Genomic DNA, 56,954 nt, shown 5'->3' with positions numbered 1-56,954 from the left:
GCCCGTTCCGGCGGAGGGGCTGTGGGAGGGGACGGTGATACGCCTGCGCGACCCCGCGGGCGGCTCCATCACCATCGAGCGCCCCTACCTGCCGTTCACGCCCACCGAGTTCGCCCGCGCCCGTGCCCTGGTCGAACTCGACGCCCGCCTCGGCCCGCGCGTACCGCCGCGCGCCGACGTGCTGACCCTGCCCGAGGGCAACGCGATCACCGTCCGCCGCGCCGACGCCGGCGACCTCCCCGCGGCGCGCGCGATGCACGAGCGCTGCTCCCCCGCGACGCTCTCCCAGCGCTACCACGGGCCCGTCGGCGACGCCGACCGCTACCTGCGCCACCTGCTGAGCCCGCGCTTCGGCCGCACCCTCGCCGCGTACACCGCGACGGGCCGCCTCGTCGGCCTGGGCCACCTGCTGTGGGACGGCGACGAGACCGAGGTCGCCCTGCTCGTCGAGGACGAGTGGCAGCGCCGCGGCGTCGGCGGCGAACTCCTCGGCCGCCTGGTCGAGCTGGCCGTGGAGGCCGGCTGCGGCAGCGTCTACGCCGTCACGCGGTCCTCCAACACGGGCATGGTCGCGGCGATGCGGGCGCTGGGCCTGCCGCTGGACTACCAGGTGGAGGAGGGCACGCTCGTCATCACCGTCCGGCTCTCGCCGTCCCCCGTCCCGGCACTCCCGCCCACACCGTGACATTCCACCCGGAGCGCGGTCCGGCGTGACATATATGCCGGTGACGCCGCAGGCCCCGTCGTACGAGGATGGCCGCATGCCGAACGAGACCAGCACCCCGCTCCCCCGCCAGGTCGCCGACGCCTACGTCGACGCGTACACCGAACTCGACCCCATCACCGGCACGTACCTCGGAGTTGCCGAGTCCGCGACGCGGCTGCCGGACTTCTCCCCCGCCGGCCAGCAGGCCCTGGCCGACCTGGCGCGCACCACGCTCGACCGGCTCGCCGAGGCCGAGCGGCAGCCCGGAGCCGACTCCGGCATCGAGCGGCGCTGCGCCCGTCTGCTGCGCGAGCGCCTGACCGCCCAGCTCGCGGTCCACGAGGCCGACGAGCACCTGCGCGCCGTCAGCAACATCCACTCGCCGCTGCACTCGGTGCGCGAGGTCTTCGCCATGATGCCGACGGACACCGCCGAGGACTGGGCGGCGATCGCCGAGCGCCTGCGGGCCGTGCCCGCGGCCCTGGAGGGCTACCGGATGTCCCTCACCGAGGGCCTGGAGCGCAAGCTGCCCGCCGGCCCGCGCCAGGTCGCCACCAACCTGACGCAGCTGGACGAGTGGATCGGCACCGGCAACGGCTGGTTCGGCGAGTTCACCGCGCCCGGTCCGCAGGAGCTGCGCGCCGAGCTGGACGCGGCGGCGGCCGCGGCGACCGGCGCCCTCGTCGTCCTGCGCGACTGGCTGCGCGACGTCTACGCGCCGGGCGTCGAAGGGGCGCCGGAGGTCGTCGGCCGCGAGCGCTACGCCCTCTGGTCGCGCTACTGGAACGGCACGGACCTCGACCTCAACGAGGCCTACGCGTACGGCTGGTCGGAGTTCCACCACCTCCTCGGCGAGATGCGCGCCGAGGCGGAGAAGGTGCTGCCCGGCGCGAAGACGCCGTGGGAGGCGCTGGCCCACCTCGACGAGCACGGCACGCACATCGAGGGCGTCGAGGAGGTGCGCGTCTGGCTGCAGCAGCTGATGGACGAGGCCGTCGAGGCGCTGGACGGCACGCACTTCGAGCTGGCCGAGCGGGTCAAGAAGGTCGAGTCCCGCATCGCGCCGCCCGGTGGCGCGGCGGCCCCGTACTACACCGAGCCGTCCGAGGACTTCTCCCGGCCCGGCCGCACCTGGCTGCCGACCATGGGCCTGACCCGCTTCCCCGTCTACGACCTGGTGTCCACGTGGTACCACGAGGGCGTACCGGGCCACCACCTGCAGCTCGCGCAGTGGATGCACGTGGCGGAGCAGCTCTCGCGCTACCAGGTCACCCTCGGCGGCGTGAGCGCCAACTGCGAGGGCTGGGCGCTGTACGCGGAGCGGCTCATGGACGAGCTGGGCTTCCTCACGGACGCCGAGCGCCGCCTGGGCTACCTCGACGCGCAGATGTGGCGCGCCATCCGGGTGATCGTGGACATCGGCATGCACCTGGAGCTGGAGATCCCGTCGGACTCCCCCTTCCACCCCGGTGAGCGCTGGACGCCGGAGCTGGCGGAGGAGTTCTGCAACCTGCACAGCGGGCGGCCGGAGGAGTACGTGAAGAGCGAGGTCGTGCGCTACCTCGGCATGGCCGGCCAGGCGATCGGCTACAAGCTGGGCGAGCGGGCCTGGCTGGCCGGCCGTGACGCGGCTCGCGCCGCGCGCGGCGACGCGTTCGACGCCAAGGCCTGGCACATGGCGGCGCTGTCGCAGGGCTCGCTGGGCCTGGACGACCTGGTGGCCGAGCTGTCCGTGCTGTGACGGCGAGGGGGCGGGCCCGCGGGCCCGCCCCTTGCCTGTGGTTCCGTCAGATGCGCCAGGTGCGGATCCGGTCGGCGCACTCGTAGACGTCGACGCGGTATTCCTTGATGTCACGTGCGAGATCGACTATCGACCCGTACGGCGGGTCGATGCCCTCGCCGGCGGCGGCCATGTAGGCCACGACGACCATGCACGCGTAGAGGCTGCTGCGGACCGGCAGCGGCTGCAGGCGGACGAGGGTGTGCATCAGGGCGGCCGCGCGCCAGGCGGCGTCGGGCTCGTGGTCGAACTTCGCCACGTCGAAGGCGTGCCGCGAGACGGCGGCGGCGAGGGCGGTGTAGTCGTGGACGGCGGGCTCTTCGTACAGCTTCTGCTCCTGTACGCCGAGGAGCCAGGGCAGATCGATGAGCAGCGACATCAGGCAGCCGCACCACCCGTGGACGGCGGAGCCTCCTCGGGGAAGGCGGCGTCGAACTCCGCCATGTGCTCGTTCCAGAACTTGGCGGCGCGTTCCACGAAGCGGCGGCGCTGCTGCTCGCGCACGGACAGGTCGTGCACGTAGGCCTTGATGCTCTTGCCGTCCGCGGCAGCGGCCTCGCGGATGGCCGCGAGTTCCTCTTCCGTGAATTCGATGTTGAGTGCCGGCATGTCCCCACGGTACCGGCGAAGTACCGCGGGCGGCAGCGGCCCGGGCGGACTTCCCGCGGGTGTCCGCCCGGCGGGTCAGCAGCCGCAGTCGTCCGCGGCCACCGGGGCGGTGAGCGGGTCCGGGGAGAGCTGCCGGGTGCCCTCGTCGGTCTCCACGGCGTAGCCCTCGCGGATCCAGTACTCGATGCCGCCGAGCATCTCCTTGACACGGTAGCCGAGCCGGGCGAGGGCCAGGGCGGCGCGGGTGGCGCCGTCGCAGCCGGGGCCCCAGCAGTAGACGACGACGGGGACGGCGGGGTCGAGGAACTGCCGGGCCAGCTGCGGGATCTGCGCCGTGGGCAGGTGCACCGCTCCGGGGACGTGGCCCTGGTCCCAGGAGGCGGTGGAGCGGGAGTCCACGACGGCGAAGTCGGCGGTGCCGTCGGCGAGGGCGGCGTGCACGTCGGCGACGTCGGTGTGGAAGGCGAGCCGGGCGGCGAAGTATGCGGCGGCGTCGGCGGAGGGCGCGGGCGGCACGGCCATGACGCGGCTGGGGGTGGCTGCGGTGACGGAGGCGGCGGTGGGAGCGCTGGTGTTCATGACCATGAATCTATGGCGCAAGATCACAGAGGAGAACCGTCATTCCTCGGCAAAACTCTTGAGTTACCAGGGATTTCACTGCTAAACATCGCCCATGACCGGCTATTCCCCTGACGCCACCGACTGGCGCATCCTCGACGCCCTGCAGCACAACGGACGCGCCGGCTACGCCGAGCTGGCGCGGATCGTGAACATGTCCTCCAGCGCCGTCACCGAGCGGGTGCGGCGGCTGGAGGAGGCGGGTGTCATCAGCGGCTACACGGCCGTCGTCGACCCCGAGAAGCTGGGCATGCCCGTCCTCGCCTTCGTCCGCCTGCGCTACCCCAACGGGAACTACAAACCGTTCCACGACCTGCTGGAGAGCACGCCGGAGATCCTGGAGGCCCACCACGTCACCGGCGACGACTGCTTCGTGATCAAGGTAGCGGCGCGGTCGATGCGGCACCTGGAGGAGGTGGCGGGCCGGATCGGCGCGCTGGGATCGGTGACCACCAGCGTCGTCTACTCCTCCCCGCTGCCGCGGCGCGCGATCGGTCGCTGAAACCCGGGGGCCGGAGACCGCAGGCGTCGCGGGGCGTTCAGTCGTGTCCGCCGCCCGCGAGCTCGTGCCGGACGGCCGAGCCCGACCGGCCCTTGACCACCCGCAGTTGGGTGGGCACGCGGCGGCGCAGGTCGGCGACGTGGCTGACGATGCCGACCGCGCGGTCCCGCTCGCGCAGCGAGTCCAGGACGTCGAGGACCTCGTCGAGGGTCTGCTCGTCGAGGCTGCCGAAGCCCTCGTCGATGAAGAGGGTGTCCAGGCGGACGCCGCCCGCCTCCTCCGTGACGACGTCGGCGAGGCCGAGTGCGAGGGCGAGCGAGACGAAGAAGGTCTCGCCGCCGGAGAGGGTCGCGGTGTCGCGTTCCCTGCCGGTCCAGTGGTCGATCACGTGCAGGCCGAGGCCGGAGCGGGCGTTGCCGCCGGAGCGGGCGTCGGAGTGGACGAGGGTGTAGCGGCCGGCGGACATGCGCCGCAGCCGGGTGGTCGCGGCGGCCGCGACCTGTTCGAGGCGGGCGGCCAGGACGTACGACTCCAGGCGCATCCTGCGTTCGTTGCGGGTGGAGGTGCCCGCGGCGAGCGCGGCGAGGTCCGCCACCCGGTGGTAGTCCGCGCGCAGCGGGGCGAGCCTGCGGGCGTCGGCGACGGCCGCGGCGGAGAGCCGGTCGAGTTCGCGGCAGCGGGTGCGGGCGGCGGCCTCGGCGGACGAGGCGTCGCGGAGCCGGGCGGTGGCGGCGGCGAGCGAGGCCGCGGCGGCCTGCGGGTCGGCGGCGGGGCGGGCGGCCGCCTCGGCGGTCCGCGGGTCGGCGAGTCCGGCGGCGACGGCTGCCTCCTCGCGGGCCCGGGCGTCGAGGCGCTCCTGCAGCTCCTGCCGGGCCGCCGGGCCGAGCACGGCCTCCTCGGCGAGCGCGGGGTTGCCGAAGCCGGCACGGAACGCGGCGTCGGCGAGCCGGTCGTCGGCCTCCTTCAGCCTGTCGGCCGCGTCCGCCGCGGCGCGGACGGCCTCGACGGCGCGGGCCAGGACGTCGAGTCGGCGTTCCAGGTGGGCGGCGCGGCGGGCGACGGACTCCTCGCCGCCGCGGGCCCGGGCCAGTTCCTCCTCCAGTGCGGCCAGGTCCTGGTCGAGCTGTTCGCGGCGCGTCGTGCGCGCGGTGATCCGCGTCAGGGCGGACTGCCGGGCCTCGCGGCGCAGGTCGTGCTCGCGTTCGGCCTGCCGGAGCGCCTCCTGGGCCGCGTGCAGGCCGGCGCCGGCCGCGCGTGCCTCGGCCAGGGAGCGGCCGAGGTCGGCGGCGAGCGCTTCGAGTTCGGCCGCCGTGGCTCCGCCGGCGTCGGCCTCGGCGCGGGCGAGGGCGTCCTGGATTCCCTGGAGCTCGCGGGCGGCCTCCTCGCGGTGGCCGTCGGCGCGCTGGAATGCGGTCAGCGCGGCTTCCTCGTCGGCGCGGTCGACGCGTCCGGCCGCGGCCCGTGCCGGGTCGGGGTGTTCGGTGGCTCCGCACACCTTGCAGGCGACGCCGGGTGCGAGCGCGCCCGCGAGCTCGGCGGCGATGCCCTCCAGGCGGCGTTCCTTGAGGTCGAGCCAGAGGGTGCGGGCCGTCCCGGCCTTCTCCCGGGCGTCCGTCAGCCGCTGTCCGGCCGCGGCGGCGGCGCCGGTGAGGCGGTCGCGTTCGCGGGCGGCTGCCAGGCGCGTGCGGACGGGGCCGGTCTCGGCCTCCAGCCGGACGGCCCGGGTGGCTTCGGTGCGTGCGGTCTCGACACGTGCTTCGCAGGCGGCGCGCAGAGCGTCCCAGCCGTCGAGCCAGCCGGTGGCCTCGGCGAGCTCGTCGTCGTCGGCACGGGCCTCGCGCTCCAGTTCGCGCAGCTGGAGCGCGAGGGCGGCGGCGCGCTCTTCCGCGCGGCGGGCGGCGGACAGCGAGCCGAGTTCTTCGCGCAGGCTCCGCTCGTGGGCGGCGAGCTGCCCGGCCCCCGCCTCCTGCTGCCCCTCGGGGAGCGCCGCGCGGACGCGCTGCTCGCCGGCGACGGCGGCGCGGTGGGCCCGCTCGGCTTCCGCCCGCAGTTCCAGCAGGGGGACGACGGCGTCGGCGGCGCGGGCCTGCCGCATCCGCTCGCGGGCGGCCTCGTGCGCGGCGGACTGCGCGGCGAGGGCGGCGGCGCGCCGGCGGGCTTCGGCGTGCCGGTGCTGCAGACGGGCGAGTTCGCGTACGGCGTCGGCGTGTTCCTGGGCGGCTCGGTGGGCGTCCTCGGCGGTACGCGCGGCGACGACGGCGATGTCCCGGCGTTCCCGGGCGCTGCTGCGGGCGAGGGCGGCCCACTCCAGGACGGCTTCGGCGAGGCCGGGGTCGCCGGGGGTCAGCGGGGCCGCGGGCGTGGCGGTGCGCTGGGCGGGGACGGTCTGCCCGGCGGCGGCCGGGCGGCCCGATCGGGCCCCGCTGCGGGGGGCCGGGACGCCGTCGCGGGCGCGGCCGCCGGCTGCGGTGGCCGTGGCGGGCGACGGGGTGCCCACCTCGGGCAGCGACGGGTCGTCCGCGGCCTGGCGCATCCGGTGGGCGAGGGCGAGCAGCCCGTCGTCACCGGCCCGTACGCCGGCCTCGGCGGTGCGGCGCAGCTCCGCGAGGCGCTTCTCGACGGCGCCGAAGCGGCCGGTGTCGAAGAGCTTGCCGAGGAGTTCGCCGCGGGCGGTGTCCTTGGCGCCGAGGAAGCGGGCGAACTCGCCCTGCGGCAGCAGGACGACCTGGCAGAACTGCTCGCGGCTCATGCCGAGCAGCTGCTTGATCTCCTCGCCGATCTCCTGGTGGGAGCGGCTGAGCCCCTCCCACGCCCCGTTGCGGTGCTCTCGCAGCTCGCTGGCGGCGCGTTCCTTGGTGAAGCCCGTGCCCTTCTTCTTGCGGCGCAGCTGTTCGGGGCGGCGGGTGATCTCCAGGCGCCGCCCGCCGACGGTGAGGTCGAGGACCACCTGGGTGAGGGTGCCGTCGGCGGCGTGGTCGCTGCGCAGCACGGGGGCGCCGCTGCCCTGGCGGGTGCCGGGGACCTCGTTGTAGAGGGCGTAGCAGACGGCGTCCAGGACGGAGGTCTTGCCCGCGCCGGTGGGGCCGTGGAACAGGAAGAGCCCGTCGGCGGAGAGCGCGTCGAAGTCGATGTGCTGGGTGCCGCCGAAGGGGCCGAAGGCGGTGACGGTCAGCCGGTGCAGCCTCATCGGGCGCTCGCTTCCTCGCCGGCCGCGGCCAGCCGTACGTGGTCGAGGGCGTCGGTGAGGATCTTCCGTTCGGCGTCGTCGGGCCCGAGGCCGTCGCGCACGTGGGCCACGAAGTCCTCGGCGATCTGGTGGTCGCTGCGGTCGCGCAGCCGTCGCGCGTACGAGGCGAGGGGGTCCTCGGGCTGCCGCTCGGGGTCGAGGACGAGGCTGAGCACGTGGGGGAAGCGGGCGGCGAGGCGGGCCATGGGCTCGTCCGGGCGGTGGGGGTCGGTGAGGGTGGCCTCGACCCAGGCGTCCTCGTGGCGGGCGAGCTGCGGGTCCTGCAGCAGGTCGTCGAGGCGGCCGCGGATGCGGGCGAGGGGGCGCGGCACCGGGCAGTCCAGGCGCTTCGCGCTCACGGCGCCGCCGGCGTCCAGGTCGATCAGCCACATGGACTTGCGGTGGCCGGCCTCGGAGAAGGAATAGGCGAGCGGGGAGCCGGAGTAGCGGACGCGCTCGGTGATGGTCTGGCAGCCGTGCAGGTGGCCGAGGGCCGCGTAGTCGACGCCGTCGAAGACGGCGGCGGGGACCTGGGCGACGCCGCCGACGGTGATGTCGCGCTCGCTGTCGCTGGTGGTGCCGCCGGTGACGAAGGCGTGCGCGAGGACGACGGAGCGGGTGCCGGCGGGCCGCGCGGCGAGGTCGGCGCGGACGCGGGCCATGGCGGCCTCCAGCACGGCCGTGTGCCCGGCGCCCTCCGCGCCCAGCTGCTCGCGGACGAGGGCGGGCTCGAGGTAGGGCAGGCCGTAGAAGGCGACGTCGCCGTGGGCGTCGGTGAGGACGACGGGGGTGGCGCAGCCGGCCGGGTCGGTGCGCAGGTGGATGCCGGCCCGGTCGAGGAGGCCCGCGCCCACGCCCAGGCGGCGGGACGAGTCGTGGTTGCCGGAGATCATGACCGTGGGCACGCCGAGGTCAGCGAGGCGGTGCAGTGCCTCGTCGAACAGGGCGACGGCGCCGAGCGGCGGGACCGCCCGGTCGTAGACGTCGCCCGCGACGAGCACCACGTCGACCTCCTCGTCCCGGACGGTGCGGACGAGGTGGCCGACGAAGTCGCGCTGGGCGTCGAGCAGGTTCACCCGGTGAAACGAGCGGCCCAGGTGCCAGTCGGACGTATGCAGGATCCTCACGGGCCCCAAGTGTTCCATCCGCGGGCGGGTGGCGGGGCATGGCCCCGATGGGTGAACCGGGCGGGCGGGTACGGCAACCCGCTGAAAGGATCCGGAAATATGCGACTTATACGAAACGCCTTCGGGCGGCGCGGCGGTGCCCGCAGCTCCATAGGACGCCGCCGCACCCTGCGGCCCCTCCACCTGGTCCTGACCGCCGTCCTGCTGCTCGCGGTGGGCGCCGCGTGCGCGACCCGGAGCGGTTCCCTGCCCGGCACCGGCGACGGCCACGACGCGGCCGGCCTCGGGCACCGGCCGGGAGCGGCCCACCAGCAGGCACGGGAGCAGCCGCCACCGGTGCCGAAGGTGAAGCAGTCCCCCGAGGAGCGGCTCGCCGCGGCGCAGCGCTGGGGTCTGGACCAGGCGCCGCTCGTCGCACCGCCCCCGCCGAAGGACAAGCCGGAGCTGTCCACGCCGGAGTGGGCGGACAAGGGGTCGGGGCTGATCCCCGCGCCCGCGTCCGTGCCGACCACCGAGAAGATCGCGTTCCTGACGATCGACGACGGCGCGGCCAAGGACCGGGAGTTCCTGGACATGGTGCGGGAGCTGCAGGTGCCGCTGTCGGCCTTCCTCACCGACGAGTCCGCCGCCGAGGACTACGGCTACTTCCGCGACCTGCACGCGCTCGGCGTCTCCATCCAGAACCACACGCTGCGCCACCCGCAGCTGAACCACGTCTCCGAGGACGAGAAGTACAACGAGATCTGCGGCCAGCAGGAGATCCTGGAACGTGAGATAGGCGTCACACCGACGCTCATGCGCCCGCCGTTCGGCGACTTCGACGCCGACACCCTCGCCGTCGCCGAGGACTGCGGGCTGCGGGCCGCGCCCCTGTGGAACGAGGAGGCCTTCGCGGACCGGATCGACTTCCGCCACGACGACCAGCAGTTCCACCCCGGCGACATCATCCTCACCCACTTCAACGGGCCGAGGGCGTGGGGCGGCACCATGTGCGACATGCTGCGGACGGTGCTGCGCAAGCTCACGGAGCAGGGGTACGCGCTCGCGCGGCTGGAGGACTACGTGTGACGGGACGCGGGGACGGACGGGATCAGGCGTCCCCGTAGGCCTCGCCGCCCAGCTCCAGGCGGGCGGCGCCGGCCGTGGTGTCGGCGAGCCAGGCGCGGAAGCCCTCGACGTCCGCCTCGGGCAGTCCCACCTCGATGCGGACCTCCGCGCCGTAGCTCACCTCGCGCACGGCGCGGCCCGTCGCCCGCAGGTCGTTCTCCAGCTTGCCGGCGCGCTGGTGGTCGACGGTCACGGACGCCAGCCGGAAGCGCTGCCGTGTGACGGTCCCGAGCACGTCCAGGGCCTCGCCGACCACGCCCCCGTACGCGCGGATCAGCCCGCCCGCACCGAGCTTGACGCCGCCGAAGTAGCGGGTGACGACGGCGACGGCGTAGCGCACCTCGCGGCGGAGCAGCATCTGCAGCATGGGCACGCCGGCGGTGCCGCCCGGCTCGCCGTCGTCGCTGGCCTTCTGCACCGAGCCGTCGGCGCCGAGCACGTAGGCGAAGCAGTGGTGGCGGGCGGTGGGGTGCTCCTTGCGGATGCGCGCGACGAACGCCTGCGCCTCCTCTTCGGTGGCGGCGGGCGCGAGCGCGCAGATGAAGCGCGACTTACTGATCTCGGTCTCGTGCTCGCCCTCGCGGGCGACCGTCCGGTACTGCTCCGTCATCCCGTCACCCTAGTTCGTCGCGAAGGGTCCCTGCGCCGCGCCGGGAGGGCGGGAATGGTCGCGGGGGGATGATCGTTGGAGCGGGCATGTACGCAGAACCGGGGATCATCCGGAAGATCATCGAGGGGACCGGCGACACGTGGGCGCTGGTCGGTCTGTCGTCCAACCGGCAGCGGGCGGCCTACGGCGTGGCGGAGGTGCTGCGGCGCCACGGCAAGCGCGTCGTGCCGGTGCACCCCAAGGCCGAGACGGTGCACGGCGAGCAGGGGTACGCCTCCCTGGCGGAGATCCCCTTCGCGGTAGACGTGGTGGACGTGTTCGTCAACAGCGACCTCGCGGGCCCCATCGCGGACGAGGCCGTCGCGATCGGCGCGAAGGCGGTCTGGTTCCAGCTGGGGGTCGTCGACGAGGAGGCCTACGAGCGGACGCGCGCGGCCGGCCTGGACATGGTGATGGACCGGTGCCCGGCCATCGAGCTGGACTCGCTGCGGCGGCGGGACGCCCGCGTCACGTCATGACGGGGACGCGCTGGGCGGCCCCCGGGGACGCCGCCGAGATAGTCCGCCTCCGCCGGCTGATGTTCACCGCGATGAACGGCGAGGACGCCCGGGGCGAGTGGGAGCGCGTGGCGGAGGAGCAGGTGCGCCGGCAGCTCGCGGCGCGTCCGTGCCTGCTCGGGGCGTTCGTCGTGGACGGCGATCCGGAGCCGGGCGGGCCGCCGCACCTGGCCGCGTGCGCGGTGGGCCGGGTGGAGGAGCGGCTGGCGGCGCCCGGGCACCCGCAGGGCCGGTTCGGCTTCGTCTTCACTGTGTGCACCGACGAGCGCTACCGCGGCCGCGGCATGGCGCGGGCGACGACGGAGGCACTGCTGGACTGGTTCGCCGGGCAGGGTGTCACGCGCGTCGACCTGCACGCGACACCGGATGCCGAACGCCTCTACCGGAGCCTGGGCTTCGCCGAGCACTCGCTGGCGCTGTCGCTGAACGTGTCGTCGCGGGCGGCGCGGGTCTGACGGAGACGTGCGCGGGTCTGACGGAGGCGTGCGCGGGTCTGACGGAGGCGTGCGCGCGATCAGCCTGTAGCCGTGCGAGCGTGCGCCCGTCAGCGCGTAGACGTCAGTGCGCGGGCGGCACGACCACGGCCATGGTCATCTCGACCGCCTCCGCACCGTCGTTGCGATAGGTGTGGGCCACGCTCGCCTCGAACGTCGCGGAGGCACCGGCGGGGACGACGTGCTCTTCGTCGTCCACGACGAGGGTGAGCTCGCCCGCGGTGACCGTGAGCAGTTCGAGCGTGCCGGCCGGGTGCGGGTCGGAGGCGCTGACGTCGCCGGGGGCGATGCGCCAGTCCCACAGTTCGACGGGCCCGCGTCCCTGGGCGCCGACGAGCAGGGTGGTGTGGCTGCCCGCCTCGGTCGACCACATCCGCACCGTCTGCTCCTTGGGCACCAGGTGGACGCGGGTGCTCTGCTCCTGGTCCAGGAGCGTGGTGATGCTGACGCCGAGCGCGTCGGCGAGCTTGACGGTCGTGCCGACGCTGGGGTTCGTACGGGCCTGCTCGATCTGGATGATCATGCCTCGGCTGACCCCGGAGCGGGCTGCCAGCGCATCGAGGGTGAGGTGGCGCTCGCCGCGCCAGCGCTTGAGGTTGCGGGCGAGCGACTGGGTGAGCCGGTCGAGGTCCGTAGCCATCTCTGTCCGTCTCTCTCCGCCTGCGGTCACATATATTTAATACCGAAGTCCAAGATAGTGAACTACGGTGTGCTGCACTGCACTGTTCACCACACTGTACTGCGAGGTGTTCCATGACGGCGGTCTTCGCCCTGACCACGAGCTTCCTGTGGGGGCTGGCCGACTTCGGCGGCGGGCTGCTGACCCGGCGCATCCCCGCCCTGACCGTCGTCCTGGTGTCGCAACTGCTGGCCGTCGGCGCCCTGGGGGCGATCGTCGTCGCCACGGGCGGCTGGTCGGAGGCCGGTCCCCAGCTCTGGTACGCGGCCGCGGCCGGCGTCGTGGGCCCCGCGGCCATGCTCGCCTTCTACAAGGCGCTGGCCCTGGGCCCCATGGGCGTGGTCTCACCGCTGGGCGCGCTCGGCGGCGTCGCGGTGCCGCTGGGCGTGGGGCTCGTCCTGGGCGAGCGTCCGGGGATCCTGCAGTTCGCGGGCATCGCGGTGGCCGTGGCGGGCGTGGTCCTGGCCAGCGGACCGGGACTGGGCGGGGCACCCGTACAGCGCCAGACCCTCGTCCTGACCCTGATCGCGGCGTTCGGCTTCGGCTCGGTGATGGCCCTGATCGCCGAGGCCTCGCACAACCTGACCGGCCTGTTCCTCGCCCTGTTCGTCCAGCGCGTGTGCAACGTCGCGGTCGGGGCGGGCACGCTCTACGCCTCGGTGCGCCGCGGCAACCCTGCCCTGCCCGAGGGCGGCTGGAGCGCCGTCCGCTCGGCGCTGCCCGCCCTCGCCTTCGTCGGCCTCGCCGACGTGGCGGCCAACGGCACCTACTCCATCGCCGCCAACAACGGCCCCGTCACCGTGGCCGCCGTCCTCGCCTCGCTCTACCCCGTGGTCACCGCCCTGGCCGCCCGCGGCGTCCTCCGCGAACGCCTGCGGACGGTCCAGGCGGCAGGCGCGGGCCTGGCCCTCGTGGGCACCGTGCTCCTGGCCACGGGCTGAGGCCCCCGCCCCGGCCCGGGACCCGGTAAGCCGTGGGCTTACCGGGAAGACCGGCTCCGGTCAGCTGGTCTTCGCCGTGACCGCGGTCAGCTTCTCGGAGGCCTTGGCCAGTGCCTTGCCGAAGGCTTCCTTGCCGCGGTCGCCCTTGTCCGGGTAGTTGTTGATGACGGTGGTGACGGCTCCGCGGCTGCGAACGGTGCCCATGTCGAAGTCCATCTGCATGTCGCCCGTGACGACCTTCACGGTGTAGGTGAGCGAGTCGTCGCCGTACTTGTGCTGGTCGGCGGTCTTCTTCACGGTGACCGTGGTCTTCTTGCCGCCCTGCTTGCCCGTGAAGGTCGTGCACGCCGTCTCGACGGCGGTCCGCAGCCCGGCCATGGTCTTCTCGGCCTGGGGGCGCGGGTAGCCGCTGACGATCTGCGCGACCATGGTCTGATCGCCCTTCTTGGTGAAGACCCGCTCGCTGTTGGCCTTGTGGTCCCGGTCCACCTCTCCGCTGTTGAGGACGTTGGCGATCGGTGCGCACTCGGGCTTGGTGTCGGTGATGGCGTCCTCCTCGGCGCCCTGCGACTTGTCCAGCGTCGTATTGGCCTCGACCTTCCAGCCGGCAGGCAGGTCCTCCAGGGCGACGAGGGCCTGCTCGGCCTGAGCGGCCGTGATGTGGGCCGGAGCCGACGGGGCCGCGGAAGCCTTCGCCTTCTTCTCGGTCCCGGTCCCGGAGTCGCCGTTGCAAGCGGTCAGGAGCAGTAGCGACGAGGCAGCCAGAGCGGTGAGCACGACCTGGCGGGAGCGAACCTGCACAAAAATCCCTTTCAACAAATCCCTCAAGGAGATACGCGAGTACGCACATCCTGGACTAGTCCAGCACACCCCACTGACACCGGCCCTGGCGCCTGGTCAGGAATCGCATGCGGGCAGTGAGAACCCGTCACCTCTCGCGAACGGCGCCCGGACCGCAGGGCCCTCTCCCCGGACGGATCCGGCAGCAAGCCCACGCCGCGCTCGGACATATTTCCGTGCCGTGCCGTCGCCGGACGTGCAGACTCACTGCATGGCGGACATGCGGGCATTCCAGGATGCGGTGCGGAGCTGGGCGAACGGCGGCTCCGGCGGGGCGGCGGGTGAATTGGCCGCACGGCTGGGCGTGCGCACGGCGGTGCTGCTGGAAGGGCCGAGCGACCTCGCGGCCGTGGAGACACTGGCCGCACGGCGCGGGCGGGACCTGGACGCCGAAGGGGTGTGCGTCGTGCCGATGGGCGGGGCGATGAGCGTCGGGCGCTACGCCGGCCTCCTCGGGCCGCCCGGCCTCGGCCTCCGCCTGGCAGGGCTGTGCGACGAGGGCGAGCAGCGTTTCTACGACCGCGGGCTGCAGCGGGCGCGGGCGCCGCAGCGGGGCTTCTTCGTCTGCGTGAGGGACTTGGAGGAGGAGCTCATCCGCGCGCTGGGCACGGCAAGAGTCGAGGAGATCGTCGGAGCCGAAGGCGACCTCCGTGCCTGGCAGACCTTCCTGCGCCAGCCCGCGCAGCACGGCCGGCCGCGGCAGCAGCAGCTGCGGCGCTTCCTCGGCACGAAGAAGGGCCGCAAGATCCGCTACGGCCACCTCCTCGTCGAGGCACTGGCCCCCGAACGGGTACCGGCCCCGCTCGACGATCTCCTCGCGAGCCTCTGACCGACACCCCGGACGGATGCCCCGGACGGGTGCCCCGGACGGATGCCGGCCCGCGCGCTCAGACCAGTTCGGGTTGCGGTTCCGGCTGCTCTCGCGCCGGCGCGGCCTCCGGGACGTTCCGCTCCCAGCGTCGGGTGGTCCGTACGTAGCCGTAGATCACGGAGGCGAGCGCGAGAAGGAGAAGCGGTCCGGACAGCCACCGGTGCTCGGCCATCTCCACCGGCAGAAAGCGGTAGGAGGCCAGGAGCGCGGCGAAGACCGCCGAACCGTAAGCGACCAGCCGGATCCCCGACCGGTCCCAGCCGCGGTCGAACGCGCGCAGAGCGGTCTCGATCGTGAGGGCGAACACCGCGCCGGCGACGAGATCGACGCCGTAGTGGTAGCCGAAGCCCAGGGTTGCGGTGAGCGTGGCAACCAGCCAGAAGGCGCCCGCGAAGCGCAGGATCCTCGGGCCCTTGCGGGTGTGGATGAAGATCGCGGTGGCCCACGCCGTGTGCAGGCTGGGCATGCAGTTACGAGGGGTGAGCCCGTCGTACAGCACCGGGTGCGGGATGCCGATCGGCGGCGCCGTGCCCGGCCACAGGTTGGCCACCGCCCACTGCACGCCGCCGGTGCCGGAGGCGCCGGGGCCGTAGGCGAAGACCGGCCCGACCACGGGGAAGATCATGTAGATGGCCGGGCCGAGGAGGCCGATCACCAGGAAGGTCCGCACCAGGTGATGGCGCGGGAAGCGGCGCTCGGAGGCCACATGGCGCAGCTGGTACAGCGCCGCGGCGACCGCGGCGACCGCGAGCTGCGCGTAGACCACGTCGACCACGTGGGTGCTGATCGGGCCGGAAGCCTTGAGGATCCGGCCCACCAGGAAGGAGGGGTTGCCCAGGGCGTGGTCGGCGGTCGCCACGTACTGGTCGAGCACCATGGGGCGTGTCTTCGACGTGATGAGCAGCCACGTGTCGCCGGTCTTCCGGCCGGCCACCAGCAGCAGGCCCAGTCCGACGCCCTTCAGCAGCAGCGTGCGCTCCCCGCCGGTGCGGCGCGTGAGCGCGATGATCCCGTAGCCCAGCATCGCCCACAACGCGCCGTTGCCGAAGAAGTGACCTTCGGGCACCTCGGCGTCGATCGCCCACCGCACCAGCACGAAGACGACGTCGATGCCGATCGCGGCACCGGCTGCGACGAACCGCTGCCGCCAGGTGAGCACCACCATCATCAGCGCCAGACCGCCGTAGAGCGGCCCCGGCTTGGGGGCGAAGATCACCTCTTGCACCTGGGTGGTCACCGGCCCCGGCACGCCGGCGTAGCGGCGGGCGGCGATCTCCAGCGCGATGAGCAATCCGAGGGTCGCCACACCCGCCGCGGCCCACAGGATCGCTCGCGGTTGACGCCACGCGGCGAACTTGGTTCTGCAGCTTATTCGCGAAAACACCCGTCACACTATATGCGTCAATTTCTGACCGGTTTGCCCGGTATTGACCAAGGTGATCACTTTCTTCGCCGAAGGCTCACCGGGCGAATGCCGGAGGGCGCTGAAAAGCGCTCGACACGCCCTGAGGCGCGTGCCGCTATCGCCGGGACGTGTCGGGTACCGGCAGGGTGTCCCAGCGGGAGACCGGCCACGCTATCGCGACGGCTCGGCCGATCACGTTCTCCACGGGGACGAAGCCGTGGTCCGGCGCGTTCCTGTGGGCGCGGGAGTCCGCGGAGTCGTTGCGGTGGTCGCCCATCACCCACAGCCGGCCCTGGGGAACCTTGACCGTGCCGACGGGCGCGTCGTCGCACGGGGTGGCATCCGGGTGGAGGTACGACTCGTTCAGCGGCGTGCCGTTGACCTTGACCGGTTCGCCCGCCGTGCACGTGATCGTGTCGCCGCCGACTCCGATGACCCTCTTGATGAGGTGCTTCTCCTCCGCGGAGGGCATCAGGCCGATGAAGGAGAGCGCCTTCTGCACGCCTTGCGGGACGGTGCTGCTCTGCTCCGGGAGCTCCTGCGACCAGCCGTCGGGGGCGCTGAAGACGACGACCTCGCCGCGGTGCGGTTTCGCACCGAACCACGGGGTGAGCTTGTCCACCAGCACCCGGTCGCCCCTCTGCAGAGTGTTCTCCATCGAACCCGAGGGAATCGAGAACGCCTGTATCAAGAAGGTCTTGATCAGCAGGGCCAGGGCCAGGGCCACCCCGGCGAGCATCAGCGTCTCCTGCCACCAAGGGCGCTTCTTCCGCGGCCCCCGGCCCGGCGTGCGGCTTCTCCTCGGCCACGGGCGTCTTGCCTTCCGGCCCTCGCGGTCCGCGGCCGCGGGCTCCTCGTCAGTTCTCACGCTCGCCCTTCCTCTTCCGTCCCGGAAGCTCCGATGAGCACTCACAAAACAGTCAACGAACGCCAGTTCCCTCAACCGGTGACGTGCGTTGCCAACTCGGAGGGGCAACGGACAACTCCTTGATCACCTTTTCCCGGTCGAACAGGCTGTTCTTCGGAAGGCGGCACACCAGGACGGGGAAAGGAGGCGCGGCGATGTCCGTGACATGCAGCAGCAGGGCCGGATGGGCGGCACGGCTCCTGGGTTCCGGTTCCGGGCTGCCGCCCGCGCTCGCGCTGGGTTCGGTCACCACCGCCGTCGGGTCCGGGGTGTTCGCCGCCGGGAGCGCCGTGTTCTTCACGGGGTACGTGGGATGCAGCGGCACGCAGGTGGGCCTCGGGCTCTCGGTGGCGGCACTGGTGGCGTTCGCCGCGCAGGTCCCCCTGGGAATGCTGGTGGACCGGATGGGCTCCTGGGCCTGCTGGCTCTTCTCGGTGGGGCTCCTCATGGCGCTCTTCGCCAGTTATCCGATGGTCACGGGTTTCCCTTCCTTTCTCGCGGTCGTCGTGGCGTCCACCGTGTGTTCGACACTGGCCGGCCTGAGCCGGGGCCGTTACGTCGGCGACGTCCTGGGAAGCGAGTCCAGGGTCAGGGCCAGCGCGAGAATCCGGGTGAACGCCAACATAGGGACGTCCCTCGGAATGCTGCTGGCGGCGGCCTGTCTCGCCATCGGCACGCGAGAGGCGTACGTCGCGCTTCCGGTCGTCAACGCGATCAGTTATGTCGTCGATCTGGTGCTCATCGGTTTCTTCATGCCGAGAACGGCGCCCGTACCGCGTGACCGTACGCGGACGGGCAGGGCGGCGCTGCGGGACGGCCCGTTCCTCACCCTGACCGTGATCAACGGCATCATGATGGTGAACGACACCCTGCTCGGCATCGTGTTGCCGCTGTGGGTGCTGCGGAGGACGGACGCGCCTCATGCCGCCATCGCGGCCGTCTTCCTCCTCAACACCGTTCTCGCGGTGCTCTGTCAGACACGGGCGGGCCGGGGCGCGGAGAAGATCCGCGGCGCCGCCCGGGCCCAGCGGAGGGCGGCCTGCGCCATTGCCGCATCGTGTGTCGTGTTCGCCGCCACCGACGGCAGTTCGGGGTGGCGGACGCTCGGCCTGCTGATCGCCGGGACGGTCGTCCTGACGGCCGGGGAGCTCCTGGAGGCGGCCGCCGCCTGGGGGATCTCCTACGGGCTGGCGCCGGACGACCGCCGCGGCGAGTACCTGGCGGTGTTCGGCCTGGGGCCCCAGCTCATGCACATCGTCGGCCCGGTCGCCCTGGCCGGTCTGATCCTGGCCTACGGATGGGCCGCCTGGCTCGGCATCGGCGTGGTGGTGCTGGGCGCGGGAGCGGCCGTCGGGCCCGCTGCCGCCTGGGCGGAACGACGCAAGGCACCACTTCCCTCCCGTGTGAGACAGGACGTCCAGTGAAGGCATTCATCCTCGCGGCCGGACTCGGTGAACGGCTGCGGCCGTTGACCGGGGCACTGCCCAAACCTCTTGTCCCGGTGTTCAACCGGCCGGTCATCGGCCACGTCATCGATGCGCTCTTCGCCGCCGGCTGCACGGAGATCGGCGTCAACGTTCACGCCTTTCCCGACAAGATGACGGCCTACCTGACGGAGCACAGGGACGACGCGGACCGGCTGTCGGTCTTCCACGAGGAAGAGCTGCTGGGATCGGTCGGTACGCTCCGCCGCTGCCGGGAGTTCTTCGCGGACGGACCGGTGCTGGTCACCTGCGCGGACATCGTCAGCACCACCGACTTCGCGGGTCTGGCCGAGCAGCACCTGCGGAGGCGGCCCACGGTGACGGTCGCCGGAGTCCCGGTCCCCGCGCACTGGAGCGGGGACTACGTGGAGACGTCCGACGGGATATCGGTCCGCTCCTTCTCCTACAAACCGGGGAAACCCGTCGGCGACTCCGTCACCGGCTGCTTCGGAACGTGGATCGCCGGACCGGACTTGCTGGACGGGGCGCCGGCCGACGCCTTCGACGTGTCGCGGGACGTCCTCACCGCGCTGCCGTCCGGCGGAAGGACCATGGACGTCTTCGAGGACGACGAGGTCCGGCTCTGCGACGTCGGCCAGTACGAGCTCCTCCACCTCGCGAACACCAAGGGGATCGAGGGGGTGTTCCGGACCGAGCACAGGGCCCGCAAGGTCCGGCCGGGTGTGTACGACCAGGGTGAGACGGACCTCGGACCCGCGGCGCTGGTCACGGGTCCCGTGCTCCTGGGCAAGGACGTCGTGCTCGGGGACGGCTGCGAGCTGTCGGGCCCGCTCGTCGTGGGGCACCGGGCGGTCATCGGCGCCGGGGCCCGGGTCACCGACAGCGTGCTCCTGCCGGGCTGCGTCGTACCCGAAGGCGCGCACGTCGAGAAGACCGTCCTCGGCGATCCGGCGCGGGTGTGGCCGGCCATGGTGCCGGACCTCTTTTAACGAAGCCCTTGGAAGCCCTTGGAAGCCCTTCGAAACCTTCGAAGCGCTCTCCCGGCGAAACCCCTCTCATCCCACCCCTTCCATTTGCACCGACCGTGACCGAGCCATGGGGGAAGTTCCGTGATTCCGACAACTGACGAGGCCGTACGGACCGGCTACCGGGCCACCCTCGCGTCGACCGCCGCGCAGGAGGCGCTGCTGGTCGACCGGATCAGAGAACTGTCCGCCGGCGAGGAGCGGCCGGAGGAGTTCGGGCAACGCCTGGCGGCAACGCTCGCACGAGCGGTGCGGGACGTACCCGCCTATCGCGCGGTCGGGCTGTCCGGCGACGACCTCGCGGATCCGTTGGCAGCGTTGTCCCGCTTCCCGCTGGTGGACAAGACCGATGTAAGGGACCGGTTGGCGGACTTCTGCAGCGACGACATCGACCCCGACCGGTGCCGGTTCGGCACGACATCGGGAACCACCGGCGTGCCGCTGAAGGTCATCCACGACCTGGAGTACATAGCGTCCGAGTACGCGGCCGCGCTGCGCAGGAACCGGGAGTCCGGCCTGCCCGACCGGCGCCGCATCCTCGTGCCGATGAAGACCGTCCCCCTGCCGTGGACCGAGTACGAGTCCCCGGCGAAGGGGTACTCCCTCGTCGCCGAATTCGGGACGGGCGCCTTCGAGGACGACCCGGCAGAACTGCTCGAACGCGTCCGGAGGTTCGATCCGGACGTGATCTACGGGCACCCTTCCGACTGCGTGGTCCTGGCGCAGGCCGTCAGGGCGGCCGATGGCGGCGTCGACGCCGACGCCGGCGTGACGCCCAAGCTGGTGGCGACGTTCGGGGAATACATGTCCGCCGGCGTGCGGGAATACCTGGAATCGACTTTCACCACGGCACGGGTCGTCGATTACTACGCCATGTACGAATTCGGAAACATTGCCGTGCAATGCCTCCACGGTGTTTACCACGTCGAGGAAAAGGTATATGTTGAAGCAGTCGGTTCGGACGGCCTCCCGGTCGCCCCGGGAATCTCCGGGGAAATCGTCGTCACCGGTCTCACCAATGACGTCATGCCGCTGATAAGGTACCGCACAGGTGATCTTGGAGCCGTCAAGGACATCACGTGCCGGTGCGGAAAGCAGGGCCAGGCGATCACCGACCTGGTCGGCCGGGGTTCCGGGGTGGTGTCCTTCGCGGACGGCACCCGGGTGCGGCTCAGCGGAGTGACGCGGATTCTTCGCCGCTACCCGCTCCTGCGATTCCAGATCGCCCGGGAATCCGAATCCGCATTCACCGTCCGGATCCAGCCCGCGCCGGATTTCGAAGACGACATGCTCCCCGGAATGCGCACCCTTTTGTCCCGGGAACTGGCGGGATGCTCCGTCGCCGTCCGCGCCGTCGGACCCGCTGAATTCCTCCCGGACAGCAGGCGCAAGACCGTCGACTACCTCGACCTGCGCGAAGCGCACTGAAAGCTCGCGGAATCCGCGTGGTTCCGCGCCGTTCGCCGGCCCCACCCCCAGGGGATCCGGTCCACCCGAAGTCCATCCGTAGAAGGGAGGTGCGCCATGACCAAGCTCGACGCGATCAAGAAGATCCAGGAGATGCGTCTCTTCGAGAGCCGGATCTGATCCCGCTCGTCCCGGGCCGGGGCCGGACCCGCAAGGGTCGCCCCCGGCCCCTCGGCACCACGAACACCACGTCCCGATCGGAGCAGGAATGACTCGCGAAGGCAGCATCGAGCCCGTCGCCTGGGGCATACGGGAGCCGGCCGTGCGCTCCCGAGCGCACTGGAGCGCCGAACAGGAGACCATCGGCCCCGGGCTCCAGGCGGTCATGCTGTGGGCCCGGTTCTGCGTCGAGTCGGCCGACGGCGCGGTCATCACCGACCAGGACGGCAACCGGGTCCTGGACTTCCAGGGCGCGGGCGGCGTCAACTCCATCGGGCACGCCAACCCCCGCTTCGTCGAGGAGATGACCCGGCAGCTGTCCGACTGGACCGCGGGAGCCTTCGGTTCGGCGGCGCGCCTGGACATGGTCCGCGTCCTGCAGGAGTACCTCGAGGCCCCGCTCGACCGGATCCAGCTCTACAGCGGCGGCACCGAGGCCGTGGAGGCCGCGCTGCGCCTGGCCAAGTCGGTCACCGGAAAGCACGAGTTCCTGTCCTTCTGGGGCGGCTTCCACGGCAAAACCATGGGCAGCCTGGCCCTGACCACCGGCAGCGCCCGGGGGCGGCTCGGCCCCCTGCCCCCCGGCAACTTCAGTGCCCCCTACGCGAACTGCTACCGCTGCCCGCTCAAGCTCACCTATCCGAGCTGCGGGCTGGCCTGTGTGGACAGCGCCCGGGAAGTGATCAAGCAGCACTCGACCGGCGCGCTGGCGGCGATCGTCGTGGAGCCGGTGCAGGGGCGCTCGGGCAACGTCGTGCCGCCGCCCGGTTACCTTCCGGCGCTCGCCTCCGTGGCCCGCGAGTTCGACGCGGTGCTGATCGACGACGAGATGATGACCGGATTCGGCAGGACCGGCGCGTCGTTCGCCTACCAGCACGAGCCGGTCGTCCCGGACATCGTCACCGTGGGCAAGGGCATGGGGGCGGGCTATCCGGTCTCCGCCGTCATCGCCTCGGCGGAGACGATGTCGGCCGCCCCGTTCAGCGACCCCAGCGCCAGCTCGTCGAGCTTCGGCGCCTTCCCCGCGGCCTGCCGCGCCGTCGCCACGACCGTCGGGATCATCCACGAGGAGAAGCTGGCCGACCGGGCCGAGCGGCTCGGCAAGCAGTTCCTGGACGGACTCCGGCCCCTGGTGGACACCGCTCCCCTGGTCGGTGACGTCCGCGGCCTCGGCCTGGCCCTGGGCATCGAGCTGGTCGTGGACAAGCAAACGAAGGAGCCGGCGGACACGGCGACGGTCCGTCAGGCGTACCTCGCGCTCCTCGAAGCCGGCGTGCTGGTGATGACGGGCGGCAACACCCTGAGGCTGTACCCGCCCCTCACCGTGGACGAGGCCCAGGCCGCCGAGGCCGTCGACATCATCTGCCGCACCCTGCGGGCCATCCCCTCGCCGGCGGCACGGACGGGAGGCGCACGATGAAGGTCGCCCTGGTGGGCTTCGGCACCGCGGGCGAGGCACGCGTCGCGGCCTACCGGACGGTCCCGGACGCCTCGGTCGTCGCCGTCGTGGACCCCTCGCCCCTGCGGCGGGCGCGCGCCGCCGCACTCCTGCCCGGCGCGACGGTCCACGCCGACCTCGACGCCCTGCTGGCCGGCCGGGCCGCCGGTGCGGTCGATGTGCTCGATGGGGTCGATGCGGTCGATGTGGTCGACATCTGCGCACCGCCGGTCTTCCACGTGCCCTACGCGCGCGCCGCCCTCGCCTCCGGGCACCACGTGATCTGCGAGAAGCCCGTGGCCTTCACCGGCGACGAGGCGCGCGAGCTGGTCACGCTCTCCCGGCAGCGCGGCAGGCTGTTCTACCCCGTCCACAACTACGTCTTCTCCCCCATGATGGAAGCGCTGGCCGAAGCCGTGCCCCGGCCGGCGGACGGCGTCCCGATGGAGCTGACGATCGAGATCCTGCGCCCCCGGCACGCCGTCGGCGTGGAGGCGTGGCAGGCGGACTGGCGCACCGACGCCGCCGTGGCCGGCGGTGGCATCCTGCTCGACCACGGCACCCACTGCGTCTACATGGCCACCCGCCTGTTCGGCGCCACCCCCGAAAAGGTCGCTTGCGTCATGCGACGGGCCGGGGGAACCGCGGCGGCCGGTGACCGTGCGGTGGACGTGCGGGCAGATCTGCGGATGGAGTTCCCGAACGGCGTCTGCGAGATCGTCCTGAGCTGGATCAGCGAGGTGCGCAGCAACCGGTACCGCCTGTCCACGGGGGCCGGAACCGTGGACGTGCTCGACGACCTGGTCGTCGTGGACGGGCCCGGCGGGCGCGTCGAACGCGGCCTGATGTCGCCGACGGCGAGCTCCACGCACGAGGAGTGGTTCGCCGCGATGTTCGCCGACTTCACCGAGGCCGTCGGTGACCGTACGAAGCGGGAGCGGCCCCTGGACGAGGCGCTGTCCACCGTCCTGATCACCGAGGCGGCCTACCGGTCGGCGCGGCAGGGCGGGCTCCCCGTAGGCCTCGGATGACGGCCGGCCTCACGCTGGGCGTGGACATCGGGGGAACCAGCGTCCGGGCCGGCCTGGTCCGGGCGGACGGCGAGATGCCGGGGCCGTTCCTGGACGTGCCGCGCGCGCCGGACCTGCCGCGCCAACTGGCCGCGATGGCCGACGGCCTGATCGGCTCGGCGTCCGCGGCCGGCCTGCGGGTGACGGGCGCGGGCATCGCCGTTCCCGGCTCCCTCGACCCCCGCACGGGCCTGGTGTCCTCCGCGCCCGGTGCGGAGGACCTCCTGGGTCTGGACCCGGCGGGCATCGACCTCGGCCCGGTGGACGTCACCCATGTGGTCAACGACGCCGACGCGGCCCTCGTCGGCGAGTGGTGGTACGGCGCGGCGCGCGGCGCCCGCAGCGCGCTGGGCGTCTTCGTGGGCACCGGTGTGGGCGGCGGCGTCATCGCCGGGGGCGAGTTGCTCGTGGGCAGCACCGGGATGGCCGGCGAGATCGGCCACATACCGCTCCTGCCCGACGGGCCGCCCTGTCCGTGCGGCGGCCACGGCTGCCTCCAGCAGCTGGCCTCCGGAACCGCGGTCGCCCGCTGGTACGCCGAGCGCACCGGCGAGAGCGTGCGGGGCGCCTCCGAGGTGGCCGCGGCGGCCCGCGAGGGCGACCGGCTCGCCCAGGAGGCCTTCGCCCGGGCCGGTCAATGGCTGGGCACGGGCGTCGCCACCGCCCTCAACCTCCTCAATGCCGAAGTCGTCGTGGTGGGCGGCGGGATGGCCGCCGCGTGGGACCTCTTCGGTTCCCTGCTGACGCGCACGGCGCGCCGCCTCGCGATGCCGGGCACGGCCTCCGCGTGCCGGATCGTCCCGGCGGCCCTGGGGCGCCGCGCCGGAGTCGTCGGCGCGGCCCTGGGCCGGCATGCGCCGACCGCCGTGGCACGCGCGCAACCTAGGCAGTTCGTCACCCTGGAGCACTCATGAGTACGAGCACAAGTACGAGTACGAGTACGCGCATGAACACAAGCACGAGTACGAGCACGAAGCTGGAGACGATGGTGCATGACGCCGAGGGCCGCGCCGCGCGGTCGGCCCTGCTGGACGAGGTCATCCGCGACGTCGTGACGCCCCTGGCCCGCGAGATCGACGAGGCCGGGCGCTTCCCCGAGGAGGCCGTCCGCGCCCTGGGCGACGCGGGCCTGCTGGCCCTCACCATCCCCCGCGAGGACGGCGGTGCCGGAGCGAGCGCCGACGAGCTCGGCGACGTGGTGCTGCGCCTCGCGACGGCCTGCGCCTCCACGGCCATGGTCTACGTGATGCACGTGACGGCGCTGAACTCGTTCCTCGCGCTCCCGGCAGGGCCTCAGCGCAGCGCGTACCTCGCGGAGATCCGCAAGAACCGCCTGCTGGTGACCGAGGCCATCAGCGAACCCGGCTCCGGCTCCCAGTGGTGGTCGGTCGAGAGCACCGCCGAGCGGATCGACGGCGGCGGTTACCGGATCACGGCCGACAAGAGCTTCTCCACCTCGGCCGGACACGCCGACCTCTACGTCGTCTCCACCCGCACCCCGGGATCCGACAACGACCGCGACCACGCGGTCTTCGCCGTCCGGGCCGACGAGGGCCGGATCGAGAGCGGGCAGTGGAAGGGGCTGGGCCTGGCGGGCAACAGCAGCACGTGGATCACGTTCCGGGCCGAGGTGGGGGAAGAGGCACTGCTCTACTCCGGTTCGCAGGGAGCGGGGCTGCGCACGTACAACGAGGCCAACCAGCCGCTCTACCACCTGGGTGTGTCGGCCGCCTACCTGGGCATCGCCACCGCCGCCTACCGGGCCTGCCTGGACCGGATCCGCACCCGCCGGTACAGCGGCAATCCCAGTGGCTTCGGCGCGAACCTCAGCCAGTACCCCGTCGCGCGCCGGCACATCGGCACCATGGCGATCCGCCTGGCGACGACCCGCGGCCTCGTGGAGGGGCTGGCTCGCGCGATCGACGGCAAGCAGAGCCTGGACGAGATGGCCGTGCTCATGACCGCCTGCAAGGTGGCGGCGGCGGAAGCGGCGGCCGACATCGCGCAGGAGGCGATGATGGCGAGCGGCGGGATGGCGTACTCCCGCGGCGCGCTGCCCATCGAACGGCACCTGCGCGACGCGCTCGCCGCCTCGCTCATGGGCCCCAACGACGACTTCTGCAAGGAACTGATCGGGCGCCTCGAGGTCGAAGGGTCTTCGTACCATGACCTCTGAGCGGCTCCACGTCGCCCGTGAGGTGGCGCGGCGGGCCTCGTCGACGGCCCTCGAATTCTTCGAACGCCCCCAGGTGCGCCACTGGTCGAAGGGCGACGGCTCCCTGGTGACGGAGGCCGACCTGGCGACCGAGGAGCACGTCCGCCGCGCGCTCGCCGAGCTCGCGCCGGGCGAGGAGGTGCTGGGCGAGGAGTACGGCGGTTCCCCGACAGGCGCGGGCCACTGGATCGTCGACCCCATCGACGGGACGGAGAACTTCCGGCGTGGCGTCCCCATCTGGGGCGTCCTCGTGGCGTGGCGCTCCGGCGGGTCCGGGGCCGATGGGTCGGGCGGGTCGGCCGGGTCGGCCGGGTCGGGCGGGGAGGTGACGGACGCCGCGGTCGTCGCTCCGGCCCTGGGGCGCAGCTGGTCGGCGAGCCGGGGGCGGGGCGCCCACGACGGCGACGGCAGGCCGCTGCGGGTCTCCGCGGTGGCCCGGCGGTCGGAGGCGTCCTTCTGCTACGGCGGAGCCCACGAGTACGAGCCGGCCGAGATGGCCGCCTTGGGTGTCTTCGCCTCGGGTTTCCGCACGGCGTGGGGCATCGGGAACTTCTACGCGCACATGCTGGTCGCGGAGGGTGCCGCCGACGGAGCCCTGTCCGTGGGCACGTCGGTCTGGGACGTCGCGGCACCTTCGCTGATCGTCGCCGAGGCCGGCGGTACGTGGTGCGACCTCGGGGGCAGGCATGACCTCGGGTCGGGGGCGCTGCTGACGACGAACGGGCGTATCGGCACGACGCTCCTGGAAGGCGTCCGAACGGCGTGCCCGCAGGCGGGCGGCAGCCGATGACGGAAGGAAGCACCGTGTCCTCCGATCCCGCGGCCGCACAGTCCGGATCGGCTCCAGGACCCGGAGAACCGGAGCTCGTCGCGACGAGCTCGGCCGTCGTGTACGAGAACCGCTGGATGACCGTGCGGGAGGACCGGACGCTGCGCCACGACGGGCGCGAGGGGGTGTTCGGAGTGGTGGAGAAGCCGGACTTCGCGCTCGTCGTTCCCCACGCCGACGGCGGCTTCCACCTCGTGGAGCAGTACCGCTACCCGGTGGGCGGACGGTACTGGGAGTTCCCCCAGGGCTCCTGGGAGGAGGACCCGGCCGCCGACCCGGTGGCACTGGCCCGCGGCGAACTGGCCGAGGAGACCGGGCTGCACGCGGGAAGCATGACGCACCTCGGTCACCTCTTCGAGGCCTACGGCTACAGCAACCAGGGCTTCCACGTCTTCCTCGCCGAGGACCTCACGGCGGGCGAACAGCGGCCCGAGGACGCGGAGAAGGGCCTGGTGTCCAGGTGGTTCCCGGAGGCCGAGGTCTGGGACCTGATCGCCGAGGGCACCTTCAAGGACGCACCGTCCCTGGCCGCCCTCGCTCTTTTCCAGCGCCACCGCGAACGGCACTGACGCCGGGAAGGGCGCTGAGCGCCGGGAGCGGCACTGACGCCGGAACGGCGCTGAGGCCGGTGGGCCGGGACGCCTCGTCAGGGGCGCCCCGGCCCACGCGTTTACCGGTCCTGTCCGAACAGGGTCCGGGCGAAGTACCCGTGTCGGAGTACTCCCGCGTGCTCACGATCGTGAGCAGCTGAAGCGCCGTGCACCGCACCGGACTTGGCTCGCTTCCCTGCGGACCGGGCCGGGACACCGAGATCCTCGCCGCCACCGCGCGCCATCGGCGCTCACGGCCCCGCCAAGCTCACCCTCGCGCACGTCGGCGCTGAAGCAGGAGTCTCCCGGCAACACTGTCGCAGCGCTTCGGCTCCAAGCGGGGCCTGCTGCTGGCCTTCGCCGCGGACGCCGCCGCCGACGCCGCCGCGCCCTACCGGAGGGCGCGGACCGCTCACGACTCGCCCTTGGCGGCCCTGCACGCCGTCGCCGACGAGTTCGCCGGCTACATGTCCACCCCCGAGGAGATGGCCAATCACCTCGCCATGCTCCAGCTCGGCCTCTCCGATCCGGAGTTCCGCGTCCATGCCGCCGAACACACCCGTGCAGTCGACGCGGCTCTGCCAGAACTCCTCACCTGCTGAGGAGCACCCTGTGACCTTCACCACCACCGTCTTCATCGGCACCAGCCTCGACGGCTGCATCGCCCGCCCCGACGACGACATCGAATGGCTGACCTCGCGCGGCAAAGGGCCGGCGACCTGGGCTTCTTCGAGTTCCTCGACTCCGTCGACGCCGTGATCACGGGCCGCAACACCTACGACAAGGTCATCGGCTTCGGCGAAGAGAACTGGCACTACGGCGGCCGCCACGTCGGCGTCCTGAGCACCACCCTTCCCGAGGACGCCGACCCGCGCATCACCGTCTACCGCGACATGCACAGCCTCGTCGCCGACCTCGACCGGCGCGGGATCAAGCACGTCTATCCCGACGGCGGACGCCTCATCCAAAGCTTCCTAGGCACCGGACGCGTCGATGCGTTCACCATCAGTGTCGCCCCGGTCCTGATCGGCGCCGGCCACCGTCTCTTCGGCGAGCTGACCGAGGACGTCCCGTTGCGCCTGGACTCGACCGCCGACGTCGGCGGCTTCGCGCAGCTGCGCTACACCGTGGAGAAGTAGCGGCGCAGCCGGGCGGGCGGGGCCGGTGTTTCGACGCGCCGGGCCGACCGGCCGGGCCGGCCGTTCAGGAACCGCCGAGCCGGCTCGTGGCGTCGAGGCGGAACGCGGTCTCCGCAGGGACGACGCTCCGCAGGGCGGCCTCGATCCCGTACGCGCTTCGCGCCCGGCGCCGCGCCCCACTCCGCCCGCAGTTCGCCGAACACGACGGCCGAGCGGTCGAGGGCGTCGCGGCCGTGTGCGGTGAGCCGGACGAGCTTGCGGCGCGCGTCGCCGGGATCGTCGGTGCGCTCCGCGTAGCCCAGGGCGAGCAGCCGGTCGACCGTCTTGCCTGCAGCCTGTTCGGACACCCCGAGGCGCCGCCCGATGTCGCTCGCGGTCGCGCCCCGGACCCCGAACGCCTCGACGCCGTCCGCCGGTTCACCCTCCAGGTCCTTGCCGCCTCGGGCGCGGTGAGCGAGGAGGAGCTGGCGGCTTTCCAGGCCCACGGCTACACCCGCCGCAACGCCCTGGAGGTGGTCCTCGGCATCGGTACGTACACGGTCTCGACGCTCGCCAACCGCCTCACCGGCGCCGCGTAGGGGGGAACGGCCGAAGGAACGACCGAGGGGACGGCCAAGGAACGGCCGAAGGAACGGCCCAGGGAACGGCAGGCAGGGGCGCACGCCGACCGCCCACCGCTCCACCCACCGCTCCACTCACCGCTTCGGTTCCGGGCGAGCGGGCCTGCTACCCGGTCTAGGCCAGAGTGCCGCAGTTTGTCTTGTAGCGGGCCACGACGTAGCCGTCGATCTCGCCGCCCCAGTCGACGCACTTGCCCTTGGCGTCCAGGTAGACCGGCCCCGCGTACGAGGTGTAGAAGCCGTACTGCTCCTGCTTCGACTTCAGCTCGCTGTTGCGCTGGATCCAGGAGCCCACCCACAGCCGCGAGCCGGACGAGGTGTTCCGCTTCGTCACCACACAGTTCTTGCCGGTGGCAGCGTTGTAGGCCAGGTAGACCGTCCCGCGGCCGGGGATCGGTATCTGGTTGACCTGCGCGTATCCGGCGCCGCACTCCCGGTTGTACGCGGCGGCGGGGGCCGGAGCGGCGACGGCCGTTCCGGTGCCCACCGCCAGTGTGGTGACGGTGGTCGCGGCGGCGAGTAGGGCAGCTCCCGCAACACGGGTACGTACAGCACGCTTCATTGTGTCCTCCGTGGAGTCGCAAGTCGCATGGTGTCGGTCGGTGTCGGCTGACGGACGCACACGGATGTGCGGGTACAGCCGTCTCCGTGCCCACACAGACACGCCGCACCCCAAAGAGGTTGTGCGCCCCTTCGTCCCCACCACCAGAACCGGCCACCACGAAGAAGCGACGCGGGTCCCGCAGGCTGAGGGCCGCCGGGAGGACCGCCAAGAGGACCGCCGGGCCGCTCCACCTGCGCCACTTCCCGGGGGCGTTACGTCCGCGGGGACAGCGCCGGCGCATCCCAGGCGGGCCCGACGGAGAGGTAGGTGGTGCGGTGGAGGAGGTCTCCGGCCCGCAGTTTCTGCGTTCCCCACTTCAGGCCGTCGTTCCGTGCCGTGTCCACGCTCTCCAGCGTGTGGAACGTCCTGGTGTCGATGATCAGTCGCCGGAGCCACGTATCGGCGTCCAGGTCGACGGCCGTGCCGGTGCGCCCGGTGCTGTCCTTGACCCCTTCCGTCACCCGCACCCCGGGAATCCCGGTGAGGACCTTGAACAGCGCGGCCCGCAGCTGCGGTTCGGCGGGTGACCGGGCGAGCAGGTCCTCGATGCCGTCGAAGAGCGCCTCCGGTACCGACTCCACCTTGTTGACCTTCCCGACGAGCCGGTCCCGCAGCGCCGCCTGGTCAGTGGGCAGCTTCTTCAGCTCGTCCCACATGATCGGATTGCGACCGATCCAGAAGGACGTCCCCGCCACCTCCCCCTGGGAGTGCTCCCGGACCGGGCCGTTGCCGAACTGCCCGCGCTCGCCGTTCCGGCTCAGCCAGACGGTCTCGTACGACTCGTCCCGCTGGTCCTTCTCGACGCTCCGGCCCCACTGAAAGGTCCGCACCTTCCAGTACGGTGCCGCCCCCATCTCCGTCCCCGGCGTCGTCCCCGTCCCCGTCGCCGTGCCCGTCCGCTCCGCCGCCGGGGAAACCTGCGCGCCGCCGTCCCCGGAGTCCGACCAGGGCTGGAACGCGACCCCCAGCGCGATGGCCACGACCGCCGCCACCGAGACGAACACGGGAAGGCGTCGCCGCCACGTCCGTACGGGCACGACCGCCGCCGCCACCGGCTCCCATTCGAGCTCCACGGCCGACGCGTTCTCCTCCGCCCGGCCGTCTCCTTCTGCCTGGCCTGCTGCCGACCGGACCGCGGCCAGCGCCGCGGCGACGGCGGCCGCCGAGGGCGGCGCGACCTTGCCCGCGGACTTCAACCGCCCGGCGCCGGGGAAGTCGAGGAAATCCGCGTCGTCCGTGTTCCCGTCGTGGTTCCTGTCGTGGTTCCTGTCGTGCCCGGTCATGCGAGGTCTCCTGTCAGGGAAAGCGGGGCGAAGGTGCCGAGCGCCGCGCGCAGCCGGGTGCGCGCCCGGTGCAGCCGGGACCTGGCCGTACCCGCGGGGACGCCGACGACGGCCGCGGCCTCGGTGGGGCTGAGCTGCTCCCACGCGATCAGGAGCAGCAGCTCCCGCTCAACGGCCGGCAGCTCGGCCAGGGTCCGGCGCATCAGCGGCGCGACCGCCGCCGCGTCCAGCCTCCGGTCGACGGCGTGCCACGGGTCGCTGCTCGCCTCGCCGGCGAGCGCGGCGGCGGCCACGGGACGTTCGCGCCCGCTCCAGTGCGCGGCCAGCACGTTGCGGGCCACTCCGAACAGCCAGGCCCGGACCGGCCCACGGGCCGCGTCGTAGGTGCCGCGCCCCGCGTAGGCCCGCAGCCACGCCTCGGCCAGCAGATCGTCCGCCGCGCCGGGCGCCCGGCGTGCGAAGTAGCCGTGCAACGCCCTCGAATGGCGCTCCACGAGCGGTTCGAAGGCCGACGCGTCGGTTCCCGAGCGCGCCAGCAGTTCCTCGTCCGTCGCCACGGACCTCCCCTTCCACGGGCCACGCCTCCCGCGGCCCCCACCCCTACTTGCACTGGCCCCACAAAAGCGTTCGCGCCCGCCCCGCGAGGGCCGGTTCGAGCAGCCGCTGCAGTGGCGAAGGACCGAGCCGGCTCGCGCACGCCAGACCGCACCTCCCCTTCACTCCATGCACCCTGCTGTTGACCCTCTGTTGCTGCTTGAATGCTCTGCGCGCCGCGCGTGCTGCGCACTGCTGCGTCGCGCATGAGCCCGGTTGTCATCGAAGGAGACTGACATGCATCTGAGGGTGGGAAAGAACCGACGAGTGGCGCTCGTGATCTCCGCACTCATGATCGCGGCAAGCGGTCTCGCCCAGGGAACGGCTTCCACCGCACGGGCTGCGTCGCCGACCCCGACCGGAAAGCCGGTGAAATCCGTGCCCGCAGTAATGGAGGCCTGCCATGGAGAGGGGTCGGTCCCCCTCGGGGCCGGCTGGATCCACATCAGGGCCAACATCTCGATCGCGGGGCACCCGGGGTACCGGCAGCACTACCAGGGATTCGTCTCGAACGGAGGTGACGCCACCTCCATCGCCGTTCAGGTCAAGGGATGGGAGGGCAGCCAGCTGAAGTGGTACGGGCTGGGCGCGACGGAGAACAAATTCGAGGGGTTCGTGCCTTGGGGGTACAGCCTGGCCACGCCCGAGATCAGGGTGCTGAACACCGGCTTCAAGATTGACCCATTCGTTCGTTTTAACTGTTGAAGATGTGCACGCCAGGGCAACCGGATCAGCGCCCGCCCGCCGAGCCGACTGCCACGTCCGTTCGGCCCTGAATCCCTCAGTTCTCGCGCCGAGCAGTAAGGAGTGTGAACGTTCTGCACATACTGAGCGCCGTTCGTTTCCGCGCTCGTTGAGCCCACTATGACGCAACCACCACCCGGATACGGCCATCCCCAACCACCCCCGCCGCCGCACCCGTACTTCCTGAGGCCGGCCCGGCGCTGGTGGCAGCACCCGGCGCTCGTCATCGCGGCCCTGACCGTGCTCCCGCCCGGCGGGATCGCGCTCGCGTGGCTCAGTCACTGGAGCCGGACGAAGAAGATCACTACCACCATCCTCGCTGCCCTTTGGTTCGTCACCCCGTTCCTCGGCGACCCACCGAAGGACCCGAAGAGTGACGCCAAGCCGAAGGCCGTTGCGGCCGCGCCGTCCGCGAGCCCGACTCCCAGGCGACCACCCAGTTTCGTGGGTCAGAACCTCAGGGCAGCCAAGACCGCCGCACACTCAGCCGGGTACGGCGCCATCTCGCACGACGCCTCGGAAAACGACGCCGGACAGTGGGACGACGACAACTGGAAGGTGTGCTTCCAGACCGTGGCGGCCAAGAAGGCCGGCACGATGCCCACACTCGACTTCGGCGTGGTTCGCAAGGAATGGCCGTGCCCGGCAAAGGACGACGAGCCTATCCCCTACCCGAAGATGCCGAAGGTCGTCGGCCAGACCTTCGCAAAGGCGTCCACGACGCTCAAACCGTTCGCGTTCAAGGCGATCAAAGCCGAGAGTGCCTACACCGACATCACCCTCCCCGCGACGGTGAACGACTGGACCGTCTGCTTCCAGAAGCCGGAAGCGGGCAAAGAGATCGAGTATCCGAAGCGCACCACGGCGCATCTCAAGCTGACCGCGCCCGGCACAGCATGCCCGAAGACGGAATCCACCAAACTGCATCCGGATCCGGATCCGCTGCCGGTGCCGCCGCCCAGCACGGGCGATGCCCACTCCGGTGACTCCGGTGACTCCGATGACTCCGGTGCCACCTCGTCCGGCGCCCCCTCCAGCTCCACCTCCTCCGGCGGCTCCGCCAGTTCCTCGTCGTCCGGCGGCTCATCCGGCTCCGGCGGGGGCGGCAGTGCCGGCACGGTTACTCCCGGCGCCTACTGTTCCAGTCCGGGATCTACGGGCGTGAGCAAGAAGGGCGTCGTTTACACCTGCAAGGGCCCTGGTCAGGACCGCTGGCGCCGCTGAGCGTCAAAGCACCCACCCCGCAGGCCGAGCCGGGTGCGCCGGGCGGGGCCGACGGGCCGCCGGCCCCGGGCGCGCGGTGAGCCGTCCCTCACCGCGCGTGGCGGCCGCAGCTGCGGGACGGTGGAGACAGGGAGGTTCGCGCCCGGGGCGCCCCCGGGCACCTGCGACCCGGGAGGTTCTCATGGACCCACAAGGTCTGGCCAACGCCGCTACCCCGGGGAAGCTCGGCGGCTATCTGAGTAGCCTGCCGAAGCTGCCGGCGACCCACCACACCGGGCCGGCGACAACGGTCCGCACGATGGTGCACGACGGTCACCGGATCGTCGTCAGCACCCGTTACGAGATCACCGTGGACGGCCTGCCGATCGGCGCCCATCTCGGCGTGGACCCGAACGGCCAGGTGCACTGCCACGCGCTGCCCGCCTACCAGTTCCTCTCGGCTCTCGACGCGGTGCGCGCGCTGATCGACAACTACCCCGAGGAGTTCCCCGCCGACCCGGCCGAGCCCGAGGGTGGCGGCCATGGCGGAGGCCACGGCGGTGGCCACCATGACCACGGCGACGGCCACAGCCACGGTGGTGGCCGGCACGAGCACGGAGGTGGCTGAGATGGCCGTCGTCCGGAAGAACATCCTCAAGGACACCGCCATTCGCGACGCCTACATCTCCGGCGTCAAGCGGCTCAAGGCCGAGGACTCCACCTTCTCCAGCACGGACTTCGGCATCGCGGGCCCGCCTGCCCAGGTGCGCACCTACGACCTGTTCGTGATCTGGCACATCCTGGCCATGCGGACTGCCGTCCCGCCGGGCGGCGACCCGGACGTCCGCAATGCCGCCCACCGCGGGCCGATCTTCCTTCCCTGGCACCGGGTGATACTCAGCCTGATGGAGGCCAACCTCCAGCGTGTGCTGGGCGATCCGTCGTTCGGCCTGCCCTACTGGGACTGGACGCAGGACATGGAACTCGGCGACCCGAAGGACAGCGCTTTGTGGAAGCCGTCGTGCATGGGCGGCAGCGGCCCCCTTCCCTCCGGCGGCACGGTCACCGACGGACCGTTCGCTTTCGACGATCCGGACCCGGACACCTTCCGGGTCCGGATCGCCACCAACTCCTCGCTGACCCTGATCCGGACCTCGCGCGGGCTGCGCCGGGCACTCGGTGTCGACGCGTCCGACGTGCCCGGCAAGGCGGATGTCGACGCGATCTTCGATGTCGGCCCGCCGACCGGCGACCCGGCCCTCGCCACGTACGACTTCTCACCGCGGAACACGAGCTCGAGCGGCTTCCGCAACCGGCTGGAGGGGTTCAACCCCTTCGGCCTGCACAACCTGGTGCACGTCTTCATCGGCCGGGACATGGGCCTGGCCTCCTCGCCCAACGACCCGGCGTTCTACCTGCACCATTGCAACGTCGACCGGGTCTGGGAGGGGTGGATGTCCCGCAACGGCCGGAACTACCTGCCCGGCCAGTCCGCGCCGGAAAGCCTGCGCGGCCACCGGCTCAAGGACCCGATCGTCTCCCCGATCGGCTCCGCCGCGACACCCGAGACGGTCCTCGACCCGACCGCTCTCTACTCGTACGACCTGCTGCCCTGAGGGTGAGCAGGGCCGGGGGGCCGGCCAGGTGACATCCCCGGTGCGACCAGGCCGACTCGACCTCAAGCTAATCAAGTTTGACTAGTCCACCTGTCGCGGCGTACCGTGCCCGCCTCTAGTCAAGTTTGACCACTGACTGCAGGAGGGTGCTTTGCCTGACTACGATCCGGCGATCGTCGTAGAAGGCCTACGGAAGAGGTATGGGGACAAGCAGGCCCTCGCCGGCCTCGATCTCACGGTCCGGGCCGGGACCGTCCAGGGGATCCTCGGCCCGAACGGCGCAGGCAAGACCACGGCCGTGCGCGTCATGTCCACGCTGCTGCGCCCCGAGGAGGGACGTGTCGAGGTGGCGGGACTCGACGTGCGGACCCGGGCCGACGAGGTGCGCTCACGGATCGGGCTGCTCGGCCAGAACGCCGCCGTCGACGAAGAGCTCAGTGGCCGCCAGAACCTGGAGATGTTCGGCCGTCTCTACCGCCTCGGCGCGCGCCGCGCCGGCGCGCGGGCCGACGAGCTCCTGGCCCGGTTCGGGCTCGCGGACACCGGCAGCAAGGCCGTCAAGCAGTACAGCGGGGGGATGCGGCGGCGGCTCGACCTGGCGGCGTCCCTCATTTCCCGGCCGCAGGTGCTCTTCCTGGACGAGCCCACGACCGGGCTCGACCCCCGCGGCCGCACCGAGGTGTGGACCGCGGTGCGCTCACTGGTGGGCGGCGGTACGACCGTCCTGCTGACCACGCAGTACCTGGAAGAGGCCGACCAGCTGGCCGACCAGATCGCGGTGATCAACCACGGAAAGGTCATCGCGGAGGGCACGGCGGACGAGCTGAAGTCCAAGACCGGCGGCGACCGCATCGACGTGGTCCTGCACGACACGGCCCAGCTGACGCGCGCGGCCTCCCTCCTCCCCGGCGACGTGGTGGTGGACGAGGACCGGCGGCTGATCAGCGCCTCGGTCACCGACCGGATGGCCGCGCTGACCGAGACCGTACGGGCACTGGAGGCTGACAGCATCGAGGCGGAGGACATTGCGGTACGCCGACCGACGCTCGACGAGGTCTTCATGCATCTGACGAAGGACGACGCCGCATGAGTACAACCTACGGAGTGAACACGGCGCAGGGCACGGGCTCAAAGCTGAGCTGGGCGGCCGCCGACTCCTGGACGATGACCAGGCGCGAGCTGGCCCACTGGGCGCGCCAACCCGTGCAGGTGGTCGTCGGCCTGGTCTTCCCGGTGATGATGTTGCTGATGTTCAGCTACCTGATCGGCGGCGGGCGGGGCGTCGACGGGGACTTCAAGGCCTACCTGGTGCCCGGCATGCTCACCATGACGATGGCCTTCGGCCTCGAGGCGACGATGCTCTCGGTCACCCAGGACCTCGGCAAGGGGGTCATCGACCGGTTCCGCTCGATGCCCATGAACTCCGGTGCGGTGCTGGTCGGACGGAGCGTCGCCGACATGCTGCAGTCGGCGGTCGGGCTGACCGTGATGATCGCGGTCGGCTACGCGATCGGCTGGCGCTGGCACGAGGGATTCACCTCCTTCCTGGGCGCGGTGGGACTGCTGTTGCTGCTGCGGTTCGCGATGCTGTGGATCGGCATCCACCTGGCGATGGTCGCGGGCAAGCCGGAAATGGTGCAGGCGGTGCAGATCCTGGTCTGGCCGGTCAGCTTCCTCTCCAATGCCATCGCCTCGCCGGAATCGATGCCGGCGTGGCTGGGCGCGATCGTGCAATGGAACCCGATGTCGGCGACGGCCACCGCGGTACGCAACCTGTTCGGCAACCCGGGCGCAGGCGGCGACTCCTGGGCCACAACCCACGCGGAACTCCTCGCGGTGGTCTGGCCGCTGGCCCTGATCGCGGTGTTCTTCCCCTTGGCAGTAAAGCGGTTCCGAGACCTGAGCCGCTGACAAACCCGGCCCCCCGGTCTCCGGTCTGTTGAACCGTAGGCCGGGGGCCGGGGGCCGAGGCGTGACTGAGCGTTGCGCCTGGCGCCCTTACGGCGGTGGCTGCCTTTGCTCCAGCAGGTGCGCCCGGGCCACCATAGAGAGATGTTCGAGTTGCTGCCGGGGATCGGCCTCGCATTGCCGCATAGCGCAGGCGTTTTGCGGTTCGGCATGTCCGAGCGGGAGACTCAGTGGGCCGTCGCGACTCTGGCAGATGTGCGCGAGACCTGGGTCTGCCAGACCGGTTGGGCCTTCACAGCCTGCTATGACGGGCTGGAGCTCCTTGCTTACGGTGACTGCACGGACCGCCAGGGGCGTATCGGCCTCGACAGGGACGGTTTCGCAGGTGTCCATCTTCGCCGGTGCGGGTCCACGCCGACCGGCCCGTCCGCCGTACCGGTGGTTCTCCGGGACATCGACCTCTTCGGGTACCCGGCAGCCGAGGTGCTCGCAGCCCTGGACCCGAGCCCCCACCCCACTGTGAGGCTGCCGCCGATCCAATCCCCGACGGGCTACCTGCCGACGGTATCCTTCTCGGCCGGGTAGAAAGTGGCCTCCGGGTCCTGCCACCATGACGGATCGCGGCTAGCAAGTCCGTCCGAAATGCAGCTCGCGTTGAAGCGCGGAACAGTCCCGGCCGTGGGGGTCACTCGGTGCATCGAGATGCTCCCGGCGTGCAGTACGAGCATCCCCGGTGTGGTGGGCAGATCGCGGACGGGAATGGAAGGGTCGCCCGCCATGATGCGGTCGAGCATGTCCGGGTCGTGCAAGACCTGGTCCCGGGAGCGGACGGCGTACTGCAATACGCCTCCTTGCCGGGGGCCTGTACGTGGAGAAGGACGCTGTACTCGGAGATGTCGAAGTGCCAGTCTTGCTGGTCGCCGTCGGACTGGATCTGTAAGACCGCGGCGCCGAGCGGATCGGCCGACCGGTATACCGGGCGGCCCACCACCGCGGAGACGAACGTCAGCAGCGGCTTCCAGGCAAACAGGGTAGGCACTGGCGAGAATGGGTCGATCCGGTCGTAGGGGATATCGAAACCGTCGCCGACCGCATATGCGACCTAAGCCGAACCCATCACTGGCACCATGCCCTCCGTGACCTCCCCGCCACCACCCCCTGCCCTTGAACCATGGCGCCCCATCACGACCTGAGTCAGCCGCGCCGGCCGAGTCCATCCGCTTGTCGAATAGCTGCCCCCTGTTCCAGCGGAGGTCGTGTGCTGCGTGGCCAGGACCGGAGACCTGGCCACGCAGCGTTCCAGGTCCGGAACGGGTCAGAAGATCCCGATGATGCCGGTGGTCCAAGATCCGTCGCCGACGACGACGGGGTCCTCATGCCGGCTCGGCTGCAGGGGGTAGAAACGCAGCACTCCGGTGCCTGACGCACCACCCGCGTGGGTGGCCCAGAAGTCGGGCGTCTCCTGCCCTTTGACCGGGACGAACTGACGGTAGCCCATCCCCGAGTCGATGACCTTGCCCTGAACGTTTCCGTTGAAGGCTAGGTCCGGGATGTTATCGAGGGTCCAGCCGGCTCCGCCGATCAGCGTCATGTTCTTGGCCTCGTATGAGACGCCGCCACGGTTACCGGGCGTGCGTGAGCCCCGGTACAGGAACAACTTGCCGTAGATGTCGTCGCTGTGGTCGGCGGCCGATGTGAGGCGGCCCATGAGGTCGGGCACGCCGTCACCGTCGATGTCACCGGATGCCGCCCACTGGATCTCGTTGCCACGGGAATCGCCCACCGGAACACCCGGTCTGAGCCGGTAGGTCCCCGCCTCCGCCGCGAGGGGGCCTTCGGCCGTGCCGCTGTACACCACCAGCCGGCGCCCCTCATTGGCGATCAGGTCGTTGCCTGGCTTCCCGTCGACGTTCCCGGGGGTGAGGATCTGATGGACGTCGCTCCAACTGCCGGGCACCTCGAAACGCTGCGCGTCGGTGCCGTTGCAGTGGTGCACCGTCAGCGCAGTGCCGTTTGCGGTCTTCGCCCCGGGGAGGTCAAGGCAACGGTCCGAGGCGGCGTTGTACAGGGAGCCGTCACCCCGGTCCAGCCACTCCTGGGCCGCGGTGCCGTTGCAGTCGTACAACTGAACGGCCGTGCCGTCCACGCCCTTGCCACCTGGAACGTCCACGCACTTGCCGAGCGCCCTCAGGCGCCGGTCGGTCAGCTGGAAGTCCTGGGCGGCGGTGCCGTTGCAGTCCCAGATGCGGATGCCGGTCCCGTTGTCGTTCTTGCCGCCGGCGAGGTCCACGCACTTGCGGCCCAGAGCGACGAGCGGTCCGTCGTTCTTTCCTGCCGGGCGGATCAGCTCCTTGCGCCGGCGCGTCAGCGGCGCCCCGTTGCCGTCGCCCGGGTAGAGGTAGACCTTGTTGCCGATCTTGACGAAGTAGTCCTCGTACCCGTCCTTGCTCACCCCTTCCGTGGCGCTGATGAAGTCGCCGCGATGGGCGATCCGGGCGCCGTTCCAGCCGCCGGCGTCCACGACCCGTGCCTTCTTGACGCTGCCGTCACCGTTGCCCCCGTAGAAGCGCAGGTTCCCCTGCTTGTCGGTGGCGAGCAGGTCGACGTACCCGTCGCCGTCCAGGTCACCCGGCAGGTCGCCGTCGACGCGCCCTTCGGCGTTGTGCACGAAGTCCGGCTGGTCGGTGACGATCAGTGTGGTGTCGGACCTGGGCGAGTCGCCTCCGTCGTACGGGGAGAGGTTTCCCGCCCTGTCCACCGCCTGGACGTGCAGGCGGTTGTTGGGCCAGAGGCTGGGTGTGACCGAGACGGCTGCCGTGCCGTCCTTGTCGGCCTTGACGAAGGTGCCGCCCGCGCACAGCTCGTTGGAGGCCGGCAGTTGCTTGTTCAGGGAGTAGCAGAAGCCGTCCAGCCCGAACCGGTCGCTGGAGGTGAGCCGCAGCTTGCGGTCCTTGCGGGCCGCGACGACGGGCTTGTCCAGCGGGAAGCCGTCCGTCGCGGTCACCGTCGGCTTCGCCGGGGCCGACTTGTCGACGTTGAAGCCGCACTGCGGGGTGTCGGGCGAGTCCTCGATGCCGTCCCGGGCACGGACGTGCCACTTGTACCGCTTGCCGTCCTCGAGCCCGGAAACCGGAAGCGTCACCTGCGCGGTGCCGCCGGAGCTCACGGTGGCCTTCGGTGCTGACACGCCCTCGCCGCCGTACTCCCACACGGCGAAGGCCGCTGTCACCTGGCCGCCGTCCGGGTCGGACACCTTGGCGGCCAGAGTGAGGTCGGTACGTCCGACGGTCGGCCACGCGGCCGGGTCGGAGCTGCACGACATCTCGCGGCTGCCCGATCCGCCGGAGCTCCACGGTCCCTGGTACCAGTGCGCGGAGTCGACCTTGGGGGGCCGGTTGTAGGTGACTTCCAGGTGCGGGTTGTTGTGTATCTTCTTCCAGCTGCTGACCTCGTCCTCGTGGTCGGGGGCCGCGCGCAGCCCGAGCGTGACCTCGGACTCGTTGCCGTCCGCGATCTTCTGCACCAGGTCCTTCAGAGCGGCGTTGCTGAAGTCCTCGCCCTGCCCGCCCTTGCATTCACTGCCGTCGCCGGTCCAGCCGTGGGCGAAGGTCTTGGTCTGCAGGGTCTTGTTCCACTTGGGCTGGTTGTTCCAGGTGGTCGACGAGGAGATGGATCCCGTCCAGCCGAAGTCGACCGGGCTGGCCGTGCAGGACCAGGAGTAGCTGTTGAGGATGTTGAACGTGGAGCTGACGATCCTCGCTCCGCCCAGGCCCTTGGTGTTCATCTGGAAGTAGGAACGAGCCGTGCCGTTCGTCCAGTCCTCGTGGCCGACCCGGGCGAGCTTGTCCTTGAAGCCGCCACCGTTCCAGAAGGAGGTCCCGTCCAGGGAGCCGCCGTTTTTGTAGGCGATGGTCCAGTTGTTCCGCCCTCCGCCGGAGAAGATGGGGTCGATGACGACCGGGAAGACCGTTCCGGGGTCGTTGAGGAACCGGACGTCCGGGGCGATCCGCAAGGTGTCGTCCACGACCTCCGTCGGCATTTCCACCACCTTGGACGGAGGCGCCTCCTCCTGGAGCGCCACCGCGCTCCGGGTGAGACGGGCTCCTGTTCCGCCGGCTGTCTTCCGCCCGCCCGAGGAGTCCCACATGACGGGGGTGGGGGCGGTGAAGAGTTCCTTGCCCGCCCCGTCGGTGACCTTCAGGTTTCCCTTTCCGTCGGCCTTGAGCTCAGCTCCCTTGCTCTTCAGTCCGTAGGAGATCCTGGCCAGTTGCGGGTTCGCAGCCGCTTCCCGGCTCTTGACCACCAGGTGCTGGGCAAATCCGTCGACGTCGGCCTGAACGCGCAGGTCCACCTGTGGCAGGACCTCCGGATACACGGCGGTGTTCCCCTCCAGGCGGGGCTCGGGCAGTGCCGCAGGCCACTCGATCGAGAGAGAGGCGCCGTCCTTCTCCATGGTGGCGAGCGGGGAACCCCCACCGCCCGAGAAGGACAGCCCGAAGGTGGCTGCTGCCGGCCCCACGCGCCCGTCGGCGCGTTTGCGCAAGGTGGCGTCGGCCTCCTTCCAGGCACCGTCGACCTTGGCGAAGGCGGGACGGACGTACTGCTTCCAGGTGGAGGTGCCGTCCGGGTTCGCGAACACCTGTGTGGTCTCGTCCCGTCGGCTCAGCACCTCGACGGGGCTTCCCGTCTCGGCCGCCGTACGGGCGGCACGGCTCTCGTCGTCGACGGGGTCCTGTTCTGCCGCGCGCGCACTGCGCTCGGCCGGTACCGGCGCGGCCACCGCCGGAAGAGCCACCGCCGAGGTGGCTCCGATGGTCAGTGCGACGGCCGTCGCGGTGAACGGCCGCAGCCGTCTGCGCCGCCGCGGCCCGTCCGGGCCGGGCAGGTCGGAGGAATAGTGCATCGTCGTTTCTTCTCTCTGACGGAACGGTCAGTGCCGCTCGTCCGTGCCGCCCCGAAACGGCAGCGGCATCAACCAGCAGGTGAACAGCAGGTGGGCGGTCGGCATGATCAGCAGCACCCAGCCGAAACCGAAGAACAGGAAGACCAGCAGGGGAATGCTCAACAGCCCACTCGCCAAAAGGCGGAATTCTCCCGGCTCCATGCTCTCCCTGCGGCCCGAGATGACCAGAAGCAGGCAGAGCGACGGCAAGCCGACCATCGCGAAGGTCCCCGGTCCGGCCGAGAGCCAGATCCCGAAGGACTCCCAGAAGGGCAGCACTACGGAGAAGTCCGTCGAGCTCGGGTCGGCCACCCGGGGGGCCGTCGCCGAAGCGACGGCCCAGGCGACCACGAAGACCGCGGTGTAGCGAGCTGTGCAGTCCAGCAGCCACCACGACAGTCGGCGCCGCCGGTCGGCAGGGCCGATCCTGTTCACCCGGACTCCGGCGTGCACATCGTCTTGTTCGTCGGCACGGTCCACGACCGGTTCATGTTCGGCCAGGGCGGGAGGGAGGGATAGCCGCTGGTGTTGGCCATCTTGTCGACGCCGATGTAGGTGGGCACGTCAACGTTCCTGCGGTATTGCACAGCTTCCATATCCGGGTAGGCGTCTCCCTGCCGCCTGACCGTTATCGTCGACTCATTGGCCGCGATGGTGAGGTCGTTGTCGACCGACCCGATGCTCAGCAGGGGCTGTACGGCGTGCAGGCCGAGATTCAGCCGCTGTGAGTTCGAGTCACGCGTCTGCAGAACGTTCTTACCGAACAGGGTGAGGTTCTTCGTGAGCGTATCCAGCTCGCCACCACTGTCATCGATGATCAACTGGTTGGCGTCCACCCGCTTGGACGCGACATCCACTTCGATGGGTGCGGCGTTTCCTCCTTGCGCGTAGGAAGAGATGTACGTCTTCCGCGGCAGGGTGTGAGACGGCGCGATCTTGAAGGTCACATCCCCTGAGGCGGTGTCCCAGAAGAGCACCATGCGATAGGCCTTCTCGGCAGGATCCGAGGAGAAACCGCGGTCGTCACCCATGAGCCATCCCGGCATACCGGGGATGACCTTCATCGCTTCACGAGTGTGAATGAAGTAGCGAACCATGATGATGCCCCGGTCCTTGCCCTTGCCCACGTTGAAGTGCCCGAACCGGCCGCCGGCCTCCCCGCGGTCCCACATCTGCCGCCGGGCGGAGCTGTAGGACGGTGAACTGCGGGTGTAGGACCTGTACTGGCTCATGCCGTACTCGACCATGTTCAAAACCGCACCGATCTGCCCCATGCCGGGGACCATGCCGACGAGGTCCCCGATGGTGATGGCGCCACTCGGGTCGCTGTTGCTCACCGGGCTGTTGTTCGCGTACGCGTACCCGTTGGCCTGCTGCGGGTTCTCGGCGTTCAGCACCGGGTCGACGGACAAGAACCTGCCGTTGTCCGCGTCGTACTCACGCGCACCGACGTGCGTCAGGCCGGTCGATTCGTCCTTCGTGCCGCCGACGAATCCGTGGTCGCTGGGCCATTGCCCTGCAGCCGGCTGGGGGCCGCGGGCCGTGCCGAAGGGGCCGCTCGCGCGCCGGGTGAAGCGCAGTGATTCGGCGTCGACCGTCAGGTCGGGCGTGCCGTTGTGGTCATTGAGCACGTAGGACACGCCACCGTCCGAGGAGACGACGATCGTGGCGTTCTTCGCGGTGAGGAACCGCTTTCCGCTGACCTTGCCCGTCTTCGTGTCGAGCCGCAGTTCCTGGCTGTCCAGGTACAGGGTGACCGCTTCCGGGTCCCTGCGCAGCAGGCGCCGGCCGTCCGCGTCGTAGAGGAACGTCGAGGTCTTGTCCCCGATGGTGGACGAGGCCATGTGCCCCTCGGCGTCCCAGGTGATGCGCTGGTCGCCGCCGGCGGTGACGCGGCGGACGGTGTTCCCCGCCTTGTCGTACTCGAACGAGTCGCTGCGGGCACCGGGTCCCGTGATGCCGACCGCGGTCATGGCGTGCGGCAGGGACGTGCCGGGCTTGGGGTAGGCGTAGGCGCGCCGGACGTCCTTGCCCGCCTCGCCCGCCGGGTCGTGCCGCGTCTCGGCGGTGCGGTTGCCCACCGAGTCGTAGGAGTACGAGTACCAGTACGGGTCCGTGCCGCCGATCTTCGGCCGGGTGTCGCCGGACGGCCGGGTGGAGCAGTCGTCGGCGGCCGTCCAGGCGTCGGTCAGACGCCGGGCGAAGTCGTGGACGAAGCACTGGGTGTCGGTCGTCTTCTTGTCCTCCCGGTCGTTGCGGATGCGCGTGACGTTACCGATGGGGTCGTAGGAGTAGGCCTTGTGGTCGATGGTCTGCGGGCCGTCCGCCTCGCGGTCCTCGGTCACGCCGCCGAGGCGACGCGTGTCGGTCTCGTAGGTGAAGGTCTGGACCGTGCGGCGGCCGACGGTGCCCAGGACGGTCTGCAGCAGGTCGCCGGACGGCGCGTACTCGTTGCCGAGGGAGTAGACGCGGCTGCCGCTCAGCGTCGTCGGCAGGCCGAAGTCCGTGTAACCGTGCCGGATGGTCTCCGCGGGCAGTCCGCCGCCGGCCGGGAAGACGGTCTGGGCGGCCAGCCCGGTGTTCGGCGTGTAGACACTGGTGAAGGTGTAGCTTCCCGCCAGCTTGCCCTCGGCTTCCGGGACGGTGACGGTGGATCCGGTGGCCCGGCCTCCGTCGTCGTATCCCGTGACCGCGACCGTGTACGCGTTGCCCTTCTCGTAGCGGGCGGAGGAGGTCAGCCGGCCCTTGCCGCCGGGCAGGGTGTCGTACACCCACTCGGCGCGCTTCTCGCCGGACTCGTTCCCCTCGCGCACGCTGGTCCTGCGGCCGAGGTCGTCGTAGGTGGTGGCGAGTGTGTGTCCGAGGGCATCGGTGACAGTGGCGACCTGCCCATCGGGGGTGTAGGTCATCCGGATGGTTCCCTTGTCCGGGTCGCTGCTCTTGGTGCGCCGTCCCCGCAGGTCGTACTCGGCCGTCCAGGTGTTGCCGACGGCGTCCACCAGCCTGGTGAGGCGGTCGGCGGAGTCGTAGCCGTACTTGGTCGCCTCGTACGAGCCGGCGGGGGCGTCGAGCACGGGCTTGCCGCCCTTGTACTGCCGGACCTCGACCGGCTTGCCCCGCACGTTCGCCACCGTGAGGGTGGCGGTGCCGCCCCCAGGGGGAACGGTGGCGGTCCAGTTGCCTCCGTAGGAGGTGGTGGAGCGCCACTTCTCGACGTTCAGCGATGCGAAGACCGTTGCCGTGGGCCGGCCCTGGCCGTCGAACTCGGTGATCGTCTGCTGTGGCACCTTGTTGTCGGCGACCGCGAGGATCGTCCCGGTGGTCGCGCCGCCGTTGTAGTACTCGGCGTTGGCCTTGTACGTCCGGCCGTGGCTGTCGTAGAAGGTGTCGGTGATCAGCCGGCCCTTGCCGCCGTGGGCGTCGGTCTGCGTCTGGCGCGTGCGCAGCAGTCCGTCATAGAGGGTGATGGCCGTGCGGTACTTGCCGTTCTCCAGCAGCGTCTTCGACGTCACGGCGGTCGGTGCGGTGCCCCGGACGTCGTAGGAGAACAGCACGTCGGCCGGTGCGGAGGTGCTGCGGCCCGGCTTCCAGGCCGCGACGAGCCTGCCCAGGGCGTCGTACTGCTGCGTCGTGGTACGGCCGTTGACGTCCGTGGCTTTGGTGGTCGCGCCACGAAGGCCGTCGGTCTCGGCCGTGGTCACGTACCCCTTCGGGTTCGTGGTGGTGATCTTCGTGGGCTGAGCACCTGCGGCCGGCGCGTAGGCGGTTCGGGTCCTGCGGCCCGCCGCGTCCGACTCCTCCACGACACGGCCGACCGCGTCGTACGCGTGGGTGGAGGTGGTGACCACGACCGGCTTGCCGCCTTCGAAGCGGTCGAGTTCCTCCACCTTCGTCGGGTTGGCCTTGCCCTGTACCGGCGGCTCGCCGTGGGCCCGCCCGTCGTAGGACGTGCGGATCTCGTTCAGGATGTTGCCCTCGTCGTCGGTGGTGCCGCACGACGCGGAGGTCCGCCGGAGGGTGGACGGGTAGCCCAGGAGCCAGTTCTCCTTGTCGTAGGCGAAGGTCGTGCGGGTGCACATCTCGTCGCCGGTGACCGCCGTGTCACCCTCGTCGGAGGTGGCCACGATCTGGCCGTGGTCGTCGAACTCATGGGCCGATCTGGTGGTGCGCCAGGTGCCGTCGGACAACACGTCCCGGGTGATCTCCTGCTCCGCTGCCACGAGGTGGGCGGTCAGATCGGTGGTCCCGTCGCGCTTTTGTGCCGCGGTCTTTCGCGACCAGGGGCGCTTGATGGCGGCCTTGGCCATCTTTCCGCCGTCGCCGTCGTACGTGGCGTTCTCCAGGGTGAATCCGGCGTACTCAAGGGCGTCGGTGACGGAGGTGCCGGAGGAATCGGTCACCTTGTCCCCCTCGATGCCCCGCAGGAACACCGACTCGGTCAGGGTTCGCCCCGCCGTGCCGGTCCGGGTACGGACCTTGCCGTAGCCGCGGAAGTCGCTGTACGTGCGCTGCTTCTCGGGCGTGAACTCGCTCGTGTCCTTGGCCCAGGCGATACCGCCGAGGTACTCGTACGCCGTGACCTTGGGTTCCTGGCCGCCCACCTTGTCGTTCTCGGTGACGTCGGTCACCACGTACTTGTGGAACCAGTCCTTCACCGGGTCGACGGCCGCCTTGGGCGTCCAGTACGTCGGGAAACAGCGCTTCGCGTTGGACTGGGGCTCCGGCAGCTTGCCGGCGACGCACTCGGGGGCCGAGTAGCGGACCAGGGTGTCGGCGCCGGTCTCCGAGCTGATGCGGGTGATCCGGTACTTGTTCATCGGCGGACGGCCCTCGGCGGCGTCCACCCGGTTGGGCATCAGGGTGCCGCCGAAGGTCACCCGGGGCATGCTCAACGGCGTTCCGCCGGCCTTGCCCGTGCGGGTGACGCCGGTCAGCCACAGCGAAGGCCCGCCCGCATCGCCGACGCCCGGGAAGGAGTGCCCGAGGGCCCAGGTGTCGACGTCCTGGTAGGAGTCGCCCTTCAGGGCCTGGGTCGTGACAGCGGTCAGGCGCTTCTTCGACCAGAAGGAGGGCGAGCCGTTCATGCACTCCTTGTCCTTCTCGCAGAACTGGTCGAAGGGCGTGTCCGGCCAGTTCTCCGCGCTCTTCTTGTCGAACGCGCACTCCGTCGCCAGGCAGCGGTCGGCGGTGGTGAACAGGACCTTGGCGGCAGGCTTGCCGGTGAGGGCGTCGCCCGCCCGCAGGCCGTATTCCGCGCGCGTCAGGTGCCCGCCACGCACGTACCCGGCGTCGGCCTTCGGCTTGGAGGTGTGGGTGCCGCCCGAGTTCTTGGCGTACGCGTTCGTTTCCTGCTCGTAGAAGAAGGTCATGGCATTGCCGTGGGGATCGACCACGTAGTCCAGGTTCCAGCGCCACGCCTGGTCCCGGGCGGAGTCCTTGAAGGCGCTCTGATGTCCGGGTTCGCCCTCGTGGTTGCCGAAGACCGGTGCGGTGAACGCCGACCGGGTCTCGGGCTTGCCCTTCGTCCACCCCGGCAGGCGGTTCTTCCCGAACCAGTACTGAGTGCCGGCCGTCGTGGTGACCTTCCAGTACTCGTTGTCGTCGTCGCCGTTGGCGGTGTCCTGGTCGCTGCCCTTGAGGTGCTCGACTCGTGACCCGTCGTCCGCCGCCGGCCTCCACACCCCGTCCTTGGTGTCCTTCACGAGGGGGGTGTTCTTGCCGTTGAGCGACATGACGGCGTTGTCGGAACGCCAGCACAGATCGCCGCTCTCCTTCGGCGCGTTCGAGCCCTTGCCGTTGTCCTCCTTGCACGCCATGAACTGGCGCTCGATGAAACCCGCCTCCATCGACCAGCCGTCACCGACCCAGGACGCCTGGTTGTTCGTGGCCGCGGTGCGTCCGTCGATGGCCGCCGAGGAATAGTCCAGGCCCAGCTTGGGCGCGAGGTCGCCCGGAACCGGCGGGACCTGGAGCGGGTAGCTCCAGGAGAAGCCGCCGGCGTTGCCACCGGCCTTCCAGGAGCCGGAGGGAGACAAGGACGTGGCCTTGAAGTCGCCCTGGTCGCCGGAGGGGGCCGCGGTGGCGGCCAGGACGGTGACGGCGGTACGGGAGGAAACCGCCGACCGCGGCGCCCCCGGGACGTCGACCTGCGCGGTCAGCTTCTCGTTCTTGGCGTCGTTGTGCGCCGCCAGTGGCGTCGCCGTCCGGCACTCCTGCTTGTCGGGGGTGGTCAGCGCGCAGGCGGGCAGCCGCACGAGCTGCAGGCGCGAGCCCCACCCCGCGCCGTAGGCGTCGCGGAAGGCGCTGTAGTCCACTTCGACGGAGGCGCGGCCGGGACCGTCCTGGCCGTCGCTGCGACTGACGCCGATCAATACGCCTTCCACACCGGCCTTGGTGGCGGTGGCGTGGTCGGCTATGCGCACCTTGACACGTTTCGGCCGAGTGGGCTCCCCCGCCGCCCGCGCGTCCGTCACCATCGAGGAGCGCAGAACGGTGCCGGCCGCGCCGTCGGCCGGCACGATCCGTACGGGAAACCCGTCAGCGCCCGCTGCCAGCTTGGCGCTCTTGACGGCCGCCTTGCCGTTCCCGGCGACCTCGATCTCCTTCTCGGCCGCCTTGGGCCATCGCGCCCTCGGCGACTGACCGGCCCTTGTGTCCGTTTCGCTCAGCGACCTGCCGTCGCGCCCTGCCAGCGGCTTGCCCGGTACGCTGCGCGTCTGCTGTACCGCCCGTGGCTTGAAGTCCTTTCGGCCACCGGCCGCAGCGATGTCGGCCGGCAGCAGCGACACGGTCATGGCGCCGGCCAGCACCGCCCCCAGCACGGAGGCGGCGCCGCGGCGCCGCGCGAACCGGATCGCTCTGCCTCCGGCCGTCACGAGAGCGTCCAACGCCACACCTGGCCGGGTGCCGTACGTGCCTTCGTCCACTGCTGCACGCGGGCACCGGACCGGAGCGAGGAGTTCTCGACCTCCAGGGCCTTGCCGCTGTTCCTGTTCACGATGCGGCCGGGGTTGTGCGAGTCCAGCTCCCACAGTTGCGTCTTCAGGCCGTCGCGGCAGTCCCACGTCTGGGCCGGAGCGCCGTCGTCCTTACGGGAGTCGGCGATCTCCAGGCACTTGCCGCTGTCGGTGTCGGTGATGCGGTACTCGTTGGTGAACGTGACCGGGCCGGTCGGGTCCGAGCCGGAGCGTTCCGCCGTACCGGCCCACCGGATCTTCCAGTGCCCGGAACCACAGTCCCCCTGAAGAGCGCGGGCACCGTTGGACTTGCCGTCACCCTCCACCACCAAGCACAGGCTGCTGTTGGTGTTGGTGACGACGGTCGGTGGTACGGGAACGACGTCCGCCCGGCTGACGGTGGAAGTCACCAGGACGGCGGCCGCACTCACCGTCGCCACCGTGGCCAGCTTCGCGATGAACTGCATCGGGACTCAATTCTTTTACCGGTGCCCGGCACCCCGGGACCGCACTGAATGCGTCACTCCGGTGAGCGGTTCGTCACCGGGTGCGTGCGGCGCAGTCCATCTCGCGGCCGACGGCCGGGGGAAGGGGTTTCCCTGTTTCCTTCGCAGGAGGCGCTTCGGGAAACACCGGGCGAACTGGGGCAAGACCGCCATTGGCGGCCCCTCCGGCGGGCCGTTCGCCTGCCGCCAGAGCCTCGGGCTCCGAAGGGGCTCGGTCGCGCACGCCCGAGGCGCACCACCCCGTCGGCGCGCTACCTGGAGCGATGCCACGATCGCGAACAGCTATCCTCTCGCGTAGAAATGGGCGCGCTTGTGCGGTTGCTCAGGATGTGTCGAGGGGCTGGCTGGCGCGCGGGGCGGTTCGCGTGCCGAGGGGGGAACAGAAGTGGATGGCATAGGTCGTGATCTCGGCAGCGGAGTCGCGGGGGCTCCTCCGCCGGCCCCGGAACGCGCCGGGGAACTGCTGCGCCGGCTCCGGCGCGAGCAGGGCATCACGCTGGCCGAGCTGGCTCGCCGGGCGTTCTACAGCAAGGGCTACCTGAGCAAGGTCGAAAACGGTGAGAAGCCGTTGACGTACGAACTGGCCCGGGTCTGCGATCAGGTGCTGGCGACGGGCGGGCTGCTGGCCGGTGCTCTTCCCCCCGCAGCAGGATGTGACGCCGGGGGCAAGGCGCGGCAGGACGGCACGTGTCCGTATCCGGGGCTGTCCTCGTTCGGCATCCGGGACGCACGGTGGTTCTTCGGGCGGGAGAAGGCCGTCGCGGATCTGGTGTCACAGCTGACCGAGCGGCTTCACACGCCGGGGCCCCTTCTCGTCATGGCGCCGTCGGGGGCCGGGAAGTCATCGCTGTTGCGGGCGGGCCTCCTGCCGGCCCTCGCGCGCGGTGTGCTGCCCGTCACCGGTTCGCAGGCATGGCCTGTCGCCCTGCTCACGCCGGGCACACGCCCCCTTGAGGAACTGCTGGACCGTATCGCCGCAGTGACCGGAGCGTCCCGCCGGCTACTGGAGAAGGCGGAACGGGAGGGAGGGGACGCCCTCGCCGTCACCGTCAGCGCCGCCGTGGATGCTGCGCGCGCCCCTGCCGGCCCGGATGCCGGGGACGGCGGCGATGCGCGCGGCGCGGTCAGCGAGGAGGACGCCGCTCTGGTCGTCGTGGTCGACCAGTTCGAAGAAACCTTCATGCTGTGCTCCGACGAGAGGGAGCAAGAGGCCTTCGTGCAGGCGCTGCTCGCGCTGACGAGGCCGCGGACGCCGGGCGCACATCTCCCCTCGGCGCTCGTCGTCCTCGGGGTGCGATCCGACTTCTACGAGCGCTGTCTCGGCTTTCCGGGGCTGGCCGCGGCCATGCAACGGGGCCACATGACGATGGGGCCGATGGATGACGCACAGCTGCGCGACGCCATCACAGGACCGGCGCGCGAGGCCGGCCTGGAGCTGGAACCGGGGTTGGTCGAGATCCTGCTGCGCGACATCGGCCTCCTGCACGGCCGTGCGGCACCGGCCCGCACGACCCCGGGCGGTGCGCTCCCCTTGCTGTCCCACGCCCTGCTGAGCACCTGGCAGCACCGCGAAGGCGCCACCTTGACCGTCGACGGCTACCGGCTGACCGGGGGAATCTCCGGCGCTGTCGCCGCCACCGCCGAGCGCGCCTATGCCTCGCTTCCGCCGCACCAGCAGGAAACCGCGCGGCATGTCCTGTTGCACCTCATCCAGCTCGGAGAGGGCAGACACACGAGCAGGCCCGCCCGACGGACGGAAATCCTGCAGGCCGGCGCGGACCACCTGAAGGATGCCGACGCCGTCGTCGAAACGTTCACCCGGGCGCGCCTGCTCACCGTCGATGCCGAACACATCGAGGTGGCCCACGAGGCCCTGCTGGACGCCTGGCCCCGGCTCAGCCAGTGGATCGACGAGGACCGGTCCGTCCTGCACACCCGCCAGACCCTGGCCGACGCAGCCGCCACCTGGGAGAGGGAAGGACACGACCCCACCCTCCTCTACCGGGGTCCGCGCCTGGCCACCGCCCTCGAAGCCGCAGAGAACCCTCGTACCCGAGCGGTCCTCACCTCGACGGCGCGCACGTTCCTGCAGGCGAGCGCCGATCTCGAGGCCTCGCACAGGCGGCTGGAACAGCGGCGCCTGCGGCGCCTGCGCTCCCTGGCCTCCGGCCTGGCGGTCCTGCTCGTCGTCTCGCTCGTGGCCGGCGCCATGGCCCTTCAGCAGAGCCGTGCGGCTGGCCAGCAACGCCGCATCGCGGAATCGAGGGAACTCGCGGCCCGTGCGGACGGAATGATGCGCGAGCAGCCCGAGGCCGCCATGCTGCTCGCGCTGAGCGCCTACCGCCGCTCACCCACCACCGACGCCCGCAGCAGCCTGATCAGCGCGTACGCCCAGTACCCCGGCAGCCAGCTCACCGGGCACACGGACGACATGTGGGCCGTCGCGTTCAGCCCCGACAGCCGCCTGGTAGCCACGGCGAGCGACGACCATACGGCCAAGCTCTGGGACGCGGCCTCAGGGGGACTCGTCACGACCTTCGCAGGTCACACCGACAGGGTCGCCGACGTGGCCTTCTCCCCCGACGGCCGCCTGATCGCCACGGCGGGCCGGGATCGTACAGCCAAGCTGTGGAACGCGGCCACCCATCAGCTCGTCGCCACGCTCACCGGCCATTCCAGCAGCATCAACAGCGTGGCGTTCGGCCGCGACGGCCGCACCCTGGCCTCAGCGAGCGACGACGGCACCGTACGCCTGTGGGACGTTGCCACGCACCGTCAGACGGGACTGCTGAGCGACGGAACCAGTTCGGTCCGCCGCGTCACGTTCTCTCCCGACGGCCGCACCCTGGCAGCCGCGTACACCGACCAGCGGGTCCGGCTCTGGGACACGGCATCCCGCCGCGTGAGGGCCACCTTGACCGGTCACACCAACGCCGTGATGACCGTGGCCTTCTCACCCGACGGCCGGATGCTTGCGACCGGCAGCTCGGATCGTACGGCCCGGCTGTGGGACCTGGAGACCCACCGTTCGACAGCCACGTTCACCAGTCACCACGACATCGTCTGGTCCGTGGCCTTCTCTCCGGACGGCCGCACTCTGGCCACCGCCAGTTTCAACGACGACACCGCGCGCCTGTGGGACACCACGACCCACGAGGCCACCGGCACACTGACCGGGGCCGGGCTCATATCGGCCGTGGCCTTCAGCCCGAACGGGCAGAGCCTGGTCACCACCTCGGAGACCGGACAACGAGGCGTGTCACCCACGCTCCAGCTGTGGAACGCCTCCACGCTCGAGAAGTCCCGGACGCTCACCGGCAGCGGCGGGTCCGCCACCGCCGTGGCCATCTCCCCCGACGGCCTCACCCTGGCCGCCGGTGACTCCCGCGGCTCCGTATCCCTCTGGGACCTCGCCCACCGCAGCCTCATCACCACACTCACCGGCCACACCAACGCCATCACCGGCGTGGTGTTCTCTCCCGACGGCCGGACGCTCGCCACCACAAGCGACGACGGCACGGCCCGGCTGTGGGACACCCGTGCGCACAGGGAGACAGCCACCCTCAGGGGCCACTCGGGGACCGTCCGCGCAGCGGCCTTCAGCCCCGACGGCCTCACCCTGGCGACGGCCGGCAGTGACCACAGCACACGCCTGTGGGACACCCGCTCCCACCAGTCGGTCGCCGTCCTCGACGGCGAGCCCGACGCCGTGGGCTCCGTAGCCTTCTCCCCGGACGGCCACACCCTCGCCGCGGGAAGCCACGACACGACCGTCCGCCTGTGGGACATCCGCACCCGCACCGTGGTCGCCACCCTCGCCCGCGAGGGTCAGATGTGCCGGACGTACTCCCTCGCCTTCAGCCCCGACAGCCGCACACTGGCGGCGACCAGCTGTGATGTCACCCTGTGGGACACCGAAACCCACCAGCGCGTCACCCGGCTCACCGAACACACCGACACCACCAGCCGACTCGCCTACGCCCCCGACGGGCGCACACTGGCCACAGCGGGCTACGACCGCACCATCCGCCTGTGGAACACGCAAAACCACCGGCCCCTCGCCACACTCACCGGAACCGGCGGCTACGTCTCCGGGCTGGCCTACGCTCCCACAGGACACGTCCTGGCCACCACGAACACCGATCGCGCCATCCGCCTGTGGGAACTCGACCCGGAAACCGTCGGAAAGCGCATCTGCGCTCTCAGCCGCGACCACCGCTGGCCCCGCGCCGTCACCGGTTCTTCCCTGAAGAACCCATGCGGCTGATCCGGGAGAGCGGCGGATCCCGTCAGGCGGGAACACCTCGCCTGACGGGATCCGCACGCAGTTCCTACCAGCCGCCCCTACCGATCTCGATACGGCTCTTGAAGCCGGAGCTCCAGCCGTTGTTCGGGTACAGGTAGAGCTTCCCGGTCTCGTGCGGGCCCGAGGCGATGGCTATGAGGTCGATCTGCCTGTCATGGTTGAAATCACCGGCTGCGTAGTCGGAGATCTCGTTCCATCCTCCGGCACCGAGTTCGATGGATCCCTCAACGTCGAAGAAGGGAGCACTGCCCTTCCCGAGGGGCTGGAAGAGAAGCAGCTTCCCGGTCTTGGTGTCGGTGGCGACGAGTTCGTTCCCGCCCATGGCGTCGAAGCCACCGACCGAGATCAGCTTGTTCACGCGGTTCCAATTGCCCTTGCCCGCCAGGACGCGTTTGCCCAGGGTGTCAAGCCCCGCCTTTCCAGTGCCGGGGTAGACGAACAGTTCACCCGTCTCTGCCTTCACGGCAAGAAGGTCGTCCTTGCCGTCGCCGTCGAAGTCGTCTGCGGCGAGGTGCTTCATTCCGTTCCAGCCACCGGTGCCGATCTCGACCCGGTCGGCGAGAGTGGCCAGCCCCTTGCCGTCGGTACCCGGGTAGAGGAACAGCTGCCCGGTGTCCTTCTTGACCGCGACGAGATCAGGCTTGTCGTCACCGGTGAAGTCGCCGACGGTGAGGTTGCGCATACCGTTCCAGGCACCGGAACCGATCTCGACCCGGTCGCCAAAGGTGTCCAGGCCGGACTTTCCGGTACCCGGGTAAAGGAAGAGCTTCCCGGTGGACACCTGAACAGCCACCAAGTCCTTCCTGTCATCGTGGGTGAAGTCGCCCGTCACGAGCTCGGTCATGCCGGGATCGGCGGGTACGGGCTTGGACGGGAACGGGTCGGCGTGGTCCTTCCCGAGGCCGTTGCGCGGTCCGCAGTTGGGCCAGGCCCTCTCGCCTCTGGCCGCGAGCACCTTCTCGGCGGTGCGTATCTGCTCCTCCTTGGATGCCAGGTCGGCCCGGGGCGCATACTTCTTGCCGCCGAAGTCGGCCCAGGTGGCGGCGTCGAACTGCAGTCCGCCGTAGTAGCCGTTACCAGTGTTGATGTGCCAGTTGCCGCTGCTCTCGCACTGGGCGACCTTGTCCCATGTGGCGATGGAGGCGGCGTGCGCCGTTCCCGCGCCGCCCAGGGCGAGCACAGCGGCCAGGGGGGCGGCGGCGAGCGACGCAAGGAATGCGCGCGGACGATGAGACACGGACATGCTGAACCCGTTCGTGGAAAGGGAAAGGGAAAGGGAGGGGGTGGAGCGGCGGCGGGGTGGAGGCTGCGGGGCCGTGCGGCGATTCACCAGCCGCCCGTGCCGATCTCCACTCGGGCATCGAGGCCCTTGCCATTGCCGCGGTAGAGGTAGAGCTTTCCCGTCCGTCCGGGATCGGAGGAGACGGCGACGACGTCTCCCCGCCGGTCGCCGGTGAAGTCGGCGGCGGCGTAGTCGGAGATGCCGTTCCAGCCGCCGGTGCCGATCACGACCCGTTCGCCCAGGGCGTCGAGTCCGGCTTTGGCGGTGCCGGGGTAGAGGAAGAGCTCACCGGTATCGGTCTTGGTGGCGATGAGGTCGTCCTTGCCGTCACCGTTGAAGTCGCCCGGTGATACCACCTTGTTCATGCCGTTCCAGCCGCCCGTACCGATCTCGACCCGGTCGGCCAGGGTGGCCGGACCCGGCTTGTGCGTGCCGGGATAGAGGAACAGCTGGCCCGATTCCGTCCTCGCCGCGACGAGGTCGGCCCTGCCGTCGCCGTTGAAGTCACCTGCGGCGAGATGCTTCATGCCGTTCCAGCCGCCTGTACCGATCTCGACTCGGTCATCGAGCGTGGCCAGGCCTTTGCCGTCGGTACCCGGGTAGAGGAACAGCTGCCCGGTCTCGGTCTTCGTGGCGACAAGGTCGGGCTTGCCGTCACCGGTGAAGTCGCCGACGGTGAGGTTGCGCATGCCGTTCCAGGCACCGGAACCGATCTCCACCCGGTCACCGAAGGTGTCCAGACCGGACTTACGGGTGCCCGGGTAGAGAAAGAGCTTGCCAGTGGAAACCTGGACGGCCACCAGGTCCTTCCTCCCGTCGTGGGTGAAGTCACCGGCCGTGAGTTCCGTCATGCCCGGGTCCTGAACCGTGGGGGCCGCGGCGACGTCCATGTAGTTGCGGTCGATTTTGATCGTCGTGCCGCCGTACGTCTCAAGGACGTTCGCCTCGTACTGATGGACACGCTGGTGGTCAGCCCAGTACCCGTCCGGCGTGTAGCCGTCGGAGAGATCGGCCTTGTGGTTCCAGGCGGCAGTCCAGATGACGTCCGGCAACGCATGCGTACGGGAGCGGTACACGCCGGCGAGTTGCTGGATGGCCGCTCCGGCAGAGCTGTACACCCCCGCCCGGAAGCCGAGCTCCCGGACGCGCGCCGACCAGCCCGACAAGTAGGAGAGGACACGGGCGTGGTACGCGGAGTCGTCCCCGTAGGCCTCCATGTCGTCGTACAGCACGGTGCCGGGGACGAATCCTAGGTCCTTCGCAAGAGCGACGGCCTTGTCGGCCGCGGCGCGCCCGTCCTGCTCGGCCGTACGGGACGAGATGCGTTTCGCCTGCGTGCCCGCGTAGATCGGCAGCATGTGCCAGCCGGCCTTGGTGCGCTCCTGGACCCACGACGGCGTGAGGTTCGGCTGATGCGGGCAGCCGATCGACGGGCCGCCGATGTAGATGCCGACCCCTCGGTAGGGGGAGCGTGCCCAGGCGGCCATTGCGGAGGCTGACGGGGCGGTGCAGGCGTCGAAGGCCTTTCCGGTGAAGCCGGTGCTGGGCGTCGCCGCGGCGGCCTGAGCGGACAGGGCGGGCGAGGACGGTTCGTGGAGGGCCCCGGGAGTCGCGGACGGTCCGGTCCGTGCGGTGGCCAGGACGTTCCGCACGGCGTCGGGGGAATCCTCGTAGGCGGCGGTGGCCAGCAGGCCGGCGCCGTCGAAGGCCACCCGTACCTCGTGCTCGTCGTCGGTGGGCAGTGCGCCGGGGACCTGGTGGCCGGCAGGGACGTCGACCAGCGGCATCCCGGTGCGGGGAACCGCTCCGTCGAACGGCTCGAGCACCACGGCCTCCGTCTTGGCGGTGACCAGGTGGGTCGGGCAGTCCTGGCCGGAGCCCGGGTGGCCGAGGTAGAGGGTGTGCCGGTCGAGCCGTACGCAGGTATCCGGGTGCTCGTCGAGGTTGACGACGTTCCAGTTGGCCGGGAGGTCGAACGTGAGCCCCCGGTAGGTGACGGGGGAGGCCGGTGCGCCGGACGGGGACGAGGGGCGG

Annotated in this window: 49 protein-coding genes and 1 pseudogene (1 of these 50 running past the window's edge); 29 read left to right on the top strand and 21 right to left on the bottom strand. The window is 70.9% G+C overall.

Annotation, left to right across the window (positions count from 1 at the left end; all coding sequences use genetic code 11):
* Both ACSNOG_RS01260 and ACSNOG_RS01255 read left to right on the top strand, forming a co-directional pair.
* On the top strand, positions 1-685 hold the end of the coding sequence (locus tag ACSNOG_RS01260) for a GNAT family N-acetyltransferase (RefSeq protein WP_436750600.1). The gene continues 707 nt to the left of window position 1, outside the view; the window shows 685 of its 1,392 coding nt (coding positions 708-1,392); its start codon lies beyond the left edge, outside the window; the stop codon is at positions 683-685.
* Between the two features lie 76 nt (positions 686-761).
* A complete protein-coding gene (locus ACSNOG_RS01255; RefSeq protein ID WP_436750599.1) occupies positions 762-2,447 on the top strand; it encodes a DUF885 domain-containing protein in 1,686 nt (561 codons plus the stop codon).
* A 46-nt stretch (positions 2,448-2,493) separates the two neighbouring features.
* Here the strand turns inward: ACSNOG_RS01255 and ACSNOG_RS01250 are convergent, their stop codons facing one another.
* From ACSNOG_RS01250 to ACSNOG_RS01240, 3 genes are all read right to left on the bottom strand, one after another.
* A complete protein-coding gene (locus ACSNOG_RS01250; RefSeq protein ID WP_058041443.1) occupies positions 2,494-2,865 on the bottom strand; it encodes a hypothetical protein in 372 nt (123 codons plus the stop codon).
* Positions 2,865-3,095, bottom strand: a complete 231-nt coding sequence (locus ACSNOG_RS01245) for a hypothetical protein (protein WP_030364380.1) — start codon at positions 3,093-3,095, stop codon at positions 2,865-2,867. Before ACSNOG_RS01245 ends, ACSNOG_RS01250 begins: the two co-directional genes overlap by 1 nt.
* Before the next feature lie 75 nt (positions 3,096-3,170).
* On the bottom strand, positions 3,171-3,680 hold the full coding sequence (locus ACSNOG_RS01240) for a rhodanese-like domain-containing protein (protein ID WP_436750598.1): 510 nt from the start codon (positions 3,678-3,680) through the stop codon (positions 3,171-3,173).
* An 88-nt stretch (positions 3,681-3,768) separates the two neighbouring features.
* Here ACSNOG_RS01240 and ACSNOG_RS01235 point away from each other — a divergent pair, with 88 nt between their 5' ends.
* Positions 3,769-4,215 (top strand): Lrp/AsnC family transcriptional regulator, encoded by a 447-nt coding sequence (locus ACSNOG_RS01235; RefSeq protein WP_436750597.1) that lies wholly within the window; start codon positions 3,769-3,771, stop codon positions 4,213-4,215.
* A 37-nt stretch (positions 4,216-4,252) separates the two neighbouring features.
* On the opposite strand, the gene ACSNOG_RS01230 is transcribed toward ACSNOG_RS01235, so the two are convergent.
* A complete protein-coding gene (locus ACSNOG_RS01230; protein ID WP_436750596.1) occupies positions 4,253-7,402 on the bottom strand; it encodes an AAA family ATPase in 3,150 nt (1,049 codons plus the stop codon).
* Positions 7,399-8,568 carry an exonuclease SbcCD subunit D gene (locus ACSNOG_RS01225; protein ID WP_436750595.1) on the bottom strand — a complete coding sequence of 390 codons (1,170 nt, stop codon included), beginning with the start codon at positions 8,566-8,568 and terminating at the stop codon, positions 7,399-7,401. The genes ACSNOG_RS01230 and ACSNOG_RS01225 overlap by 4 nt, the downstream gene beginning before the upstream one ends.
* A 99-nt stretch (positions 8,569-8,667) precedes the next feature.
* On the opposite strand from ACSNOG_RS01225, the gene ACSNOG_RS01220 reads away from it, so the two are divergent.
* Positions 8,668-9,636, top strand: a complete 969-nt coding sequence (locus ACSNOG_RS01220) for a polysaccharide deacetylase family protein (protein ID WP_436750594.1) — start codon at positions 8,668-8,670, stop codon at positions 9,634-9,636.
* 22 nt (positions 9,637-9,658) lie between these two features.
* Here ACSNOG_RS01220 and ACSNOG_RS01215 read toward each other — a convergent pair whose 3' ends face one another.
* On the bottom strand, positions 9,659-10,285 hold the full coding sequence (locus tag ACSNOG_RS01215) for a YigZ family protein (protein ID WP_436750593.1): 627 nt from the start codon (positions 10,283-10,285) through the stop codon (positions 9,659-9,661).
* Positions 10,286-10,371: 86 nt separating this feature from the next.
* On the opposite strand from ACSNOG_RS01215, the gene ACSNOG_RS01210 reads away from it, so the two are divergent.
* The gene (locus ACSNOG_RS01210) at positions 10,372-10,803 is read left to right on the top strand and encodes a CoA-binding protein (protein WP_436750592.1); all 432 of its coding nucleotides are present in this window, start codon (positions 10,372-10,374) and stop codon (positions 10,801-10,803) included.
* The gene (locus ACSNOG_RS01205; protein ID WP_436750591.1) at positions 10,800-11,297 is read left to right on the top strand and encodes a GNAT family N-acetyltransferase; all 498 of its coding nucleotides are present in this window, start codon (positions 10,800-10,802) and stop codon (positions 11,295-11,297) included. The genes ACSNOG_RS01210 and ACSNOG_RS01205 overlap by 4 nt, the downstream gene beginning before the upstream one ends.
* 103 nt (positions 11,298-11,400) lie before the next feature.
* Here ACSNOG_RS01205 and ACSNOG_RS01200 read toward each other — a convergent pair whose 3' ends face one another.
* Positions 11,401-11,976 carry a helix-turn-helix domain-containing protein gene (locus tag ACSNOG_RS01200; protein WP_436750590.1) on the bottom strand — a complete coding sequence of 192 codons (576 nt, stop codon included), beginning with the start codon at positions 11,974-11,976 and terminating at the stop codon, positions 11,401-11,403.
* 113 nt (positions 11,977-12,089) lie between these two features.
* Between ACSNOG_RS01200 and ACSNOG_RS01195 the strand changes: the two genes are divergently transcribed.
* The gene (locus ACSNOG_RS01195) at positions 12,090-12,956 is read left to right on the top strand and encodes an EamA family transporter (protein WP_436750589.1); all 867 of its coding nucleotides are present in this window, start codon (positions 12,090-12,092) and stop codon (positions 12,954-12,956) included.
* Positions 12,957-13,016: 60 nt separating this feature from the next.
* Here the strand turns inward: ACSNOG_RS01195 and ACSNOG_RS01190 are convergent, their stop codons facing one another.
* On the bottom strand, positions 13,017-13,757 hold the full coding sequence (locus tag ACSNOG_RS01190) for a hypothetical protein (protein WP_436750588.1): 741 nt from the start codon (positions 13,755-13,757) through the stop codon (positions 13,017-13,019).
* Between the two features lie 250 nt (positions 13,758-14,007).
* Here ACSNOG_RS01190 and ACSNOG_RS01185 point away from each other — a divergent pair, with 250 nt between their 5' ends.
* Positions 14,008-14,625: a TOPRIM nucleotidyl transferase/hydrolase domain-containing protein gene (locus tag ACSNOG_RS01185; protein ID WP_436750587.1), complete on the top strand. Its 618-nt coding sequence runs from the start codon at positions 14,008-14,010 to the stop codon at positions 14,623-14,625.
* A gap of 58 nt (positions 14,626-14,683) precedes the next feature.
* Here the strand turns inward: ACSNOG_RS01185 and ACSNOG_RS01180 are convergent, their stop codons facing one another.
* Together ACSNOG_RS01180 and lepB are read right to left on the bottom strand one after the other, a co-directional pair.
* Positions 14,684-15,994, bottom strand: coding sequence for a phosphatase PAP2 family protein (locus ACSNOG_RS01180; RefSeq protein ID WP_436750640.1), 1,311 nt, complete (start codon positions 15,992-15,994; stop codon positions 14,684-14,686).
* A 193-nt stretch (positions 15,995-16,187) separates the two neighbouring features.
* Positions 16,188-16,985 (bottom strand): signal peptidase I, encoded by a 798-nt coding sequence (lepB, locus tag ACSNOG_RS01175; protein WP_436750586.1) that lies wholly within the window; start codon positions 16,983-16,985, stop codon positions 16,188-16,190.
* A 149-nt stretch (positions 16,986-17,134) separates the two neighbouring features.
* Between lepB and ACSNOG_RS01170 the strand changes: the two genes are divergently transcribed.
* The 12 genes from ACSNOG_RS01170 (at position 17,135) to ACSNOG_RS01115 (ending at position 28,356) form a co-directional block, all read left to right on the top strand.
* Positions 17,135-18,403, top strand: coding sequence for an MFS transporter (locus ACSNOG_RS01170; RefSeq protein WP_436750585.1), 1,269 nt, complete (start codon positions 17,135-17,137; stop codon positions 18,401-18,403).
* The gene (locus ACSNOG_RS01165) at positions 18,400-19,413 is read left to right on the top strand and encodes a sugar phosphate nucleotidyltransferase (RefSeq protein ID WP_436750584.1); all 1,014 of its coding nucleotides are present in this window, start codon (positions 18,400-18,402) and stop codon (positions 19,411-19,413) included. The genes ACSNOG_RS01170 and ACSNOG_RS01165 overlap by 4 nt, the downstream gene beginning before the upstream one ends.
* A gap of 285 nt (positions 19,414-19,698) precedes the next feature.
* On the top strand, positions 19,699-20,877 hold the full coding sequence (locus ACSNOG_RS01160) for a phenylacetate--CoA ligase family protein (RefSeq protein ID WP_436750583.1): 1,179 nt from the start codon (positions 19,699-19,701) through the stop codon (positions 20,875-20,877).
* 247 nt (positions 20,878-21,124) lie between these two features.
* Positions 21,125-22,495 (top strand): aspartate aminotransferase family protein, encoded by a 1,371-nt coding sequence (locus ACSNOG_RS01155; RefSeq protein ID WP_436750582.1) that lies wholly within the window; start codon positions 21,125-21,127, stop codon positions 22,493-22,495.
* Positions 22,492-23,544 (top strand): Gfo/Idh/MocA family protein, encoded by a 1,053-nt coding sequence (locus ACSNOG_RS01150; protein WP_436750581.1) that lies wholly within the window; start codon positions 22,492-22,494, stop codon positions 23,542-23,544. Before ACSNOG_RS01155 ends, ACSNOG_RS01150 begins: the two co-directional genes overlap by 4 nt.
* Positions 23,541-24,497, top strand: a complete 957-nt coding sequence (locus tag ACSNOG_RS01145; RefSeq protein WP_436750580.1) for an ROK family protein — start codon at positions 23,541-23,543, stop codon at positions 24,495-24,497. Before ACSNOG_RS01150 ends, ACSNOG_RS01145 begins: the two co-directional genes overlap by 4 nt.
* Before the next feature lie 32 nt (positions 24,498-24,529).
* Positions 24,530-25,759 (top strand): acyl-CoA dehydrogenase family protein, encoded by a 1,230-nt coding sequence (locus tag ACSNOG_RS01140; RefSeq protein WP_436750579.1) that lies wholly within the window; start codon positions 24,530-24,532, stop codon positions 25,757-25,759.
* Positions 25,749-26,588 (top strand): inositol monophosphatase family protein, encoded by an 840-nt coding sequence (locus ACSNOG_RS01135; protein ID WP_436750578.1) that lies wholly within the window; start codon positions 25,749-25,751, stop codon positions 26,586-26,588. Before ACSNOG_RS01140 ends, ACSNOG_RS01135 begins: the two co-directional genes overlap by 11 nt.
* Positions 26,589-26,602: 14 nt before the next feature.
* Positions 26,603-27,196 carry an NUDIX domain-containing protein gene (locus ACSNOG_RS01130; protein WP_436750577.1) on the top strand — a complete coding sequence of 198 codons (594 nt, stop codon included), beginning with the start codon at positions 26,603-26,605 and terminating at the stop codon, positions 27,194-27,196.
* Between the two features lie 446 nt (positions 27,197-27,642).
* Positions 27,643-27,819, top strand: coding sequence for a hypothetical protein (locus ACSNOG_RS01125; protein ID WP_436750576.1), 177 nt, complete (start codon positions 27,643-27,645; stop codon positions 27,817-27,819).
* Positions 27,820-27,829: 10 nt separating this feature from the next.
* Complete coding sequence (locus tag ACSNOG_RS01120) at positions 27,830-27,976, top strand: hypothetical protein (RefSeq protein ID WP_436750575.1); 147 nt, start codon at positions 27,830-27,832, stop codon at positions 27,974-27,976.
* Positions 27,977-28,110: 134 nt separating this feature from the next.
* Complete coding sequence (locus ACSNOG_RS01115) at positions 28,111-28,356, top strand: dihydrofolate reductase family protein (RefSeq protein WP_436750639.1); 246 nt, start codon at positions 28,111-28,113, stop codon at positions 28,354-28,356.
* Here ACSNOG_RS01115 and ACSNOG_RS01110 read toward each other — a convergent pair.
* Complete coding sequence (locus tag ACSNOG_RS01110) at positions 28,338-28,703, bottom strand: hypothetical protein (RefSeq protein WP_436750574.1); 366 nt, start codon at positions 28,701-28,703, stop codon at positions 28,338-28,340. The genes ACSNOG_RS01115 and ACSNOG_RS01110 overlap by 19 nt on opposite strands.
* Before the next feature lie 42 nt (positions 28,704-28,745).
* On the opposite strand from ACSNOG_RS01110, the pseudogene ACSNOG_RS01105 reads away from it, so the two are divergent.
* Positions 28,746-28,934 (top strand): annotated as a pseudogene (locus tag ACSNOG_RS01105) (carboxymuconolactone decarboxylase family protein); the annotation flags it as partial.
* A gap of 157 nt (positions 28,935-29,091) precedes the next feature.
* On the opposite strand, the gene ACSNOG_RS01100 reads toward ACSNOG_RS01105, so the two are convergent.
* The 3 genes from ACSNOG_RS01100 to ACSNOG_RS01090 form a co-directional block, all read right to left on the bottom strand.
* Positions 29,092-29,538, bottom strand: a complete 447-nt coding sequence (locus ACSNOG_RS01100) for a spore-associated protein A (protein WP_436750573.1) — start codon at positions 29,536-29,538, stop codon at positions 29,092-29,094.
* Positions 29,539-29,792: 254 nt separating this feature from the next.
* On the bottom strand, positions 29,793-30,863 hold the full coding sequence (locus tag ACSNOG_RS01095; RefSeq protein ID WP_436750572.1) for a CU044_5270 family protein: 1,071 nt from the start codon (positions 30,861-30,863) through the stop codon (positions 29,793-29,795).
* Complete coding sequence (locus tag ACSNOG_RS01090; protein WP_436750571.1) at positions 30,860-31,420, bottom strand: RNA polymerase sigma factor; 561 nt, start codon at positions 31,418-31,420, stop codon at positions 30,860-30,862. The genes ACSNOG_RS01095 and ACSNOG_RS01090 overlap by 4 nt, the downstream gene beginning before the upstream one ends.
* Positions 31,421-31,694: 274 nt before the next feature.
* Between ACSNOG_RS01090 and ACSNOG_RS01085 the strand changes: the two genes are divergently transcribed.
* From ACSNOG_RS01085 to ACSNOG_RS01055, 7 genes are all read left to right on the top strand, one after another.
* Complete coding sequence (locus ACSNOG_RS01085; RefSeq protein ID WP_436750570.1) at positions 31,695-32,162, top strand: hypothetical protein; 468 nt, start codon at positions 31,695-31,697, stop codon at positions 32,160-32,162.
* A gap of 159 nt (positions 32,163-32,321) precedes the next feature.
* A complete protein-coding gene (locus ACSNOG_RS01080; protein WP_436750569.1) occupies positions 32,322-33,425 on the top strand; it encodes a hypothetical protein in 1,104 nt (367 codons plus the stop codon).
* 181 nt (positions 33,426-33,606) lie between these two features.
* The gene (locus tag ACSNOG_RS01075) at positions 33,607-34,032 is read left to right on the top strand and encodes a hypothetical protein (protein WP_436750568.1); all 426 of its coding nucleotides are present in this window, start codon (positions 33,607-33,609) and stop codon (positions 34,030-34,032) included.
* Positions 33,947-35,020, top strand: a complete 1,074-nt coding sequence (locus tag ACSNOG_RS01070) for a tyrosinase family protein (protein ID WP_436750567.1) — start codon at positions 33,947-33,949, stop codon at positions 35,018-35,020. Before ACSNOG_RS01075 ends, ACSNOG_RS01070 begins: the two co-directional genes overlap by 86 nt.
* 151 nt (positions 35,021-35,171) lie before the next feature.
* The gene (locus ACSNOG_RS01065; protein ID WP_436750566.1) at positions 35,172-36,110 is read left to right on the top strand and encodes an ATP-binding cassette domain-containing protein; all 939 of its coding nucleotides are present in this window, start codon (positions 35,172-35,174) and stop codon (positions 36,108-36,110) included.
* A gap of 74 nt (positions 36,111-36,184) precedes the next feature.
* The gene (locus ACSNOG_RS01060) at positions 36,185-36,931 is read left to right on the top strand and encodes an ABC transporter permease (RefSeq protein ID WP_436750638.1); all 747 of its coding nucleotides are present in this window, start codon (positions 36,185-36,187) and stop codon (positions 36,929-36,931) included.
* Positions 36,932-37,072: 141 nt separating this feature from the next.
* Positions 37,073-37,513 carry a hypothetical protein gene (locus tag ACSNOG_RS01055; RefSeq protein ID WP_436750565.1) on the top strand — a complete coding sequence of 147 codons (441 nt, stop codon included), beginning with the start codon at positions 37,073-37,075 and terminating at the stop codon, positions 37,511-37,513.
* Here the strand turns inward: ACSNOG_RS01055 and ACSNOG_RS01050 are convergent.
* The 5 genes from ACSNOG_RS01050 to ACSNOG_RS01030 form a co-directional block, all read right to left on the bottom strand.
* Entirely contained in the window at positions 37,480-37,770 is a 291-nt protein-coding gene (locus tag ACSNOG_RS01050; RefSeq protein ID WP_436750564.1) for a hypothetical protein, read from the bottom strand. The two genes, ACSNOG_RS01055 and ACSNOG_RS01050, sit on opposite strands and share 34 nt — an antisense overlap.
* Before the next feature lie 473 nt (positions 37,771-38,243).
* Positions 38,244-41,831 carry a ricin-type beta-trefoil lectin domain protein gene (locus tag ACSNOG_RS01045; RefSeq protein ID WP_436750563.1) on the bottom strand — a complete coding sequence of 1,196 codons (3,588 nt, stop codon included), beginning with the start codon at positions 41,829-41,831 and terminating at the stop codon, positions 38,244-38,246.
* A gap of 27 nt (positions 41,832-41,858) precedes the next feature.
* Positions 41,859-42,350, bottom strand: coding sequence for a hypothetical protein (locus ACSNOG_RS01040; RefSeq protein WP_436750562.1), 492 nt, complete (start codon positions 42,348-42,350; stop codon positions 41,859-41,861).
* Positions 42,302-48,757: an RHS repeat domain-containing protein gene (locus tag ACSNOG_RS01035; protein ID WP_436750561.1), complete on the bottom strand. Its 6,456-nt coding sequence runs from the start codon at positions 48,755-48,757 to the stop codon at positions 42,302-42,304. The genes ACSNOG_RS01040 and ACSNOG_RS01035 overlap by 49 nt, the downstream gene beginning before the upstream one ends.
* Positions 48,742-49,293, bottom strand: a complete 552-nt coding sequence (locus ACSNOG_RS01030) for an RICIN domain-containing protein (protein ID WP_436750560.1) — start codon at positions 49,291-49,293, stop codon at positions 48,742-48,744. The genes ACSNOG_RS01035 and ACSNOG_RS01030 overlap by 16 nt, the downstream gene beginning before the upstream one ends.
* Positions 49,294-49,717: 424 nt before the next feature.
* On the opposite strand from ACSNOG_RS01030, the gene ACSNOG_RS01025 reads away from it, so the two are divergent.
* On the top strand, positions 49,718-53,599 hold the full coding sequence (locus ACSNOG_RS01025) for an nSTAND1 domain-containing NTPase (RefSeq protein ID WP_436750559.1): 3,882 nt from the start codon (positions 49,718-49,720) through the stop codon (positions 53,597-53,599).
* A 64-nt stretch (positions 53,600-53,663) separates the two neighbouring features.
* Here the strand turns inward: ACSNOG_RS01025 and ACSNOG_RS01020 are convergent, their stop codons facing one another.
* Both ACSNOG_RS01020 and ACSNOG_RS01015 read right to left on the bottom strand, forming a co-directional pair.
* Entirely contained in the window at positions 53,664-54,818 is a 1,155-nt protein-coding gene (locus ACSNOG_RS01020; RefSeq protein WP_436750558.1) for a transglycosylase family protein, read from the bottom strand.
* Positions 54,819-54,964: 146 nt separating this feature from the next.
* The coding region (locus tag ACSNOG_RS01015) for a glycoside hydrolase domain-containing protein (protein ID WP_436750557.1) at positions 54,965-56,954 on the bottom strand (1,990 nt) is incomplete at its 5' end.

It is taken from the genome of Streptomyces sp. URMC 124 (assembly GCF_051386455.1).
Taxonomy (GTDB): Bacteria; Actinomycetota; Actinomycetes; order Streptomycetales; family Streptomycetaceae; genus Streptomyces.
Note: the sequence above shows the minus strand (reverse complement) of the source record. Positions and strands in the feature narration are given on the sequence as shown.

What these genes read in the sequence shown, in the direction of transcription:
- ACSNOG_RS01255 (WP_436750599.1), top strand. Translation starts at nt 762, where the DNA reads ATGCCGAACGAGACCAGCACCCCGCTCCCCCGCCAGGTCGCCGACGCC.
- ACSNOG_RS01250 (WP_058041443.1), bottom strand. Translation starts at nt 2,865, where the DNA reads ATGTCGCTGCTCATCGATCTGCCCTGGCTCCTCGGCGTACAGGAGCAG.
- ACSNOG_RS01245 (WP_030364380.1), bottom strand. Translation starts at nt 3,095, where the DNA reads ATGCCGGCACTCAACATCGAATTCACGGAAGAGGAACTCGCGGCCATC.
- ACSNOG_RS01240 (WP_436750598.1), bottom strand. Translation starts at nt 3,680, where the DNA reads ATGGTCATGAACACCAGCGCTCCCACCGCCGCCTCCGTCACCGCAGCC.
- ACSNOG_RS01235 (WP_436750597.1), top strand. Translation starts at nt 3,769, where the DNA reads ATGACCGGCTATTCCCCTGACGCCACCGACTGGCGCATCCTCGACGCC.
- ACSNOG_RS01230 (WP_436750596.1), bottom strand. Translation starts at nt 7,402, where the DNA reads ATGAGGCTGCACCGGCTGACCGTCACCGCCTTCGGCCCCTTCGGCGGC.
- ACSNOG_RS01220 (WP_436750594.1), top strand. Translation starts at nt 8,668, where the DNA reads ATGCGACTTATACGAAACGCCTTCGGGCGGCGCGGCGGTGCCCGCAGC.
- ACSNOG_RS01215 (WP_436750593.1), bottom strand. Translation starts at nt 10,285, where the DNA reads ATGACGGAGCAGTACCGGACGGTCGCCCGCGAGGGCGAGCACGAGACC.
- ACSNOG_RS01210 (WP_436750592.1), top strand. Translation starts at nt 10,372, where the DNA reads ATGTACGCAGAACCGGGGATCATCCGGAAGATCATCGAGGGGACCGGC.
- ACSNOG_RS01205 (WP_436750591.1), top strand. Translation starts at nt 10,800, where the DNA reads ATGACGGGGACGCGCTGGGCGGCCCCCGGGGACGCCGCCGAGATAGTC.
- ACSNOG_RS01200 (WP_436750590.1), bottom strand. Translation starts at nt 11,976, where the DNA reads ATGGCTACGGACCTCGACCGGCTCACCCAGTCGCTCGCCCGCAACCTC.
- ACSNOG_RS01195 (WP_436750589.1), top strand. Translation starts at nt 12,090, where the DNA reads ATGACGGCGGTCTTCGCCCTGACCACGAGCTTCCTGTGGGGGCTGGCC.
- ACSNOG_RS01185 (WP_436750587.1), top strand. Translation starts at nt 14,008, where the DNA reads ATGGCGGACATGCGGGCATTCCAGGATGCGGTGCGGAGCTGGGCGAAC.
- ACSNOG_RS01170 (WP_436750585.1), top strand. Translation starts at nt 17,135, where the DNA reads ATGTCCGTGACATGCAGCAGCAGGGCCGGATGGGCGGCACGGCTCCTG.
- ACSNOG_RS01155 (WP_436750582.1), top strand. Translation starts at nt 21,125, where the DNA reads ATGACTCGCGAAGGCAGCATCGAGCCCGTCGCCTGGGGCATACGGGAG.
- ACSNOG_RS01150 (WP_436750581.1), top strand. Translation starts at nt 22,492, where the DNA reads ATGAAGGTCGCCCTGGTGGGCTTCGGCACCGCGGGCGAGGCACGCGTC.
- ACSNOG_RS01145 (WP_436750580.1), top strand. Translation starts at nt 23,541, where the DNA reads ATGACGGCCGGCCTCACGCTGGGCGTGGACATCGGGGGAACCAGCGTC.
- ACSNOG_RS01140 (WP_436750579.1), top strand. Translation starts at nt 24,530, where the DNA reads ATGAACACAAGCACGAGTACGAGCACGAAGCTGGAGACGATGGTGCAT.
- ACSNOG_RS01135 (WP_436750578.1), top strand. Translation starts at nt 25,749, where the DNA reads ATGACCTCTGAGCGGCTCCACGTCGCCCGTGAGGTGGCGCGGCGGGCC.
- ACSNOG_RS01115 (WP_436750639.1), top strand. Translation starts at nt 28,111, where the DNA reads ATGCACAGCCTCGTCGCCGACCTCGACCGGCGCGGGATCAAGCACGTC.
- ACSNOG_RS01100 (WP_436750573.1), bottom strand. Translation starts at nt 29,538, where the DNA reads ATGAAGCGTGCTGTACGTACCCGTGTTGCGGGAGCTGCCCTACTCGCC.
- ACSNOG_RS01095 (WP_436750572.1), bottom strand. Translation starts at nt 30,863, where the DNA reads ATGACCGGGCACGACAGGAACCACGACAGGAACCACGACGGGAACACG.
- ACSNOG_RS01085 (WP_436750570.1), top strand. Translation starts at nt 31,695, where the DNA reads ATGCATCTGAGGGTGGGAAAGAACCGACGAGTGGCGCTCGTGATCTCC.
- ACSNOG_RS01080 (WP_436750569.1), top strand. Translation starts at nt 32,322, where the DNA reads ATGACGCAACCACCACCCGGATACGGCCATCCCCAACCACCCCCGCCG.
- ACSNOG_RS01075 (WP_436750568.1), top strand. Translation starts at nt 33,607, where the DNA reads ATGGACCCACAAGGTCTGGCCAACGCCGCTACCCCGGGGAAGCTCGGC.
- ACSNOG_RS01070 (WP_436750567.1), top strand. Translation starts at nt 33,947, where the DNA reads ATGGCGGAGGCCACGGCGGTGGCCACCATGACCACGGCGACGGCCACA.
- ACSNOG_RS01060 (WP_436750638.1), top strand. Translation starts at nt 36,185, where the DNA reads ATGACCAGGCGCGAGCTGGCCCACTGGGCGCGCCAACCCGTGCAGGTG.
- ACSNOG_RS01055 (WP_436750565.1), top strand. Translation starts at nt 37,073, where the DNA reads ATGTTCGAGTTGCTGCCGGGGATCGGCCTCGCATTGCCGCATAGCGCA.
- ACSNOG_RS01045 (WP_436750563.1), bottom strand. Translation starts at nt 41,831, where the DNA reads ATGCACTATTCCTCCGACCTGCCCGGCCCGGACGGGCCGCGGCGGCGC.
- ACSNOG_RS01030 (WP_436750560.1), bottom strand. Translation starts at nt 49,293, where the DNA reads ATGCAGTTCATCGCGAAGCTGGCCACGGTGGCGACGGTGAGTGCGGCC.